Consider the following 57671-nt stretch of genomic DNA (forward strand, 5'->3'; position numbering starts at 1 on the left):
AAATGTTTTGGCTGCAGAGTCGAGTAGCGCTTGCGTGTTTTCAGCGGTGAAAGCTTGAGTTTGTAAATTTGGACATCCCAAGCTTGCACAATTCACTGCATAGTGTGTTCTCGGATCTTGCCAAATTGGACGCAAAATACGATGTTCAATGTCGTTTAAAGTCAAATCTTTACCATTCACCACCACAACTTCGTCTCCCCAAGGTCCAAAGCTAAATAGCCCGCCTAGTTTCGTAATGGATTTAACAGGGTAGTTATCCAAAATTAGGTCAACGGTGATGGCGTTATAAAGGTTAACCCAATACGCGTATTGCTCTGCTTGATTGTATTGTAGGGGATCGAGTTTGGCTAAGCGTTGGATGTACTGTTTTAACTTCGCTTTATCCGTTGCTGAAACTTGGTTATAGCGAAATAACGTGTTTTCATCCTGCTCAACCAAATAGCGGTCTAATAGTTGTTGCCATTCTTGGTGAGAAATTTGTGTTTTGCTGGCTTGATTCGATTGCTTCCAATACGGCCACAAATCGGATTTCGGCGCAGAAAAAGCGGAGAAAGAGACGAGGGCACACAATATCAATAATAGACGCTTCATAATTGAACCTTTGGGTTAAACCTTGTTGATAGTGTAGACCTGTAGAAGAAGTAGTTTCTTTCTGAGGTAATGAAAATAAAAGAAAAAAGGCTGGCATAAGCCAACCTTGTATTTGTTTCAATCTCGATTTGAATTAGCTTAAGAAGCTTGGAATATTCGCTTCGTATTCAGCAATCTTATCTTCGTGTTGAAGGGTCAGACCGATATTGTCTAAACCGTTCAGTAAGCAATGACGACGGAAGGTGTCGATTTCAAAACCATATTCTTTGCCGTTAGCACGAACGACATTAGCTTCTAAGTCCACTTCCACTTCAGCGCCTTCGTTAGCCTCAACAAATTGGAATATTTCATCCACTTCTTGTTCTGTAAGGCGAACAGGTACCATCTGGTTGTTGATGGAGTTGCCGTAAAAAATATCGGCAAAGCTAGGTGCAATCATCGCTTTGATGCCGTAATCGGCTAATGCCCAAGGGGCGTGCTCACGAGAAGATCCACAACCGAAGTTTTCTCGTGCTAGCAAGATAGAAGCGCCTTGGTAGCGCGGAGCGTTCATCACGAACTCTGGATTTGGCTGTTCGCCAGCATCATCTAAGAAACGCCAGTCATGGAACAAGTGTTTACCAAAACCTAGACGAGATACCTTTTGTAGGAACTGCTTAGGAATAATGGCATCGGTATCTACGTTCGCTGCATCTAGAGGAACAACTAAGCCTGTGTGTTGTTTAAAACCTGACATCTGTTCTCTCCTAGTCCTGGTTCTCAAAAGAAGTCAATTCGCGAATATCAACAAAGTGACCAGCGATTGCCGCTGCCGCTGCCATAGCAGGGCTAACCAAGTGGGTGCGACCATCACGACCTTGGCGACCTTCAAAGTTACGGTTTGATGTTGACGCACAACGCTCATGGGGACCCAAGCGGTCGTTGTTCATGGCCAGACACATTGAGCAACCCGGTAGACGCCATTCAAATCCTGCCTCTTTAAAGATAACGTCCAAGCCTTCCGCTTCAGCTTGGGCTTTTACTTGTTCTGAGCCCGGAACGATAAGAGCTTGAACATGCTCTGCGACTTTACGACCTTTCGCTACTTCTGCTGCTGCACGCATGTCTTCGATTCGTGAGTTAGTACAAGAACCAACAAAGACTTTATCGACGTTGTAATCTGATAACGACTTACCAGCTTCAAGTCCCATGTAAGCCAACGCTTTTTCAGCAGAGGCTTTTTCTACTGGATCTGCAAAGCTCTCTGGTGTTGGGATGGGCTGGTCTACAGCGATTACTTGACCTGGGTTTGTGCCCCAGGTGACTTGTGGCTTGATGTCTGCACCGTTCAGCGTTACTACGGCATCAAACTGAGCATCATCATCCGTTTTTAAGGTTTTCCAGTATTCCACTGCCGCATCAAATTCAGCACCCTGTGGCGAGAACTTACGACCTTTAATGTAATCGAATGTGGTTTCATCTGGTGCAATCAAGCCTGCTTTTGCGCCTAGCTCAATCGCCATGTTACATACCGTCATACGACCTTCCATGGAAAGATCAGTGATGGCTTCTCCACAGAACTCGACGACATAACCTGTACCGCCAGCAGCGGTGGTCTCACCAATAATTGCAAGTACGATGTCTTTAGCAGTGATGCCCGGAGCTACTTTGCCTTTCACTTCGATTTTCATCGTTTTTGCACGTGCTTGTTTTAGCGTTTGAGTTGCTAGCACGTGCTCCACTTCTGAAGTACCGATACCAAATGCAAGTGAACCAAATGCACCGTGAGTTGCGGTATGTGAGTCACCACAAACAATGGTCATACCCGGTAACGTAATGCCAAGTTCTGGTCCCATTACATGCACAATGCCTTGGTATTTGTGGTTAATGTCGTAAAGCGTAACGCCAAATTCTTCACAGTTTTTCGATAGCGTTTCCATCTGGATACGGGCCATCTCGCCGGAAGCATTGATGTCTTTTGTCGTCGTGGAAACGTTGTGATCCATAGTCGCAAAAGTTTTGCTGACCTGACGCACTTTACGACCTTTTTCACGCAAGCCGTCAAATGCCTGCGGAGACGTCACTTCGTGTACCAAATGACGGTCGATGTACAAGATTGGGTTTTCCCCTTCTGCTGCGACGGCAACGTGTGCGTCGTAGACTTTTTCGTATAGTGTTTTGCCCATTGGTTTGCTTCCTTTCCTCGTTATCCTTGTCGCTTTGTTTTAGCACCAATGACTGAGAGGTAAGCCATTGGTGGATAGAGGATTTAGTATTTATTATGAATCTGTTCTGTATTATGAGTTTGAGATGTACTCAGCGATCTTATCGCCCATCTCAGATGTTGTAAGCGCAGGGTTGTCACCAGCAAGATCGCCCGTTAGCTCCCCAGCTGAAAGTGCTTTTGATACTGCGGCTTCAATGTCTTGCGCCGCAGTTTCTTCACCTAGGCTGTAACGCAGCATCAGTGCTGCTGATAGGATTTGCGCCACAGGGTTAGCAATATTCTTACCTGCGATATCGGGTGCACTGCCACCTGCTGGCTCGTACAGACCAAATTTACTTTCGTTTAGGCTTGCTGAAGGCAGCATACCCATTGAGCCAGTGATCATTGCACACTCATCAGAAATGATGTCGCCGAAGATGTTTGAACAAAGCATTACGTCAAACTGAGCTGGGTCTTTAATCAACTGCATTGTTGCGTTATCAATGTACATGTGTGACAGCTCGACATCTGGGTAATCTTTTGCGATTTCTTCTACCACTTCACGCCATAGGATTGAGCTTTGCAGAACGTTCGCTTTATCGATTGAACACACCTTCTTACGGCGTAGACGTGCAGATTCAAACGCAATTTTTGCGATACGTTCGATCTCAAAGCGGTGGTAAACCTCGGTATCAAATGCTTTTTCTGTTGCGCCTTCACCTTCACGACCTTTCGGTTGACCGAAGTAGATACCACCAGTTAATTCACGTACTACCACGATGTCAAAACCACGACCTGAGATGTCTGCACGAAGTGGTGAGAAGGCTTCTAGACCAGAATGGATCTGTGCTGGACGAAGATTACAGAATAATTGGAAGTGTTTACGTAGCGGAAGTAGGGCACCACGTTCAGGTTGGTCATTTGGTGGTAAGTGCTCCCACTTTGGTCCACCTACTGAACCGAATAGGACGGCATCAGACTCTTCACACGCTTTGACTGTACTTTCTGGAAGTGGGCAGCCGTGATTGTCGATCGCAATACCACCAACATCATGCTCGTCACGCTCAAATGCAATACCGTGTTTCTTTTCGATTGCATCCAACACTTTATGCGCTTGCGCCATCACTTCTGGGCCGATACCGTCGCCAGGTAAAACGGCAATTTTGTATGATTTGTCTGTCATGTTAATCCTTTAATATTTCTAAATTTTTGAGCTTATCTAAACGAATTTGGTTGGAGTCTGAGATGTAAATCAGACCCCAATGAATCACATTAAACTGTCGCGATCTTCTTTTGCTTCATCTCTTCAATCTTATCGGCACGATGAATGCTGTTGATGACGTGTAATAGTGCTTGACCAGATGCTTCTACGATATCGGTAGAAACGCCAGTACCGTGGTACTTACGACCTTTGTAGTTAGCGATAATGTCTGCTTGACCAAGACCATCTTCACCTTCACCTTTTGCCGTGAGGTCGAACTTGTCTAGAACGATGTCGTAACCTGTCACGCGGTAGATACATTGGTATAGCGCATCAACCGGACCATTGCCGACTGCAGCCTCACACGTTTCCTCATCACCACATTGCATCTTGATGCTGGTGGTCGCCATTACGCTGCCTGATTGCACACTTAGGTAGTTCAACTTGTAGAAATCATCTTCTTCACGCAAGTTTGAGAAGTGCATTAGGGCTTCTAGATCGTAATCAAATACTTGCCCCTTACGGTCGGCAAGCTTCAAGAAGTCCTCGTACAACGCATCTAAGTTGTATTCTTCTTCTTTGTAGCCCATTGAATCCATGTGGCTTTTCACGGCTGCACGACCACTGCGGCTGGTTAGGTTCAGAGCTTGGTTTTTAAGACCGATCGATTCAGGCGTCATGATCTCGTAAGTGTTTTTGTTCTTTAGCATCCCATCTTGGTGAATGCCTGAAGAGTGGCTGAATGCGTTGGCACCAACGATCGCTTTATTGCTCTGAATTGGCATGTTACATAGCTGACTAACCAACTTGCTGGTGCGGTGGATTTCGTCGTGTTTTAGACCGGTATGCACACCCATGAATTCTTGGCGTGTTTTTAGGATCATCGCGATTTCTTCTAAAGAACAGTTACCTGCACGCTCACCGATACCGTTAATGGTGCCTTCTACTTGTCGTGCCCCTGCTTGGACGGCTGCGATAGAGTTTGCGACTGACATACCTAAGTCATCGTGGCAGTGCACAGAGATGATGGCTTTGTCGATGTTGGGTACGCGGTTGAATAGGGTTTCAATGATGCCACCAAACTCACTTGGTACTGTGTAGCCAACGGTGTCTGGAATGTTGATGGTGCTTGCGCCCGCATCGATAGCGGCTTCAACCATGCGGCATAGGTTGTCGATTGGAGTGCGCCCTGCGTCTTCACAAGAAAACTCGACGTCGTCGGTGTAATTGCGTGCGTGTTTTACTGCTTTAACACCCATTTCAACCACATCGTCGTAGCTGCGGCGAAGTTTGTCCTGAACGTGAACAGTCGAAGTGGAGATGAAGGTGTGAATTCGGAAAGCATCAGCGACTTTTAGTGCTTCAGCGGCGGCATCGATGTCTTTCGCAACGGCACGCGAAAGGGCACAAACTCGGCTATTTTTTATGTGTTTTGCGATGGTTTGTACGGACTCGAAATCACCTGGTGAAGAGACAGGAAAACCCGCTTCGATAACATCAACGCCCAGCCTTTCAAGCGCATAGGCAATCTGCAGTTTTTCTTTAACCGTCAAGCTTGCTGACAACGCTTGTTCGCCATCACGCAATGTGGTGTCGAATATAATGACCTGATCGTTCATGTTTGCTTCCTTCATGATTTTTGCACTTTCGCGCAAGTTAATCGTTTACTTCCGGTATTTAGATATAAAAAAACCCGCATTTGCATGCGGGTTTCTAAGAAATTGGTGTGGTTATTTTTCTTCCACAGCCTACCCGCGCGAACTGGTCACGATCAGGAGGAGGCTAAGCAGGATAGAAAAACGTGCTGACATAGTTGTTAAGCATTCCACAAAATTAAGTTAACAAATTAGTACCGCACTCAATGGAGCACGTCAACCCTAAAGTTGATTTTTTATTCATATCGGATCAGTAGGTGAATTAATCTTCTATCAATGATGGACGTCTTCAATGTGAAGGAAGGGGAGATGTTTGTGCTACAACAATTATTGCCGCGACTAAGATCACGCTCACCATCTTCTTCTCATTGTTTTGATACTGCATGCTTTGCGAGCTATCACACAAAGGAGGCAATTGGTTGGCATAAATTCAGCAGAGCGATTTATAGTAGAACGGTTGTATCTACCGAATTTTTGAGGCAAATAGGTTAGGGATTAATGGATTTAGCGAAACAACTTGGACGTTCTGCGCTGGCTCTAGCTCTGGTTTCTTTATCTGGGTGTCAGTTACTTCAATTTGGGCAACCGACAGAGGCCACCTCTTCAGTGGTGGCGAGCGATCATGCTCATAGTGTCTTGATGATCAACCACCAAATGGATGAATACTTGAGTGAAGATGGACGTGAATCCTTTCTAAATCAAATGCTGGTGGCGTTAGAGTCGGATAACCGTGACAAGTTTAAAGGTAAAGATCCAGACACTTACTCTTGGTGGAAGATCCGTGTCCAGCCAAATCAATGGAAGGAAGCAGAAGTAAGCCGTCCTATTGTAGAGGGAGTGGATACGTCAAATACACTTGAATTTATGGATGTTTCATATCGCTCAAAGACCACTCTTAATTTGCGAGCAAAACCGAGCTTAAAAGGAGAGAAGCTGGGAGAGCTAACCAAAGGTGAGGTCTTTAATGCTCTTGCTAAAGTGGAAGGCGAACCATGGTTGCTGGTCGAACAAAAAGGTGTGATTAGAGGTTACGTACACAAAGACTACGCTCGTAGTAATGTCGTCAACCGAGACATTTTGTCGATCAAGCCTAATCCACTATTAAAGCATAATGTTGAGCCAAGCGAACAAGGGAAAAACGAATTGTTCGGTAGCTATACTTGCCGTGATTTGAGCTATGAGCTCACGAAAGATGGTCACATGACCACCGGCTCGCTTAGAGCATGTCGTAAACAAAGAAAGATCTGGTACATCGATGCACCAGTCTCTGCTTCCAATCAGTCTTGATCTTTTATGCTCAGATCTTCTGGGTGAATATCTTCGTACTTATGAGCTCGGTTGATCAACGTAACGATTACCGAGCTTATTGCTACTCTTAACTCCCGCCGTTTTTTCTGCTCTGCTGCAAATGATAACGTGTCATTAATTATCCAAATTCTCGTCATGTAGTTGTCACCTTACACGCCTAGTTTTCATATAAAGGTCAAAGTAAAGGAATGTTACATGCGAGCTTTAGAGACAATTAGCCAGCCAATGGCAAGCATTGCTAAATTTGATTTGGCGTTCTCCAGTGTGTGTTTACAACATCGATTTAATCAGCAAGTCGCGAATATCAGTAAAGGAGTTTCTCATAGTGGGGATGGACACCTCTATGTGGTGTTAGGGTTGTTAGCTTGGCTACTTGATAAGCAACATGGTCATTGGTTCTTGATTACCGGGTTAACCGCATTTGCCATCGAATTACCCATTTACTGGGTGTTGAAAAACAGCTTTAAGCGCCGTCGTCCTGAGGAATTGAGCGCGTTGCTTCCTGCCTTTATTACTCCCTCTGACCGTTACAGCTTACCGTCAGGTCATACTGCGGCGGGCTTTTTGATGGCGACGCTCATTCATCATTTTTATCCAGACTTAGGCATATTTGCTTTCACTTGGGCAGCCTTGATTGGGACATCACGTATTCTGCTTGGCGTGCACTTTTTTACTGACATTATCATTGGTGCTTTGTTGGGGAGCCTATGTGGTTCTTTGGCAATTGGGCTCATTGGAGGTTGATGGATGAAAATTCTGTATGGTGTTCAAGGCACAGGAAATGGTCACATCGCCCGCGCAAGAGCCATGAGTAAAGCTTTTCAAACTCACGACGTGCAGGTTGATTTTCTTTTCTCTGGACGCGAACCAGAAAAGTACTTTTCAATGGAGTCTTTTGGAAACTATCAAACTCGGCGTGGCTTTACCTTTGTGACAGAGAAAGGTGCCGTGAGCTATGCTAAAACGGCATTACGCAATAACTTGATTCAGTTTATCCAAGAAGTAAATCAGCTGGATTTGTCTTCTTATGATCTGGTGATCAATGATTTCGAACCCGTCTCGGCTTGGGCTGCTCGTAAGCAGAACAAACCTTGTATTGGTATCAGTCATCAAAATGCATTCCGCTACCCAGTACCTCTTAAGGGGGCGAGTTGGTTGGATAAATCCGTCATAGAGCATTTTGCTCCTTCGCAACACCACCTAGGCTTGCATTGGTATCACTTTGATCAGCCGATCTTACCACCTATCGTTCATACGCTTGAGCAAACGAGTGGTAATGATGACTTTGTTCTCGTCTATCTTCCGTTTGAATCAATAGAAGACATCAGCGATTTGTTGTTCCATTTTAATCAACAGTCTTTTGTCTGTTATCACCCGAACGTGATTGAGTGTGAGCAAGTGGAAAATATTGAACTAAGACCTCTGTGTCACACTAACTTTCAATCTCATTTGCAACGTTGTAGTGGAGTGATTGCCAATGGTGGTTTTGAACTGCCATCGGAAGCCCTTTCTCTTGGCAAGAAGCTATTACTTAAACCGCTTTCTGGGCAATTTGAACAGCAAAGTAACGTCGCAACATTGGAAGATTTAGGGCTAGCATCTTCGATGGAAAATCTTGATATCTCGACGGTACGTCAGTGGTTGAAAGAACAACAAGCAGAAAGCGTGAAGTATCCTGATGTTGCAAAAGCGATCGCCAATTGGGTATTACAAGGTGCTTGGGATGCACCTGAAAAACTCTCTGAACAACTATGGGAACAAGTCGATTTCCCGAGTTATGTATCGAATATTTAACGTCTGATTTATCTTCTAAGTTGCAGTCATTCACGCGCTGATTGGCTGCATTTTTATGCCTTCTATATCATTTCTATTCACGGTCATTTTGCTGACTCTTTAACTGATTTGCATGTTTTGTGAACTTAACTATTGATGCTGGTTTTTGAACGCAAATGCAAACAATAAGCAGGGCAAATGGGTTGTATGATCCCTGTAGATTGTCATTAACGTGCTAAATAGGTTGTAAGAAACCTCTGATTTAGGCGTTTTATACTTTTTTATGTTTTTCTTAACGATATGATAAATATGGAATAAATAACTAATTGGCTAAAATTTAATGATTAAATATCAATCTAGTTGCGAAACCTTGATTGATTAGTTGATAGTACGGTTCGAGCCGGAAATATCTGGACGATAAATATAATACAAATTCGGTTTTCTATTCCTTAAAAAATGATTTGAATCCAGCCACGGTCGTTTGTGTGCAAAGAGATTCTATTCGTTAAGAATTCATTGAACCAAGTTGACGATTACATAAGAGGCGCACTCCATGTTAGATAAAAAAGACGCGATGAGCGCAATTGCTAGCTACCGTATGGAAAGCACATTGCGTGGTGTAGATTTAAACCTATTGACCGTATTTGATGCAGTGATGCAAGAGCAAAATATTACTCGTGCAGCACATAACCTTGGCATGTCACAACCAGCAGTAAGTAATGCGGTTGCTCGCCTAAAAGTAATGTTTAATGATGAGCTATTCATGCGTCAGGGTCGTGGTATTCAGCCAACTCAGCGTGCTCGTCAACTGTTTGGTCCTATCCGCCAAGCACTACAGCTTATTCGTAACGAACTTCCAAGCTCAGTTTTCCAACCTGAGTCTTCAACTCGTCTGTTTAAACTGGCGATTTGTAGCCCATGTGATATGCGTTTCGCACCGAGAATCATGGCTAATATTAACGAGCAAGCACCAAGCGTACAGCTACACCTAGATGCGGAATTTGATCGCCTTCTATCTGAGCGTATGCGCTACCAAGAAATCGACTTCGTAATTGACTACGCACGTTTTGATGATCAAGGTTTCTCAAGCACTGAAATCTTTAAAGATGAGCTAGTGGTTATTGCTTCTAAGACGCACCCTCGCATCCAAGGTGGTGTATCTGCTGAGCAACTGATCAACGAGAAACACGCGAAGCTATCACGTGTACATGGTCAACGTAGCTTCTCTGAGCAAGCGTACCGCGAACTTGATTGCCAAGCCGCTTATGAAGGTTCAAGCCTAAGCAACCTGCTATACGTAGTAAGCCAATCTGAGCTTGTGACTATCGCTCCTCGCTGGATGGCTGAGAATGCAGTGAACAGCGACCAGTTGCAAATCCTAGATTTCCCATTTGAAAACAAGGAAATCAGTGGTTACCTAAGCTGGCACGAATCAAGTGAGAAGGACAAAGGTCACATCTGGTTACGTGACCAACTCATGATCACTTGTGGTGAAGTTGTTGCGCTTAAATAAGCTGAATTTTTAGCCTGATCAACTGGTCAGACTGGACTTGTAATCATCAATTTTTACAATTCCTTGCCCCTGAGAGAACGCCGTCTCTCAGGGGCTTTTTATGTCCGCTATTTAATAGTCGAAACAGCGACTTAAGTTGATTAAACCTTCAGCAGTTAAAGACCTGCTATGCTCTCATTAGTGATAGTCGTCTCTTAATAATGATAAGTTTGATAATGGTCAGTTGCGTTTTTAGGCGTCGAGGTTACACTTGTGCGCTCAAATAGCTTACGCCTGTAAGCCAAAAGGTAATGTAAAGAATGGCCAAGTTAGATTTTCATATCGTAAAACGTATTCGTGAACAAATTGCGAAGGGTAGTACTCGTGTTGCGCTTAAACATAAAGTCGGCGACACATGGCAAGGTATTACTTGGGAGCAGTTTGGTCAGCAAGTAGATGCTTTGTCACTTGCGCTTTTGGCTCAGGGATTGGGCGTTCAAGATAAGATCGGTATTTTCTCAAATAACATGCCGCAATGGACCATTGCTGATTTTGCAGCACTGCAATTGCGTGGCGTTACCGTACCTATCTATCCAACTAACACCGCAGCTCAATCGGCTTACATCATTGATAACGCAGACGTCAAAGTGTTGTTCGTTGGCGAGCAGCCACAGTTTGATGCTGCGGTTAGCATTTTCGATGAATGTAAGCAGCTAGAACTGATCGTTGCGATGTCAGATGACATTGACCTAGGCGATCATGCATTTGCCATGACATGGAAAGACTTCGTTGCTAAGGGCGACGTTAGTCACCAAGCTGAGCTAGAAACTCGTTTAGAACATGCGCAAGAAGAAGATCTACTGACTCTGATTTACACCTCTGGTACCACAGGTCAACCGAAAGGTGTAATGCTAGATTACGCGAACATCTCTGCCCAACTTGAAGGTCATGATGAGCGCTTGAGTTTAACTGAAGACGACGTATCGCTGTGTTTCTTGCCATTATCACACGTGTTTGAGCGTGCATGGACATTCTATGTGCTTTATAAAGGTGGTACCAACTGCTACCTGCAAGACACCATGCAAGTACGTGATGCCCTGAGTGAAGTACGCCCAACCGTGATGAGTGCGGTTCCTCGTTTTTATGAGAAGATCTTCTCTGCGATCCACGAGAAAGTGTCACGTGCACCATTCCATCGCAAAATTATGTTTACTTGGGCGGTCAACATGGGTGCGAAGATGGCTGCTTGTCATCAAGAAAACCGCAAGCCATCACTGATGCTACGTAAATCTTATGCTTTGGCAGACAAGCTAGTGTTGAGCAAGCTACGTGCATTATTGGGTGGACGCATTAATTTCATGCCATGTGGTGGCGCGAAGCTAGATGAAACCATTGGGCGTTTTTTCCACGCAATTGGCATCAATGTTAAGCTTGGCTACGGTATGACAGAAACCACGGCAACCGTATCTTGTTGGGATGATCAATGCTTTGATCCGAGCTCTATCGGTATGGCAATGCCAGGCGCTCAAGTTAAGATTGGTGAAAACAACGAAATTTTGGTGCGCGGTCCAATGGTGATGCGTGGCTACTACAAAATGCCAGAGGAAACTGAGAAGACGTTTGACGAACATGGCTTCTTGAAGACTGGCGATGCAGGTTACATTGACGAAAATGGCAACTTGTTCATTACTGACCGCATCAAAGAACTGATGAAGACTTCAAACGGTAAGTACATTGCACCTCAAGTCGTAGAAGGTGCAATCGGTAAAGACCACTTCATTGAGCAGATTGCTGTCATCGCAGATACACGTAAATTTGTATCGGCTCTGATTGTTCCGTGTTACGACTCACTTGAAGAGTATGCGAAAGAACTAAATATCAAGTACCACGATCGTGTTGAATTGATCAAACATCATCAGATTGTTGAGATGCTTGAGAAGCGTGTTAATGACCTGCAGAAAGAACTGGCTAAGTTTGAACAAGTTAAGAAATTCAAACTTTTACCTAAAGCATTCTCGATGGATGATGGTGAGTTGACCCCAACACAAAAACTTCGTCGTAAAGTCATTAACGACAAATACCAAGATGAAATCGAAGAAATGTACACTGAAAAGTCTGATAAAAAGTAACTTAAGCTAACTTAGATTTCAGATTGATGAAAATGTCCCCAGTTGCCTGATATTGTGCTGCTGGGGATTTTTTATGACCGTCTTTCACACTTTTAGTTGTGACTTATGAAGGAAGTTTCGCTGAAAGTTGCCATTTCTAGTGAAATTATTCACTTTATTTTCTTTTGGTTTCTTATCTTGATTCTATTTTGCGCTACTTAGTTAGCGTCAAACCCTGCCTTTGTTCTGATTTATAGCATCTTGTTTAAAATTTGATTCAACTCTCATTAGACCCGTTGATAATAAAACGTTACATTTGTTGTGTTACCTTGCGTTTTGTTATGACAGACGTAAGACATAGCTGAAAAAGTGGAAGTATTTCTATTAGGCTACGAATAAGACCTAGACTATGTAAAACCAGACCAAACCGTTGGCCTTACGGTGAGGAAAACTGGTAAGGAGAGCAAATTATGACAGCAATGTTGTCAGGCGCAGAGATGGTTGTGCAATCTCTGATTGAAGAGAGCGTAGAGCAAATCTTTGGTTACCCTGGCGGGTCCGTTTTAGATATCTACGACGCACTGCACGCCAAAACCGATCAAATCAAACACGTACTAGTAAGACACGAACAAGCCGCTACCCATATGGCAGATGGCTATGCGCGAGCGACGGGCAAGCCCGGAGTCGTACTGGTATGTTCTGGTCCTGGTGCAACCAATACCATCACAGGTATTGCGACTGCATACATGGATTCAATTCCAATGATTGTTATCTCAGGTAACGTACCAAACAACCTGATTGGTAATGATGCCTTCCAAGAGTGTGACATTGTGGGTGTTTCACGCCCTGTTGTGAAACACAGCTTCCTCGTTAAGAAAGCGGAAGACATTCCTGAAACGATCAAAAAAGCGTTCTACATCTCGACAACAGGTCGACCTGGACCGGTTGTGATTGATTTGCCGAAAGATATTTTGAACCCGCAAATCAAGCTTCCTTACGAGTACCCAGAAAGCATTTCGATGCGTTCATATAAGCCAACGACGTCTGGTCACAAAGGTCAGATCAAAAAAGCGTTGAAGTCGCTTGTTGAAGCGAAGAAACCAGTATTGTACATCGGTGGTGGGGCGGTAATTTCCGGTGCGCATGAGCATATTCAAACGCTATCGGAACAGTTAAACCTTCCTGTTGTAGGCACACTAATGGGGTTAGGTGCCTTCCCGGGTACACATAAAAACTCGCTAGGTATGCTAGGTATGCACGGTACTTACGAAGCTAACATGGCGATGCATGAAGCGGATCTTATCTTTGGTATAGGGGTACGTTTTGATGACCGTACGACCAATAATCTAGAGAAGTATTGTCCGAATGCTAAAGTGATGCACATTGATATTGACCCATCTTCTATCTCGAAAAATGTGAAAGTTGATTTGCCTATCGTAGGTTCTGCTGAAAAAGTATTAGCGACCATGGTTGGTCTGCTCAACGAGCAGGGCAATAACAACGATCAAGAAGCGATAGCTCAGTGGTGGGAAGACATTCAAGTATGGCGAGATCGCAACTGCTTGGCGTATGAGACATCTCCTGAGCGCATTAAGCCGCAACAAGTTATCGAAACACTGCACAAGCTAACCAAGGGAGACGCTTACGTTGCGTCTGATGTGGGACAGCACCAGATGTTTGCGGCACTGTACTATCCATTTAATAAGCCACGCCGTTGGATTAACTCGGGTGGTCTCGGCACAATGGGCTTCGGTCTACCTGCTGGTATGGGTGTGAAATTCGCCATGCCAGAAGAAGAAGTGGTGGTTGTGACTGGTGATGGCAGTATCCAAATGAATATTCAGGAGTTGTCGACGGCCATGCAATACGACATCCCTGTAAAAATCATTAACTTGAATAACCGTTTTCTAGGCATGGTAAAACAATGGCAAGACATTATTTATCAAGGTCGTCACTCTAACTCGTACATGAGTTCTGTTCCTGATTTTGCAGCGATTGCAGAAGCTTATGGTCACGTCGGTATTCGTATCGAAACGCCAGATCAGCTAGAAGCGGGTCTCCAAAAGGCGCTCGACATGAAAGATCGTTTGGTGTTTGTCGACATCAACGTAGATGAAACCGAACACGTTTACCCAATGCAGATCAAAGGCGAGGGTATGGACAAGATGTGGCTAAGCAAAACGGAGCGTACTTAATATGAGACACATTATTTCTTTGTTAATGGAAAACCAGCCAGGTGCTTTGTCTCGCGTTGTCGGTTTGTTTTCTCAGCGTGGTTACAACATTGAATCGTTGAACGTATCACCAACTGATGACGAAACACTGTCGCGTCTAAATATCACGACTAACTCTGATGAAATGCAGTTGGAGCAGATTCAGAAGCAACTGCATAAACTGATCGATGTGCTCAAAGTGCAAGAAGTTACGGAATTTGACCACATCGAGCGCGAACTGATGATGGTCAAGGTGAAAGCGAGTGGTTTTGCTCGTGCGGAAGTGAAGCGTACCGCGGATATTTTCCGTGGTCAGATTGTTGATGTCACGGCTTCTCAATACACGGTGCAACTTGCGGGTACCAGCGAGAAACTGGACGCTTTCATCCAAGCGATTTCGGAAGTTACGGAAGTGGTCGAAGTGGCTCGAAGCGGTGTCGTAGGCATTGCTCGCGGGGAACGTTGCCTCAAGCCTTAATGAAATCTGATGCATTTAAGAAAAGCCATCGTTGTTCGATGGCTTTTTGTTTAGAAAATAACAAACAGTGATATAATTGCTGCTTTCGTAATCAATGTGAGTAGTAGAACGCGTGAAAGTCAGGAAGTTAGTCAGCGCTTTGTTGGCGACGACGCTATTTTTTAGCGCGCTCATCTCAATCTACTACTATCAGAAATATCAAACGCTGTTAGCGGATAACGTCAAGAGCACCGCTAAAGAAGCTCTTCATCAACTCGCGTATTCCGAGCGAGAATATAACAACGTTCAAGATCAAATCTCTTCCATCAGTGATCTACTCGGTCATAGCCAAAGCCTTTACGATTATTTGCGTGATCCTAGCGACAAAAATCTCGCCATTTTACAAGAGGTGTGGAGCTCAGTCGCCGTTAACCAAAAATGGTATCGACAGATACGTTTCCTAAACCTTGAAGGGCAAGAGAACGTACGGATTAATTACGACTTCAAAACGGGCATTGCTGCGCCAGCTCAGGTTTTGCAAGATAAGTCCGAGCGAGCTTATTTCCAATTCGCTCAGAATCTTAGCAATGACCAGATCGGCTCTTGGGGTATAGAGTTAGAACGAGAAAATAGTGAGCTCGTTTATCCGTACAGTCCATCGATTCGTATCATGATGCCTGTTGCGATGGATGGTACGCGCGAAGGCTATCTGGTACTGAACATCAACGTTCAATATTTGTCATCACGTTTAAATTACTCACCTGTAAGAGATTTTAACATCGAGCTTATCAACCAAGCGGGCTACTACGTTGCGAGCTCTCATAATGACAAGTTGTATGGCGATATTATTCCTGCTCGCTCTCGATTCAACTTTGGTTTGCTTCACCCCAAAGTTTGGCAGAACATGGGGGCAGAAAAGATGGGTTACGAATACGATGGTAACCATCTGGTGATCTTTAATACGATTAACTTTGTGCCGGGGGAGTCTCTTCATTTAATTATCGATCTTTCGCAAGAACAGCTCTTAGAGCGAGCTGATCGAGACATTGATGACTTATTGCAAGAAGCTCTCTTTGTTTTAAGCTTGATGCTGGTTTTCGCGCTCCCGATAACAACTTTAGCACTGCACTATCGTCGCCATAGCATTGAGTCCAAGCTGGCTCGAGCGGCACTGGATGGCATGACCGCAGTGATGATTTCGGATACTTCACACCGAATTATGATGGTTAACCAAGAGTTCGAAAATATGATGGGTTATTCGAATTCTCGCTTACGAGGCTGGAATGCCCACAATCTGATTTTTATCCCCGAAGACATTGAAAATATTCTGGCGATTTGGAATCAACTGGGTGTTGAGCAAGTATGGGAAGGTGAGGTGCGTTGTCGTACTAAACTTAATCATGTGTTTACTGCCATTATGCGTATTCAAGCCATTATGGCAAAGTCTGGTAAGGTCAGTTATTACATCACTTCACTGGTGGATATTTCGGAGCGTAAAGAGCTAGAAGAAAAGCTGCGCAACTTAAGTGAGAAAGATGGTTTAACTAGCCTTTGGAATCGTCGTAAATTTGAAGAGCAGCTTGCACAATATACCAACTTGGTTGAACGCTATCCGAATACACCCACGACTTGTTTAGCCTTGTTTGATATCGACCATTTCAAGCGTATCAACGATGAACTGGGGCATGATGAAGGCGACAAAGTCATTTGTACGGTGGCTGAAACTTTACTTCGTGGGGTGAGAAGCACCGACTTCGTGGCTCGAGTTGGTGGAGAGGAGTTCGCGGTGATCATGCCGCACACTACTACGCAAGAGGCAGAAGTGGTTTTGAATCGCTTGCGTGTTGCAGTAGAGCTAAGTAGTGACCGTTCAGTGACCGTAAGTGTGGGTTACAGCGATGTGACTGCGGATAGAACTCGCAGTTACAAATGTGCCGATATTGCCCTGTACGAGTCAAAAAGTGCAGGGCGGAACCGAGTGTCGATTTGTCACAGTTTTGATGACATTGCTTAGAGGCGATGAGAAAAAGCAGTAATTGGCTTCTCTAGCAAATAAAAAAATCGGGATAACCCCGATTTTTTGCTATCTATTGGGCGACGATATGATTAAGCCGTTTCTAGCTCTAGTACAGTTTCAATACGCTGCATTGAGCTCAATAAATGCTTATCAAGCAGTGTCATTGCTTCTTCGCTGTTCTTCGCAAGAACAAGCTTCATGATCATCTCATGTTCATCAATGTTGAACAGAGCATCTTGCTCAGAGTTCAATGTTTGCATCGCAAAGTAGCGGTAGCGTTTGATTTGGTTGATCAGATCACTGAAGAACTCAAACATGTTCTTTGAATCGGCACCTTCCAACAAAGAGACGTGGAACTGATGGTGGCGCTCTTCCCACTCTTTCCAACAGAATGTTTCGTCAAAGTTCAGACGAGATAGCTTATGGTATGACGTTAGCACGTCCAATTCCCAGCTTTCATCACCCGCCAAGATTGCTTTCTTAAGCAGTACAGAAGAAACCACACGAAGGCTTTCGTATAGGTCGTTCAATTCTTTTTTGCACACAGGCGCAACCCAACAGCCTTTTTGTGGCTCAAGCTTTACATACTTGCTCCAAGACAGTTGCACAAGTGCTTCGCGGATAGGTGATGCACCAACGTTGTATTTCTCTTTCAGGTCAGCAACCACAAGCTTTTGACCTGGCTTTAATTCACCCGTCAGGATGTCCTGACAGATCATTTTCGAAACTTTGTCGGTAAGAGTAGGACTGGACACAAGCAACCTCATGAAATTTTATTATCGTGACGACAACTAAACAGTACGTAGTTCGGTTGTGATTGATAATACAGCGTACTGATTATGAGGGCAAGATTAAATATATAAAAAAAGAGGGCTGAAGCCCTCTTTTTTATTGAACTGATGATTGAATTCTTCAGTCTTATAGAACGTGTACAGAAGCGGTGTTCGTTGTGCCTGAAGCTACTAGAGCACCAGAAACCATAACAACGATATCGCCTTTGTTACCTAGACCTGATTCTAGAGCAAGTTCTTTACCTGCTACGTAGAACGCGTCAGTGCTTTGGATAGACTCAACAACTACTGGAGTAACACCTTTAGTTAGAACTAGCTGTGCAGCAGTCTTAGTGTTAGTCGTTAGTGCTAGGATGTTTGCAGTTGGGAAGTACTTACGTACTGAACGTGCAGACTTACCACCTTCAGTTGCAACAACGATAAGTGGAGCAGCTAGTTTTTCAGCTGTGTCTACCGCGCCTTTACATACTGCTTCAGTGATGCGAAGACGTGGGCTGTCTAGACGAGAACCTAGCTCAGCTTTTAGAGCTGAATCAGTACGGTTCGCGATTTGAGCCATGATAGTTACCGCTTCAACTGGGTACTTACCTTTAGCAGTTTCACCAGAAAGCATAACTGCGTCAGTACCGTCCATTACCGCGTTAGCAACGTCGCCAGCTTCCGCACGAGTAGGACGTGGGTTGTTGATCATAGAATCAAGCATTTGAGTTGCAGTGATAACCATCTTACGTGCACGGTTACACTTCTCGATCATCATCTTCTGAGCGAAGATTACTTCTTCAGCTGGGATTTCAACACCTAGGTCACCACGAGCAACCATGATGCCGTCAGAAAGCTCTAGGATCTCGTCGAAGTTATCAACACCTTCTTGGTTCTCGATTTTAGAGATGATGTGGATGTTCTCGCCGCCGTTTGCAGCAAGTACTTCACGGATTTCTTGAACGTCAGAAGCTTTACGGATGAAAGAAGCAGCTACGAAATCAACGCCTTGCTCACAACCGAATTTAAGGTCGTTCTTATCTTTTTCAGATAGTGCAGGTAGGTTTACAGAAACGCCTGGAAGGTTAACACCTTTGTTTTCGCCTAGAGCACCGTTGTTAAGAACTTTACACTTAACTTCAGTTTCAGAAGTTGCAAGCACTTCCATTTCGATTAGACCGTCGTCTACTAGGATAGTGTTACCAACGTTTAGGTCGTTAGCAAAACCAGCGTAAGTTACTGCAACTTTGTCTTTGTTACCTACAACTGAGATGTCAGTTGTGAAAGTGAATTCTTGACCAGCTACTAGATCAACGTCGTTGCCGTCTTCTAGTTTGATAGTGCGGATTTCTGGACCTTTAGTGTCTAGAAGGATTGCAAGTTGTTTGCCTGTAGCTTCCATTACTTGGCGGAAGTTCGCGATACGAGTGCCGTGCTCTGCGTAGTCACCGTGAGAGAAGTTAAGACGCATAACGTTCATGCCAGCGTTTACTAGTTCAGTTAGCTTCTCTACAGATTCAGTTTTAGGGCCAATCGTACAAACGATTTTGGTCTTTTTCATGGAAGATACTCTCCGGTAAGTATAGTTACAATTTGAAAGTCGGTTGTTTACTCTGAAGTTAGGGCGTTTTGATGACATTTAGTGCCTGTCACCCACCGATTTTCCGCCGCATTATTGGAACTTCAGATTCTGTAAGTCTTTCACCAAGTTTAGTCATTTTATGACTAAAAGATCGGCGATTTTGGTTACCTTTTTGTGACTAATCCCACTTTATATGCAGAAAGTTGCAAAAAAATAACCTTCAATTCTGTAATTTTTTTTCTTTTCGGTGGCGAATTCTACCACCGAATGAATCCAATATCACTGTTTAAGAATTGTCTTAGGACAAGGTTTTATCGAGAAATATTAATTTTTTGGATCGAAATAAATGGACTTAAAAGTTTCGTTTTGACTATAATAAATTTCAAACCGAAACTTAAAATCAAAACATAAATGTCGAAACGAAACACTCAACTAAGAAGACACGCCATTTCTAACCTAGTAAATGAGCTTGGGGAAGTCAGCGTTGATGAACTGGCGCAGAAATTTGAAACCTCAGAAGTCACGATTAGAAAGGACTTAGCTTCTTTAGAGAAAAATGGACAACTTTTGCGCCGTTACGGTGGTGCGATTTCGATTCCAACCGAAGTTATTCATGAAGAATTGAGTCCAATTGTTTCGAGTCGAAAGTTAAGTCTAGCAAAAGCGGCAGCATCACTGATTCGTGATCATAACCGAATTGTGATCGACAGTGGCAGCACAACAGCGGCATTGATTCAGCAATTAAACGACAAACGTGGTTTGGTTGTAATGACCAACTCGTTGCATGTCGCAAATGCACTTAACGAATTAGAGAGCGAACCAACCCTGTTAATGACAGGTGGAACTTGGGATACGCACTCAGAATCCTTCCAAGGCAAAGTAGCCGAATCTGTACTAAGAGCTTACGACTTTGACCAGCTGTTTATCGGTGCTGATGGTATCGATTTAGAGCGCGGAACCACAACGTTCAATGAATTGGTTGGCTTAAGCAAAGTCATGGCAGAAGTCTCTCGTGAAGTCATTGTTATGATCGAGTCTGAAAAAGTCGGACGCAAAATTCCGAACTTAGAGTTGGCTTGGGACCAAATTGATGTATTGGTTACCGACGCAGAGTTACAGCCAGAACACAAAGCACAGATTGAACAACATGGCGTAAAAGTCATTTGCGCCTAATCTAAATAAGTAAACAGTTTCATATTTCACTTCCCTCTGGATAAAGGCCTTTGCTTGCTGCCTCTATTTGAAACCATGGCTAGGGAAGAACAAAACTACAAACGGAGATAAACACATGTGTGGAATCGTAGGTGCAGTAGCACAACGAGATGTTGCAGAAATTTTGGTTGAAGGTCTACGTCGCTTGGAATACCGCGGTTATGACTCAGCGGGCGTAGCGATCGTTGATGGCGAAACCAACCTAACGCGTATTCGTCGTCTAGGTAAAGTGCAAGAGCTGGCAGACGCAGTTGATCAAGCAAAAGTGATCGGCGGTACTGGTATCGCACACACTCGTTGGGCAACACACGGTGAGCCTTCAGAAGTGAACGCACACCCACACATGTCTGGTGACATCGCAGTAGTACACAACGGCATCATCGAAAACCACGAAGAGCTACGTGAGCTACTTCAATCTCGCGGTTACGTATTTGAATCTCAAACGGATACTGAAGTTATCGCTCACATGGTTGAGTGGGAGCTTCGCACTTCAGAAACATTGCTTGAAGCAGTACAAAAAACAGCAAAACAACTTGAAGGTGCATACGGTACAGTGGCACTGGATCGTAAAGATCCTTCACGTATTGTTGTGGCGCGCTCAGGTAGCCCAATCGTTATTGGTTTTGGTGTGGGTGAAAACTTCCTCGCGTCTGACCAACTTGCGCTACTTAACGTAACACGCCGTTTCATGTACCTAGAAGAAGGTGATGTTGCTGAGATCACTCGTCGTGACGTAACGGTATTTGATGCAACAGGTGAGCGTGTAGAACGCGAAATCACAGAATCAAACGCGGAACACGACGCAGGTGACAAAGGTCAATACCGTCACTTCATGCAGAAAGAGATCTACGAACAACCAACAGCGTTGATCAACACAATGGAAGGTCGTATCACGGCAGACTCTGTTGTCACTGAAGCAATCGGTGTTAACGCGGCAGAAATCCTAAGCAAAGTGGAACACGTACAAATCGTTGCATGTGGTACATCTTACAACGCAGGTATGACAGCACGTTACTGGTTTGAAGACATTGCGGGCGTGAGCTGTGATGTAGAAATCGCGTCTGAATTCCGTTACCGCAAGTTTGTGACGCGTCCAAACAGCCTATTGATCACGCTTTCTCAATCTGGTGAAACCGCCGATACGCTAGCAGCACTTCGCCTAGCAAAAGAGAAAGGTTACATGGCGGCAATGACCATCTGTAACGTAGCGGGTTCTTCTTTGGTTCGTGAGTCTGACTTCGCATTCATGACACGTGCAGGCGTGGAAATCGGTGTGGCATCAACTAAAGCGTTCACGACTCAGCTTTCTGCGCTACTCATGCTAGTGACGGCACTTGGTAAGCAACAAAACCGCATTAGCAAAGAGAAAGAAAAAGAGATCGTAGAAGCGCTTCACGCTCTACCGAAACAAATCAATGCAGCGCTGTCTTTCGAAAAAGAAATTGAAGCACTAGCACCAGACTTTGCCGATAAACACCACACTCTATTCCTAGGTCGTGGTGAGTTCTACCCAATCGCGATGGAAGCGTCTCTAAAACTAAAAGAGATCTCTTACATTCACGCAGAAGCCTACGCGGCAGGTGAATTGAAACACGGTCCTTTAGCATTGATCGATGCAGATATGCCAGTTGTGGTTGTTGCACCAAGCAACGATCTTCTAGAGAAGCTGAAATCAAACGTTGAAGAAGTACGTGCTCGTGGTGGTCTGCTTTACGTATTTGCCGATGCTGACGCAGGCTTTGAAGGTGATGAGACAATGAAGATCATCACAATGCCACACGTTAGTGAAATCACGGCGGCTATCTACTACACCATTCCAATGCAGCTACTTTCTTACTACGTAGCGCTGATCAAAGGTACGGATGTAGATCAACCACGTAACCTAGCGAAAGCGGTAACCGTAGAATAATCAACACATGGTGTGATTAAGATTACACTTGTTTATGTTGCGCTATGTAAGTAGCGAGAACCTAAAGCGAAGTCACATGACTTCGCTTTTTTTATGCTTGTTGACATGGTTATGATGCGCAATACGTTGACATTCACTTGTTTACTTTCTGACACGTCGGACGGCGAGCATTACTATCGTAAGCCCAACGGATGTGGTTTCTATTGAACTGAAAAGGTCACTATGAAAATCAAACTCTTGGCAGTATGTATTGTTTCTTCGTTCTACCATCACTACGCCTTAGCAGATGAAGAACAAACGCAGCAACGCAAAAGCCAAACAGTATTTATTGATGAAAACGATGATTGGCTACAACTTAAATCTGGCGAGGTGATCAAAGGCGAGTTAACGGGGACAATCAAAGAAGAAACGAACTCGTTCGATCAAGAGATTGAATTTGATAGTGATGATCTTGGTGATCAAGAGATTGAACTGGAAGATATCGCGATATTAGAAACAGCGAGCTTTTTTACCATTCGAACCGCAAGCGGTGATGTTTTCGACGGTTACTTGTCGATTCGTGATGAGCAGCTGTACTTGACTAATGACGGTGAAGAGATGGCGTTTCCTATTACGGATGTTGTATCGATTTATCGCGGGGCAGAGAAAGATTCTGATCATTGGACGACCGAGATTTTCTTTGGTTTAGACATTAGCAAAGGCAACACCGATGAGTTTTCACTGCTCGGTGAAGTGGAAGCGGAAAGAAATACCGTTGGCTCGCGCACTAAGTTAAAAGCGAAACACGAAAACTCCAAGACGAATGATAAAACGACGGCAAACAATAGTTCGTTTGATGGCTCCTACGATATCTATTTGAGCAATCGTCTGTTCTTTCGACCGCTCAAACTCTCTGTACTCAGTGATGAGTTTCAAAACATTGAATACCAGGTTAATGCTTCAATGCAGATGGGTTACTTTATCATTGCCAATTCACAAACAGAGTGGGATGTCTCTATTGGTCCCGGTTATCAGTACACCGATTTTAAGACGGTAGAAGAGGGGGAATCGGGTGACGCGACCAGTAACACGCTGGCGTTTGAATCTAACTTTGAGTATGAACTGACCGATGACATCGATTTAAGCCATACCTATAACCTGAATTGGGCAAGTAACGACGCGGGCGGCGCCCGTCATACCAATGAGCTAGGTTTCGATATCGATCTTGTTGATGATCTTGAACTTAGCATTAAAGCCGTTTGGGATCATGTCTCTGACACCAAAGCCGACTCGGAGGGGGTGGTACCAGAGAAAGACGACTACAAATTCCACTTTGGTTTAACTTACGAGATTTGATTATGCTCCTTGTGAGGCGAAGATGATTGTTGGATTTATGACAAAAATGTCATCTTTGGGATAGGTTGGTGTCAGGTGTCTTGTTGAATAATGAAGTCATTGAAAACAAACACACTGAAAAGGTCATCAACATGAAAGCAATGAAAACCGCTCTCCTTGTCGCAGCTATGGCAATCACTAGCGCATCCGCGTTTGCCAACCCTATCTTCACTAGCGGTAATTATGTGAGCAGAGAAGAGATGAAGACTCTCTCTGTGGAACCTACCGCAACGTCAGATGCCGCATACCAACAAGCTTTCGCTGAACTTAATGCTTTGAAAAGCATGTCGGCTCGTGAGCTTAATAAAGAGCTGAATATCTCTAACTTCAATATTGCATCTAAGAGCACTCATCTGAAAGACAGTGGGTTCATCACGGTTCAAGAACGTATGAACGCAGATGGGCAGCTGGAATATGTCGGTACAGTGAATGTCAAAGTGCACTATGCAGAGCGCGACAGTAATCGATAAAAGTGAAGCGTGAAAAGAGTATGATGTTGTTGCGTTGTACTCTTTTTTTGATGGCTGAGGTTGAGGATAGAAGTTGAAATTACTGATTGTAGAAGATGAATTGAAAGCCGGAGAATACTTGCAAAAAGGGCTGGTAGAATCGGGTTATGTTGTTGACTGGGTGCGCGATGGTGTAGACGGGCTGTATCATGCAACAAGTGAGTCTTATGATCTTATTCTTCTCGATATCATGTTACCAAAGCTCGACGGTTGGCAAGTCCTTAACACCCTGCGTAGCAGTGATATCCATACCCCGGTCATTATGCTTACGGCTAAAGAACAAATTGAGGATCGTGTTCGTGGTTTTGAATTAGGAGCCAATGATTACGTCGTCAAACCTTATGCCTTTGCCGAGCTTCTGGCGAGAATTCAAAATGTGTTTCGCCATCATACTTCCTCGCGAGTTTTAACTTCTTCGCAGACGCTGCAAATAGCCGACCTAAAGCTGGACATGATGAAGCGAGTTGCGACGCGGAACGGGCAAACCATCACTTTAACTGCCAAAGAATACGCGCTACTTGAGCTGTTGATGCGAAAAGAGGGACAAGTCCTATCACGAACGACCATTGCTTCACTGGTGTGGGATATGAACTTTGATAGCGACACTAATGTTATCGATGTTGCCGTTAAGCGATTGCGCCAAAAGGTCGACAAGCCGTTTGAGGTACCTTTGATCCACACCGTTAGGGGGATGGGCTACAAGTTGGAAGCTCTTGATGCGTAAGCTACCAGCCAACCTCTCTATGCAAAACAAGCTCGTTTTGATGTTTGTTGGCACGACATTGGTGGTATATCTCGCTTTAGCATTCATTCTGTATTACACCATCGAACGTCATTTCTTCACCCAAGATTACAACGACACAGTGACCAAATATAACTCGATAGAAAAGACGATGCTGGTCTCGCCGGAGTCGGCTTATCTACTTATCGACAATAGCTCTGTCTATATGTGGGCATTTAAAGAGGAAGCACTGACTTACAAAAACTCGACGCTCTCTATCCCTAAGGATTTGTCGTTGACGCTGAGCTCTCCACAGATCTTAAATCAAAACAATGCGATAGAGTGGCGTGAAAACTCGTTAGATATTCGAGCGTTCGCTTTTAAAACCAAAGATGTCACTGTTGTTATTGGCGTGAGCATCAACCATCATCGATTATTCTTAAATAAGCTTGGTTGGATCTTATTTTGGTCTTTAGGCTTCGCATTTATTGCATCGACGCTATTTAGCCGGGTGATCGTTAATCGCGGTTTAAAGCCCATTTTGACCTTAAATAAGCACATTCAACACATCACACCAGAACAGTTGGATATCCGCATTGCCCCAGAAACCTTACCAGTAGAGCTACGTGAACTTGCTACTAAGCACAATGCCATGCTGGATCGGTTACAAACTGGTTTTCATCGTTTGAGTGAGTTTTCTTCTGATATTGCTCATGAGCTCAAAACGCCTTTGACCAATATTACGACCCAAAACCAAGTGATATTAGGCGCGTGCCGTACATCGGAGGAATACCAAGAAGCGATTGCTTCTACGCTTGAAGAGTTAAACCGAATTACCAAGACCATCAATGATTTGCTGTATATCGCAAAAGCGGAGAATAAGCTTATCCATCGACACAATGAGCACTTCGCTGTTCATGAACAGCTTGCTCACTTAATCGAGTACTTTGACATACTGGCGGAAGATTCTGCTTTGAGCATCATCACTTCGGGGCAAGCGATGTTGTACATGGATCGAAATATGTTTGAGAGAGCGGTAGGGAATTTGCTCTCTAATGCCATTCGCCATGCTTATGATGAAACAACGATTCGTGTTGATGTCGAGCAGAGTGATGAGTTTGTCACCATTACCGTTCACAACGTCGGTGAGACGATACCTAAGCAAAATCTACCGTATCTATTTGATCGCTTTTATCGAGTCGACAAGTCACGCCAACATTCTGGCAGCGTTGGAGCTGGGCTAGGGTTGTCGATCACACAGTCGATCGTTCACGCTTATGATGGCAAGATCACCGTGACTTCAGAAGAACACCAAACCCAGTTCTGTTTAATATTGCCCGCAGCTAAAGCGTATCCAGAAGCGGAATCACTTCCTCAAGAGATGCTTTAATTATCACTTTATCTTTAAATTCCTGCAGTGGTGGCAGTAAATCTGGAATCATCACGGCGTGGCATTCAGCAGCGAGAGCAGCTTTAATGCCATTGTTCGAATCTTCCAATACAAGGCTTTCTTTTGCATCGATGCCGAGGTGGTGACAAGCCATTTGATAGCAGTCGGGGTTGGGCTTACCACGTTCTACATCTTCAGCGGTAATCACTAAATCGAACTGGGTAAGGTACTCAGTATTATTGAAGTTATGTTTTACTTCTGGGAGATGAGAAGAGGTCACAATAGCAGTGAGCAAACCACGTTGTTTAATGGCTCGTAACAACGAATCGAAGCCAGGTTTGAGCGCAATACCTTGGTCTCTGAGGTGATGGAAATGCTCATCTCGCACAGCCTTGTAGCGCGGCATATCGATGGCTTGTTGAAAATGCTCGGCGAGTATTCTTTCACATTCAGGGTCTTGGACGCCGATGAATTGTTGATAGAAATCATCAGTGATGGCTAAGCCTTGCTCGGTGGCGGCGTACTGCCAACTCTGTTTGTAGATAGACTCGGTGTCGAAAATCAGTCCATCCATATCAAAAAGTACAGCTTTTAACATTGGTAGAGCTCCTACGTAGGGTGTAGAGCGGCTGACATTGATTATGTTGTTATACCCAAGCAACCTCGAATCCTTTTGAAGGTAACTTGGGTATAAATAGCGTTAGAATGGGCTCTCTTTGCCGAGTTCATTGCAGATTTCGACAATTGCAAGCGAGAGCCCTGACTTAATGATTTGTTGTTGACGTTGCAGTTGAAGCTGATAAAACTCAAGGTCGATATCGTCATCTGGTTCGCTGACTTCGAGTTGTACCATACCCATCTTCTTCACCAAGTGCAGTTTTTTGATTGGCTCTAGAATATTGGGGTCTGTGAACTCGTAATCAGAAGCGTCACTATTGAGTTGGTTTTTGAGTTTGATGATGTCTTCGATGTCGTGATAAATGTCATCGGGAAGCACACCTAAGCCAAACAATAACTTCAAACGAACAGATAGATCGCCCAGCGGTCCTGAGTCTTGTAGCAGCGGACCGACCACAGATTGGACAGCGAAGTTATCTTTACGAAAAATTCTTTGCACTAGCCCATCGATCGAATCGTTAAATACGTCGACGGTTGCAATAAAAAAGCCTCGTACCGAAGGTGCGCTGTTTAATCGCTCAATGATCTCGGTTTCGTTGATGTTATCTGCCATATACTGAATACATTTCTAATTATTAGTATCCCCATCTCTTTAAGTGGATAAGGATATAGAAGGGGAGCCAAGCTCCCCTAGGTAAATCAAAGTTGGTTGTAAAGTGTCTCGATTTGAGCCACTTCAGCACTGTCTTCTGCAAGACCTGTGTATGTCGCTAGCGTCTTCTTCACACCCACTTCTTTTAATGAGGTTTGCAGTTCTACTGCTTGTGGGTCGGTGTCGTTAGTGTACTTCAACGCAGCAGCAATGCCTTTCAAAAGTGTTTTATTTTCAGTGCCATACTCAATTGTACCGAGTAAAGGCTTCACTAATCTATCGTTCGTCCCCAATTTACGAATTGGTTGGCGACCAACACGATCAACTTCATCAACTAAATAAGGGTTGGCAAAGCGACCTAGGATCTTTTCGATGTAAGCGTTGTGCATGTCGCGGTCAAAACCATAGCGTTTGATCAGTACTTCTCCGCTTTCTTGCATTGCTTGTTTTACTTCTGCGTGAATGCTTGGGTCTTCAATTGCTTCGCGAATAGTGCGATGTCCTTTCAAGCAACCTAAGTAAGCGGTAATGCAGTGACCCGTATTTAGGGTGAACAGCTTACGCTCGACAAACGCCATTAGATTGTTGGTTCTTTCCATGCCAGCGATATCAGGGATTTCACCTTTGAATTGCTGTTCATCCACAATCCATTCACTAAAACTCTCTACCGTGACTTCTAGTGGGTCATCGTTCGCGGCTTCTGCTGGTGGTACGATGCGGTCCACTGCGGAGTCGACGAAGCCAACTAGCTCGTCTGCTTTCGCGTGTAATGATTCATCCAAATGTTTGTACACTTCACCTTTTAGGTGAGTCGTGCCACGAACCATGTTTTCGCACGCGATGATGTTCAACGGTTTTTCGTTGCCTGCCGCAAAGCGCTTTGCAATGCCGGTCGCGATGGTTTTTGCAATGATGTCCAGTACGTTGGGACCTACGGCAGTGGTTACCAAGTCAGTTTTTACAATGCGATCGATGACATCTTCGCTGGCGGAGTTAACAGCGGTGACGTGGGTTACGGTGTCAATCTGGCATTCCGTACCGACCACTTTTACTTTGTATTCTTGTTTGTGGCTAAGTTGATCAACCAGTGGAGCATCAACGTCTGCAAATGTGACCTCGACTTCTGCATCTGCCAATAGTTTTCCGATGAAGCCACGACCAATGTTACCTGCGCCAAAATGAACTGCGTTTTTCATAATTCTTACCTACCAATGTCTGAAATGTTGACTAAAACGAATCTAGGGTGAGGCCAACCGCATAGGGGGTGACAGCTGACCTCGGTTTGCTCAGGAGCAAATTAAAAGGAGTGATTAAGCCGCTTGCTGACCACCAAGGATGTTCAGAATCTCTTCTACATCGTTGGTGCTAGTTAGCTTCTCAATTGCCTCCGGCTCATCGAGCGCGTTTGTAATGGTGGTAATCACCTGGATGTGCTCATCGTTCTTAGCGGCAATGCCGATAACCAGTTTTGCTACATCATCGTCGTCTTCAGTAAATTGGATACCCGCAGGGTATTGGCAGATTACAATGCCTGTTTTCTTCACGCGGTCTTTCGCTTCTACGGTACCGTGAGGTACTGCGATAGATTCGCCTAGGTAAGTTGGAACCAACGCTTCACGTTCAAACATCGCGTCTACGTATTCTGGTTCTGCGTAGCCAAGTTCAACTAATTTGTTGCCTGCAAAGCGAATGGCTTCTTCTTTGTTGGCTGCTTTCAAACCTAGGTGAATGTTCTCACGTTGAATTTGGAATACAGATGGTTGCTGTGGTTCAAAGCTGTCGTCGTTCGCCGCCATTACCGACACTTTTACCATTTGGTCGTCATTGGCTGCGGATTGGTTTTGTGCTGCTAGTAGTTTGGTGACTAGCTGGTTGTACATTTCGCTGTCTAGGAAGTTCGTCAATGAAATGTGGTGTGCGTTCGGAGCATGCTTACGTGCACGATCCGTTAAGTCTTTATGAGTAATCACGATATCTGCACTCTCTGGTAAGCTGTTAATAGCAAGGTTGGTTACATGGATGTTCAGACCGGCGTCTTGAACCTTTTTGCGCAGCATGCTTGCACCCATTGCGCTTGAACCCATGCCCGCATCGCAAGCGACAATGATGCTTTGTACTGTCGCTAGGTCTACGTCACCTTTGCTTTGGCTGTTTACCACCGCATCGTTTTTAGATGCAGATTTCATGTCTTTCATTTGTGATGTTGCTTTCTCTAGTGCAGCTTCATCACCGTCTTCTTCTGTTGACGTTTGCGTCTTCATTAGTAGTGCCGCTACTGCGAATGACACACCTGTTGCTGCTGCGATAGATGCGAGTACACCTACGATTGAACCTTTCTGAGTCATCAACAAGATAGCGAAGATTGAACCTGGTGATGCTGGAGAAACGATACCTGCGTTAAACATTGTTAGAACGAATACGCCAGTCATACCACCAGCAATAGCTGCTAGGATTAGGCGAGGGTTCATTAAAATGTATGGGAAGTAAATTTCGTGGATACCGCCGAAGAAGTGGATGATTGATGCACCACCGGCAGTTTGACGAGCCGTTCCTTTACCAAACACCATGTAAGCCAGCAAGATACCTAGACCAGGACCTGGGTTCGCTTCGATTAGGAAGAAGATAGATTGACCTGTCTCAGACGCTTGTTGGATACCTAGTGGAGAGAAGATACCGTGGTTGATCGCGTTGTTTAGGAACAGGATCTTCGCAGGTTCAACGAAGATTGAAGTCAGTGGTAACAGGTGAGCAGATACTAGGAAGTTAACGCCAGCTGCTAAGCCACCAGATAGAATTTTTACGAATGGACCGATAAAGATAAAAGCAAGAATCGCACATAGCATGCCGATGATGCCTGCAGAGAAGTTGTTAACCAACATCTCAAAGCCACTTTTTACTTTACCGTCGATGTAGTTATCGAATTTTTTGATCGCCCAGCCACCCATCGGACCGACCATCATTGCACCCATAAACATTGGGATGTCTGTACCGACAATCACACCCATTGTTGTGATTGCGCCGACTACCGCACCGCGATCGCCACCGACTAATTTACCACCGGTATAACCGATAAGCAGTGGTAGCAAGTAGGTAATCATAGGACCAACCATAGAGGCTAACGTTTCGTTAGGTAGCCATCCAGTTGGGATGAATAGAGCAGTGATAAAGCCCCACGCGATAAACGCGCCGATGTTTGGCATTACCATGTTTGACAGAAAACGACCAAAATTTTGTATCTTGATCTTGGCATCTGGTGATATCATAACAATTCCCCGTTCGATGTTCTGATGAATATTGTTGTAGTAAACGGTTCGCCAAAACCGCTTGTTTGATTGCTTAGTACCCAATCAATTTACCACACATTTTCCAATTGGAACTGACAACGGGTTTTTCGTGATCTACGCCCGCATTTCCTAGGCTGAGAAACGGTTTTTAAGTGACTTAGATCGACTTATTGACCTGTAAATAAATAACAAAAAGCCACTTTCAAATCTGTCAATAAAAATACTAGTGATCAATTCGATCTTCTGACAAATTTAAATCCAAAATACTTTGTGATTTAGATCACTTTTGATTTCTTTTGAAATCCGAATTAAATACCGAAAGTGATCAATGTCACACTTTGTGTTGTATTGCCTGGTCTTGTAAGTGTGATCTATGTCTAGTTTGGTAATTTGTGAAAGTTTTTGACGTAATTAGCGTGACCAATGTCATCGCTAAGGTTTTGATAAATTGCGTTGATGAATGTCTTTTCGAGCCACTTCACGCAGTGATATGTCATTAGTGATAGAAAGATTAGAAGTGCATTGCTCTAGGGCTTCATTCTATCCATGACAACGCACTTTTCATTGATATTTCAATACTCAGCGGTGTTGACCTAAGTAACGGTGAGCCTGCTCGCCCCCCATGTACCGTGCTAATGTTTTTTCTTGGACATTACGCAAGTCAACCATGATCAATCCATCCAAAGCGTTGTTGAATGCTGGATCTACATTGAAGCAAACCAGCTTGCCGTTGAGACTTAAATACTGACGTAGCAACACTGGCACACCTTTCCCTTCGTCAATTCTGGCAATCACTCGAGACAGTAGTTGTAAATCGCCTAATGCCGTAAGCATGCTGGTATTCCAACCACGATGGTTCTCTGGCAGAGGGTTAGATGGCGTGACGTATTCTGCACAGTCTTTGTCATAGTGGTGCAGTGTCATTGATTGAGCCAACAACTGGCGTGCTGTGTCGCTGTAGTCATTGCTGATACTGACTGGACCAAATAGGTGTGTGTAATCTGGGTTTTGATGTACGAAGGTCGCAATGCCTTTCCACAGTAGCAATAATGCACTCATGCTCTTTTGATATTGCTGAGCGATCACCGAACGCCCCATCTCGATCGATTTTCCCATCTGATCTAAAAAGCACTGGTCATAGTTAAACAGTGTACGTGAATACAGACCTTCTACACCACGCTTCTCAATCAGTTGATCAACCAGACCTAAGCGATAAGCGCCGACCAAGCATTGGTTTTCTCTGTCCCACACAAATAGGTGCAGATAGTCATGATCGAAGTGATCAATATCTATCGCTAATCCAGTGCCTTCACCAACTTGACGAAAATTGAATTCACGTAGACGACCAATTTCATGCAGTAGAGAAGGAATGCTCTTCGCCTCAGCACAATAGACATCGAACTCTCCACTTTCGAGTAGCTTTGCTTCTTCTGGTAGGTTGTTCAGCTCTCCAAGCAATTCGCCTATGGGTAACCCTGCCGCAATTGGAGAGAGCATTTCCGAAGAGGACGAGGGCTTGATTGGTTGGGTGTCACGATTAAGTAAATAAGTATTGAGGCGCAAATAGTTCACGACCTGATCATCGTTAAGTGTGTTGAGTTCTTTAAATTTTATGGCTTGCCCAAACGAAAGCTTGATGGTTTGTGCGTGTTTGTTCAATAGCTCTCGACCAAGCATTAGGGTGCGCAAAAGTGGGTGGATTTTCCCCGCCATGTAAAAGCGTTTGGAATTTTGACCACTGATAAAGACTGGTACCGTGGTCGCTTTGTTTTTGCGGATAAGGCTACTGACACTGCGGCTCCACTCTTTGTCTTCTATACGTTGTGGTTTCGCATCGACTAATTGCGATACTTCACCGGCAGGAAAGACGAGTAATAAGCCACCATTAGCCAGATGCTTGTTGGCTGCTCTAAGCGCTTTCATGTTGGATTTGACAGCGTCTTTGCCTTCAAATACATCGACGCCAATGAAGAGCTGATCCAGCTCAGGAACGGTCTTAAGGTATTGATTGGCTAAAATTTGAATATCACCCCTGACCATCAATAACAGCTCCGCCAAGATCACGCCTTCCACACACCCTAGAGGGTGGTTCGCCACAATGACGGTTGCACCTTGCTTAGGAACAGAGTCGAGTGAACCATGAGTGATACGATAATCGATGCCCAAGATATCTAGAGTAAAGCGGAGAAAGGTTTTGGTGTCGGCATTGATAGGTCGTCGGGCGTAGAACTTATCAAGTTGGTTTAAACCCGTTGCCCATTCAGTAACATTTTCACCAATGCCAAATGGCGTTTTACGAGGGAGACGAAAGGGGGTCGAACTATCCATATTTACCTCAGCGTACAAGTTGCTGATTGGATGGTAGAAATTACAGATGACAGTTCAGAGGCAAAAGCATGAGCCTTTGATGACAAAGCCGTGAAGCTTTATTGAACAAAGGCTATTCACCCAGATTTATGAGGGGAGTTTGTTTATGATTTATCACCGGCAAACATCAGGACGCTCATGGCGTTAAGCGTTTTACTGATTGACTCTATAGAGCTTAATACCTGTTTGGTTGGTTCATTTTCCAATAGTAGACGACCATCAAACCCCTTGGTTCCACAAGGTTCTTCTTCGCAAGCCAATGTTCGCTCTTCATGCGTATTTTCTTCGGTGATTTGCTTATCAATCGTTGGGTCTTCAGAGGTCATATTGTTGGCACTAAAACAAGAAGTTGAGATGAAGACTCCACTAATAATAAGCATTAACTTTGTTTTCAACATGATGATTAACTCAATAATAAAACACTGTTCGATTTTATGTTATTGTCTTCATCATTTCGAGTGATATGACAGAAATTTAGCTTTTGGTCGCTATTTTGTTGCCATTCCTAGGCTATCTTATCTGCATAACAAATTGATTGGTTTAACGAAATCAGGAGGATGAATGGAGAACGTTTCCAACAAAGCGTCAATATGGTTAGGGCTGTGTCTAATTATTGGTTTGGGAGTGTTGGGTTTCTTTATCCAGCAGACAGCGGTGAAATACAAAGCGTATGAACGTGTGGTTACGGTGAAAGGCTTGTCTGAGCGAGAGTACCCAGCGGATACAGTAATTTGGCCTATTCAATTTACTGTGGCGAGTAATGATATGACAGCAATGTTTGATGACATTGATCAGCAGACTAAGCTGGTCATTGATTTTCTTGTGGCAAAAGGACTGAATGAATCAAACTTCTCTCTGTCATCACCAGCTGTCATTGACCGTAAAGCTCAGCAATATGGTAGTGAGCAAGATATCGAATATCGCTACCTCGCAAACCGAACTGTGACGGTTTACAGCCAGAACATTGATTTGGTGAGAGCGGCAATCAATGAAATTGGCGAACTAGGCAAACAGGGCGTTTTATTAAACCAAGATCCTTACTCGAATCGTGTGGAGTACAGCTTTACTAAGCTTAACGAGATTAAGCCTGATATGATTGAGGAAGCGACGAAGAATGCACGAGAAGTAGCAGAAAAATTTGCTAAAGACTCACAGAGCTCGCTCGGTAAAATTAAGCGAGCGACACAAGGTCAGTTCTCAATTTATGACCGAGATAGCAATACGCCTTACATCAAGAAGGTACGCGTTGTTTCAACTGTTCAGTATTACCTATCGGACTAAGCAAGATTATCTCAAGTTTCAACCCAATCTCACAAGCCAGTCATTTGACTGGCTTTTTTATGCTCAATCGATTGCATTATAAGTGCTGTGGTTTTTCTCGTTTATGCAAGTGATCTTTTATAAAACTAAGTTCTTATTTGTTTGGCAATGAAGTTGATAAAAGTCAATTCACAGAAGGAGTTAGAGGCGTAATTTTGACCGCACTTATTAGCTAGAAGGAATTACTAGAATGGCCTTTAAACATTACCTCAGAGAGTTGTTAGGCTTAACCATTGTTGTCTCTGTGGTATTCGGAGTATTGAGTATCTTACTGGACTTCTGCGCTCTTGTAGCGCTGTGCGAACATCAAGAGAATATTGCCCATATTTTTTTCCATGAATCGTTCTACTTTATCGCATTCCTGATCCCGCCTTATTTCTTATGGAAAGTGATTAACCGTCCCGGCTTAGTTTCAGCAACAGAAGAGTATCAGGTCAGCAAGCTTGAATTAGAGCGCCCTTAGCTGGAAAACCTAAACGTAAGCGCTTGGCTTGGCTTGCGATGAGGATATTGGATGGAATCTCTATCTTCCAGATACAACAAAGGCCCGTAGATTTCTCTACGAGCCTTTCGAAATATGGTGGCCCCTCCCAGACTTGAACTGGGGACCAATCGATTATGAGCGAAGGTCTGACGCAACCTCACCGCACAATCAACATAGAAACCCTGCCCCGAATCACTCCGAAATCCACCAGCAAAATCGCATCACCTGATTACCCGCATGATTTTATTGACGTCGCCGACGGGAATTGTTGAGTGTGATTAGTACGACGACGCCGACGAGGTATGGGGTTAAAGTTGGGCGGAAAGACAGGAACGGTACCGGAGAAGACAGGAAAAACTCCTAGTCGTATTAAGCTGAAAATCGAATTTATATTATTGAATTGTAATAACTTTTACTGGATTAGTCCGGTGGGAGTACTCTTCTTTCCAGTTCGACGTATAAAGGAGTTTCTATGAACCAAGCCAAAAACAGCAGGAAGAATGCAGGAGTTGATACATCTAAAACCACACCAGAAGACAATCCATTCTCTACCATTCTCAAAACAGGTGAAGCACCCAAAGTAGGATCAAAGGCCCAAGGAATGGTGCTCTACGAGGTTGCTCAAAACAGTGAAGATGCTCAACTCTACTTTCGTATTGCCGGACAAAGTGGTGGGGCCGGATTACATTCAAAACACTGGGTTCTACTTAACGAACTATTCCAGTTGATCGAATCTCAAGGTGATAACCCGTGGAAAAGTCAGGTCTATCAATCCCTATATCCTTCAGGCTCAGCCAATAACCAAGGGTTTTGCGCCTCAATAGTTAGAGACTTAGGTCTAGCCCAAAAGTCAGAATCATCAATTTATCTTCACGTACTCGGCGACGAATACCAACACCGAAAAGCAGAGCTGTTAGCGCTCGCAGACAAGAAAACAAAATAACCCTTCCATCTATCGTCGCTGAAGTCGTACCGACGACGCCGACAGCAATCACTTTCAAATTCTTCAATCAGTAAATCTAATAAGGAAATGTAGTAATGAAAAAACTGATCTGCTCCAGCCAGACTGGACAGCGCATTAAGCGACATATTGTTTTTCAAAGTTAACTGGGCTTAGATACCCAAGGGCACTGTGCCTTCTTGTTCGATTATAATCAACTTCGATATACTCAAAAAGTGCTTGGCGCATCTCTTCTCGCGTCATTATCGGCTCGTATTGGACGGCTTCTACTTTCATTGAGTGGAAAAAGCTCTCAACACAAGCGTTATCCCAACAATTTCCTTTCCTGCTCATACTTTGTTTTAGATTATGGGCTGCAATTAAGTCTCGGTAGTCTTTTGAACAATACTGACTACCTCTATCGCTATGGATAATCACCCCTTCTGGCATACCTCTGCGGAATAATGCCATTGATAGCGCATCACAGACCAGAGTCGCCGTCATTCTAGTGTTCATTGACCAACCAACGACTTGCCGTGAGTATAAATCGATGACAACAGCTAAATACATCCAACCTTCGCTTGTCGCTAGATAGGTAATATCGCCAGCCCATTTTTGATTCGGCGCTATCGCATTAAAGTCTTGCTCAAGTAAGTTCGGTGCGACAGGAAGCTTATGCTTACTGTCTGTCGTACATTTAAACTTACGGGCAGCTTTCGCGACTAAGCTCTGGCGCTTCATACTCGCAGCAATGGTTTTTACATCGTGCTTATTCCCATTCTCTTCAAGCTCTTTTTGAATACGCCGTGCACCATCGCGTTCCTTATTATTTGCAAAAACTTCTCGAACCTTGCTATCAAGCTGTTTGCGGTGCTCATTGCGTTGAGTAACTTTGTGGCGATGATTAATCCAGTAATAAAACCAACTTCGAGAAACCTCAAACACCTTAGCCATACGGACAATCCTATACCGCATCAGGTGTTCGAGCATAAACTCATAACAATCTACTTTAGATTTTTCGCGAAGTAGGTGGCGGCCTTTTTTACGATATCTAGCTCTTCAGCTTGCTCAGCCAGTAATCGTTTGAGTTTGGCATTTTCAGTGGCGAGCTCTCTTTCTCTGTCGCTGATCTTCGCGTCTTTTTTAACGGCTTTACGCCACCCATAGATTTGAGATTCATATAACGATAGCTGTCGTGCAGCAGCCGCGACACCGACTTTCTCAGCCAACTTAAGTGCTTCGGCTTTAAATTCGGGAGCATGTTTGATTCGTGTTTTCTTGGTTGTCATTGTCCACCTCGTTAGTGATTGTACTCACTTAACGCAGTGTCCAAAACTGATGGTGCGGATCAGTGGGTGAGCTGAAGGCATTCGATAAGGATGCTAGGTACGCATTGCTCGCTAAATTGTTGCTACAAGAGTATCAGCGCCTCCTTAGTGTGCGTGTCCCTAGTTTTACGAAGCTTTGGTTTCGAGAAATGACCAAAGTAAGACGAGCTGAGACTAAGAAAAAAGTCAGGTTTATTGTCCCTAAAGGGTATGAGAATAAATACTCTCGATATATTGATGCTGTATTGGCGCATCACTTAGTCAAAAAACTAGGTTCAAAGCCGGAAATGCCATCAGCTCCAAATGATTTCATATTCAAGGAAATCAGCAAAAATAAATTCGCTAAATCACGAGATCTTAGAGCTCAATACCGTTGGTTGTTTATTAAAGCATGGTTGTACTCTTATCTCACAAAGTACGACTTAACGCTATCGGAAGTGGCGAAGCAAATATCTTTGGATGACTACTTTTTTTACATGTCTGACATGGCCAAGCTGGAAGACTTCGAGAGCCAAGTATATAAAGAAGAGATACAAGAAGCACGATTCCTAGATCTGAAGAACAACCTTTCTGCATGGAAGAACGATAAGTCTGAATATGGCTATATTTACAGTCAAATCCTAGCAAGCAGTAAAGATCAAGCTTAGTAATAACCTCATCCTATCCACAAAAGGAGAAGCAGCAATGCTTCTCTTTTTTTCGTCTCAACAAACCCGAGCGCATATGACAGATACCGATGTCGCCATACTGTTTAATACAAACCACAGAGAGAGGGAGACCTTCTCAATGCTCTTTAACAACCTGGAAAGTAACGCTCTACGACGTTTGAATGTTGATTTAGCAACTTAATGGCTGCCTATTGCGATGCTGAATTAAATCGCATCAATTTCTATTGATAACTTAGGAGAGAATGAAATGAGTCTATTTGAAAAACTAAATGCACAGGCCGAAAAAGTAGCTAACTTCAAAGCGCAGATTCCTAGTAACGCATTGTCGAACATGATGCCGTCAGATGGTGTGCCATTCATGGCTAAGTTTGAAGTGCAGAAGTTGCTTACGATTGAGCGATACGATGACGAGACAGGATATAAGTATACATATTATGTAGATGCCGATGTTGCGCAGTCCTTACCCAAAAAAGAAGTATCTCAAAAGGTACTTCATGTTCTGCAAACGACAAAAAAACGAGATTCGCCTAGTTCTATTGAGTAGCAATCCATCAAACTCTTGGAATCGCAGCAAGCTAGACGCGGTGAAGGCGAGCGCTGAGGGGAAAGTTATCTCTGTAAAACGTAACAACGAGGCTGGTGTCTATAGTTACTCGGTTGAGCATGATATCGCCCCATTCGATGTTGATATGTCTCTTGTAGCGAAAGCTTTTGATGAAACGTTTGGTGGAGAGTATCACATCGACTCCCTAGAACATCCTGTTGCTCAAGCGTTGTTGGAAAATAAAGGTGAGTTCGTTGACGTCGTCGACGGTGATACTGAACAAAAGCAAGTGAGTAATGACGACGCCGACGCTGAAAGAGTGAGAGATCCTTCTGAAGATGGAATTTTCTCGGACGACCCAGAGCCGTTAGAAGAATTGGAAGAAATCGAAATTGAAGATGAGATTGACCTTGATGATTTGGATTTCGATGATATTGCAGCATGAATCGCAATCGCACGTTATGGTCTTGGACCACATACCTATGCGCTGAATAAACAGTTACTTGTTCACTCAGCGCAAGGTTACCTACCTGACCATATTGCTCAAGAGGTTAAACCTGTTTCGAGCTTACCCCCTTTGGATGTTCAACGTCGTATTACGCGGCATATAGAGCATCTAAAAAGCAGAGAAGCGATTAGAGTAAATCGTACTGCAATGCTTAAGCGAATTAGTTCGTACTCACAGAAAAAATCGGGTACAAGCCAATTCGTATCTAAGCAATATCAAGGCATTGTTACAGCACTAAATACAGATTCTACCGGACATTGGTATCGTCCTGTTGTCTCGGCTTTTCATACTAAAACAGGTCGTGATCATGTTCTTGGTTCTTCTCTGAACCAAGTTCCTAAGCAGTACTGGAAGTCTGTACTGAGTCCACCTAAAGGCAGTGTTTATGCCCTTTTAGATTACCAGCAACAAGAACCCATGATTGCCGCTTATTTTGCGCAATGTCAGGTGCTCATGCATTGGTACCAAAAGGGGGACATATACAAAAATATCGTTCAGTTAGTTGGCGGGCAATTTAGTCGTGACCAGTGTAAGCAAATGCTCATTGGGCGCTTATATGGTATCGGTTATCGAGCTCTCGCTGAAAAACTGGATCTTACCTTGAGTCTAGTTAGAGCTCTGTCTAATGAGCTATCTCGTCTTATTTGCCCAATTGACCGCTATCTCGCTAGATCTGCCGATGTTATTCGACATCAAGGCTTCGCTCGTTCCTTAGATTGGAAATACACCATTTCGGATTTGGACGGGCAACTCTCGCTAACTAATTGGAAGATTCAAGCAACAGGTGCCGACATTATGCGCCGAGCCTGTCTACGTCTTGATGATGCGAACATTCCACTTCTACTCACCAACCACGATTCGTTCTTGGTGAGGTTAGAACAAGCACAATTTCAAAACCAATTGGATGCGGCAACTCAGGCTCTCACCGACGCCGCCGCCGATGTTCTAAATGGTTTCCGTTTAAAAGTGGCAGTCGAAATGATGCTGCCATCCCAAGAAAAATAGTATTAAAGGAGATTTTTACAATGGCTGATAAAAATGCATTCGCAGAGTTGTTAGAACAGTTTACCCCTAGCGTAGTTAAGCAGGACGAATCACGGACACCATATTTGATTGAGCATACCGGAGAGTCTAATCAAGCTATCCCATTGGTTTCTGATAAGGGAGAGCAGATGATTCGTAAGTATGCTAAGCGAGTAGAGTTGAGATTAGTTGGTAAAATGGTTAAAGATGTATTAGATGAAGTAAAGGCTATTGCTTGGGAGCATGAACAACCGTTAATTAAGCCTCAGATACGCTATGGTATGGCTCCGGGAACTGAAACAGTGACCATTGACCTCTCGAACGGACAGATTGCTCAACTTAGCGCTCAAGGTGTTGAAGTGTTGGATACAATGCCAGCTAGTAATGAGAATCTCTATTTTCAGCGACCGAGCTTTCAGCTACCAATGGTTACGCCTAAGCTGCCATGTGGTGACACCAAATCAGCCTTGGCCAAGTTGAGAAAGTTCATTAATACCGACACGAATACTTTCTTCTTGTTAGTGGCTTATATGACTTACTTAATGGCTCACCCTAAAGCAAAAGGTGTTCCTTACCCTATTTTGATGATTCAGGGGGAAAAGGGGGCTGGAAAAAGCTTCTTCTGTAATAACGTGCTTCGTGGCTTGTTAGATCCTAGCGCAGTCTCAGCGATGGCTTTTCCTAAGCAAAGTGACTTTGTTTTGACCATCAACGGTATGTCGCTAGTTGTTATTGATAACCTTAGAAGCTTAACTAAGCGTCAAAGTGATTTGCTTTGTACGGTAGCTACTAAGGGAACCATAACGAAGCGAACATTGTACAAGACAGCAGAAGTGACGATGCTAGAGCTACATAGTCCACTGGTGCTAAATGGTATTCATGACTTTGTAAAAGAGTCAGACCTAGCTTCCCGTTGTCTCCGAGTCAACTTGGAGCCGATGAAGAAAGGCAATAGGCGTCCTGAACAAGAGTTGAAAGCTGAGTTAGAAGCATCAATGCCAGAGATATTCGGTGCCTTACTGACTCTTGCATCCAAAGCGTTGGCGGTATTGCCTGATGTTGAGGTGATGTACGAAGCTCGCATGATGGACTACGCCAAATGGATAGGAGCGCTAGAAAAAATCTGGAAACTCCCAGAGGGAAAGCTGCAAAAAGTGTACGAGAAGAACGTAGAGTCGTTGATGGCGTCAGGTATGGCAGATGATAGTTTAACTATTGCTTTTACGGCATTGCTTAAGAAAGCTGAAGGTAAGCCGTGGAAGGGCAAACCTTCCGAGCTTCTGAATAAACTTCAAGAGTTCGAAGAAAGCATGTATCTACCTAAAGGTGCAGCGGCGTTGTCAGCAAAGATTAAGGGGCAAGAATCGAGCTTGAATGCCAATGGCATTTACTTCAAGTTTGGACGAGATGCAGAGCGTTACATTATGGTTTCAGAGAAACCTTTGATTTAATCAACACATCCGGCATTGGTGGCTTTGGTCATCGGTGTCGGATTTTTTGTTTTAGTGCAGCCGTCGACGGTTGGTGATAGACGTCGACGATGACAATCGATAATTGTTAGATATGGAACATTTTGCATTCCCATGTTGAAAACATGGCTTTATAAGCTAAGTCTTATATTGGTTTTTTATTACTGATATTGAGGATAGTATGGCTAGGTATTATGTGAACAAGAATCAACAAGCTAATGGCGATCATGAAGTGCATAAGCAAGGTTGCTCTTACATGCCACTGGAACATAACCGAACGTATCTTGGTGAGTTTGCTAGTTGTGGGTCTGCAGTTGCTGCAGCGAAGAAAACCTATTCAAAGGCCAATGGGTGTTATTACTGCTCAGAAGCTTGCCATACGGGGTAGGAGCTTCTTTAATGTGGATAGTAAAATCCGGTATTGAAGGTTTTATCCCATCAACACCGGATTTTTTAGATTTAGATTTAGATCTTATCGAAGTTGTAACGTCGGAGTACGATGAAATCGAGCTTACTACACCAAATTACAGGTTTTCCAGTTGCGGCATAATAGCAATCACCAATAATTAAGGCATGACAACCTTGTAAATGTTCTAAATCTTTATCTACTTTAAAGTATTCAAGAAACTCTGAGACGAGCTCTGGTCTAATTGAAACACTTAAACCGTCAGAACGATTACCGGCATTTAGCCACAATTTTCCATCATTTGAGTATGCAGCGTCACTGATAAAGCCCCAGAAAATGCGGTTTTTTTCATGCAGTCCTTCGTGTACGTTTTTGAATTCCACGAAAAGCTCATCAGCTTTAGCTGGAAGGTCGGGGAAAGGAGCGTCTGGTATATACACATCAGTACCAGATGCATACATGGCATCGGTGGAACGAACTAGTTTATATAGCAAGTTTTTCAATGTGAGGTGAGCAGGGTAGTCCTTACCTCCAGCATTTTTGGCTTTCTCACCTGAACGTTTTTCACCTCGAGGAATATCACCCTGAGGGGCTAGAGGTTTTACATCAACTTCATAGTTTTTTTCCAACCCCAAATTTAATGTAATACCGCTATTCGGGTTAGCTGCAGGTTGGCCATCACCACCATCTCCGTCATCTATAACTTCATAGTTAGTGGCATATTCGCAGTCATCAGTGTGGTGAGCACAAAAGTGAGGTACTTTTTTGCCGTAGCTAGACTTTCTAAACCAAGCATCGCCTTCACAAGAAACGCACTTCAAGTTACGTCTCATTGTTACTATATTGCTTTCTCCCAGGGCCCAGAATTCATCAGATTTCCATGTTCTTCCGTCAAGAGTACAAAAAGCAAGATCCATGTAATTATCCTTATTTATCAAATGTTCGGTTAATGCTGGGGAGTTAATTCCCCAGCTAAACGGCTTACTTCTTTTTGACCGGGATTTTGAACATACCACCATTCTTACGTGTAATACGCTTTCCCTTTACAGTTATGTATGGTCGAAAAATATACTCAACATTCTCGTTTTGATTTAGATTTGGTCGATTCATAATTTGAATTCTCTCAAATAAATCACCCCGGACCATTGACCATGTTCGGTTTGAAACATATCCTTACACGGTAGCAGGAGTGATATGTGTATTTATACAGTAGGATTGCCGTCCTAATGCGCTTTTAGTTACAAGTTTCATGAGCCCAAAAAGTTGCCGCTTTTTGGGCTTTTTCAGTTTTCTAAGTCTCTCACCTCCTTTATTAAGCTCCTCACCTTTCTGTTCTCGTCACGTTTAAACTTGGTCGACATTCATTATCTCACTCTGTTTTTTTAACGATAAAGCACTATATCCATCACTGTTTCATTAGGGTATTACCTCTTAGTTCACATAGTAATCAGCACAACATCTAAGGTCAATACTATGAGCTGGGTTTTTGGTAAAAAAATCAAATAACACCGATCTATATGATGTGTGTTATTTGATTTTGTTTTGTTTGAGTGCTAGTTTGAAGCCTATAACTGCATCATTTTTAAGGTGTGTAAATGAGTGAATTATATAGCTACACCCAGCTTGTTAGCGAAGTTGGTAGTCATGCTGAGAGATTAGCGTTTATCGATTTTAAGTTGCGATTTACTGGTTTTATACGACGAGCAGACTTAAAAGAGGAGTTTGGACTAGCTGAAGCTGCTGCAACTAGAATGATCTCCCTTTACAGGGAATATCGAGAAGAAAACCTTGTTCATGATCGTTCAAATAAGCTAAATGTTATCAACTTAGAAAAATATACCCCTCTGATTCCAATTGGAGCAGAACAGGCTCTAGGAATGTTAGCTCATGGTTTTAATAAAAATAAGATTGCAGGTAGGCCAATACTCCAATACAGGAAAATAGGTGTTGTAAAAAATCAGTTGGATGTTGATGAAGTGGCTAGAATTACTAGAGCTATATCCAATGAAAAAGCTATAGAATGTTGTTATATATCGGGAAGTAGCGACAAACATCTACCTAGAGATTTAGCTCCACTTGCTATTTTGTATGATGGTAAAAATTGGATATTTAGAGCATTTGATCGGAGTGAAACTAAAAAATATAAGTTTAAAAATTTCAACTTTGCTAGAGCTACAAAGGTAAAGCCTATTGAACAAGACGATGGGAACACCTTTCAGTATGAGAGGTTATCGGAGGATACCCATTGGAATACTCCATTACCTTTATTTCTTGAGTTGCATAATGAACTAAATGATGAGCAAAGAGCATCTATTCGTCGAGACTTTGGAATGCTGCCAGATGAGGATGAGTTATATTTAACAGAGAGTGCTGCATTGGTTTGGATACTCACTAAGTTATGGAATATTGATGTGGGTAACCCTGAAGAAAGTGATTTGTTTTTTAAGTTTAGTTTAAAAAACAGGGAAATGATTAAGCCATATCTATAGGAGCCTGTCTTTCCAACACAGTTTTCTACATTTCCTCGACGGCGTCGTCGTACTAATCACACTCAACAATTCCCGCTGTCGACGTCAGTAAAATCATGTAGGTAATCAGGTGATGAGATTTTGCTGGTGGATTTAGGCGTGATTCGGGGCAGGGTTTCTATGTTGATTGTGCGGTGAGATTGCGTCAGACCTTCGCTCATAATCGATTGGTCCGCAGTTCAAGTCTGCGAGGGGCCACCAATATTCCTTAAGGCTTATGGAGAAATCCGTAAGCCTTTTTTCGTTCTAGTCCTTTCCATATCCGGTCCGCAATTACTTCCGGTAAGCACTGGTCCATTAGCACCACTTAAACACGCCACGTAGTCACCACAGAGTCACACTTCCCCTGTCAGAGTGATATCCACCATAAGAAACTTCTCTCATCTGTACAGCACGAATCAGAGCAGATACATACCACTCAACACCAGAACCGAACCCCAGAAAAACTTCGCGCTGGAACCAACAAAAATATAACTAACATCCTGTCCATTAGCTGAAATTAATTAATGTAGGTATGGGATGGAAAGCTAGTTCAGTGACGGGAAGGACACCCATGATCCTAAAGCTCTCAGAACTAGCCAGTCAGGAAAAAACAGCATTAAATGAAGACCGATTACCCTCAGTGGTAATCGGTCTGTTATCTCTTAAGTGATTTAGGTCAGTAATCATCGGCACTCAACCACAGCCCCAGAAACAGCGGCTGATCACTGGACTGGTATTCATACTGAAACCAGAAAAAACAACGGCACACAGGATTACAGCGCGAATCTGGTATGAGTTAGGGCTAAGAGTTGGGTTAGTGGAATCAGATGGAACTACCGTCGACGACGACGGCTAACTGGACGGAAAACCTAAATAGGAAATTTACATTAGGGTTCGTGTCCAGCTCGGTATCTAGCCAAAATTACAGCTAAAGACCGGATAGGGACCGGACCGACGACGCCGTCGCGATAATTACAGAAACTACATCATGCAGGAAGTTAGGCAGAGTAAGCCTTAGAGGAAGATTACAGGGTCAGTCTGATGTGACCGACCCAGCGATCTAGGATTTGTTGGTGAGCACTTAATGGCTATTAAATGGGCTATCTTGTTTAATATGAGCTAACTCACCTAGAAAAGCGGACCAATCAATATTTCCTGAATTATCAAATAGGTCTTTTCCGTCACTTAAGCGAAAAGTATTTGAGTAAACTTTGGTTTTTATTCCAGAGTATAATATAACTTCAATAGCTCCATCTTCACCATATGCAGCCTCTAAATAATCATTCATATGATCAACCAAATAAGATGCATGGAGGTGTTTTCGTGAGTTAGGCTCATCAGTTAGAGAGAAATAAGGCTGTTTGTCGATCTCAATGGCTTGAAGGAGCTGTTCTAAGCCTTCAAGCTGAAATCCTATTTTTATGCTAACGGTTTCTTTCTCACCAGGAGCTATTAATACTGGTTTATTGTTTTGCGGCAAAAACGACATTCCACCACCACTTTGTCCTTCTCTCTTCAACATTCCATTTGTGTGAGCTAATGAAACTTCGGCTGATGTAATTAAGATGGGTTCATTAGATAAGTTCATCACATCCATAGATAGGAAAGCTAATGGCTTACCAGTAAAAAATAGCCCCCAAGGTTTCATGTATGATTTCGTAATGATTAACTCATGTTTTTTTTTTGCTTATGAGACTCAATGCAATCATAATACATTTTCTTTAGTTCTAATTTTTCTTGACCAGTCATACCTGATTGATCAACTACAATCCCTTTACTTTTACTACTAGTCCCACCGGAGATCCGAGCTTTTTCCTTTAGATACTCACCTTCTAGATATACTATTTGATCGTCTGAAAACTGACTCGCACATATAGCTATTGCGTTTTTTGTTTCAGGGGTTATGTCTGACTTTACAACACTTTTTTGTACATGCTGCCCAGAACAACCCAGAATGAAGACTGATAAAAAAATTAAGTATTTCATTTTGTTACCTTTGTATACATAATTTTTGAATAATAACGTAATTTTTCGCTTAAGCAATATAATTAATTAACCCCAAAAACAGCCAGTAATTCACTGGCCGCCTCTGGTCTATCTTTGACTTACATCCCCAACCAACTCAGACACATTAGCACTAACTTCTCTCAACCTCGTTGAAGCCAAGTGAGCATACCTCGTGCTAGTCTGCGGTGATTGATGGCCTAACAAATGTTGAACATCGTACAGAGTGGCATTCCCTGAGTTGATCAGGATGGAAGCAAAGCTATGGCGTAAGTCATGAATCCTGAAGTTGTCAGTGATACCAGCAGCAGCTTTGATCCGGGCAAATGCTTTCTTAGGATGAGCAATGGGTCTACCTTCTGCATCACCAGCAAAGATATACGGATTGCCTCTAACCTGAAATCTCCGCTGATCATTCATTACCTCCTTAGCTAAATGATTCAGTAGTACCGTTCTCGATAGTCCGGACTTAGTGTGCGGTAGAAATAGACTCCAATTACCGTCGTCGTCGACGGTAAGGCACTCCCATTTCGAACCGGTAATTTCACCTATGCGCATTCCGGTCAGAAGTGCGAATTTCAATGCGTTGGCTTGGGTTCGATTCGGTTCTTCGTTACATGCCTTGATGAAGCTGGAAACCTCAGCCCGTGAGAGGAATCGCTGTCTTACATTGTTTTCCTTCAACTTCCTGATGTACTGACCGGGATTTGAGTCAACAAAGCGCCACTCCATTGCGAGCCTGAACATTCGCAGGATTAAGGACCGCAGACGGTTGACCGTGGCTGGCTTTCTACCTTCTAGTAATCCATCAAGTAATTTCTGAATATCCTGCTGACCAATCTCAGTAAGAGGTTTCTTGCCCCACTTCGGATAGAAATGAAGCTTGAGATTACCCGCATCACTTTTAGCAGTAAGCTTGTTCATCATTGCGTAGGGTAAGTAATGCAGTTCTGAGAACTCTTGGAACGTAAGGACGTTGCGCTTCTCATCACGAATAGCCTTGGGATCATTACCTAGAGCAATTTCCCGTTTATGGTCATTGGCAATCTGACGAGCGGTGGCAATATCTAGCGCTGGATATTCACCTAGTTGTACGGATTTTTTAACCCGATTGTAGGTGTACCTAAAGAGGAAACGCTTCCTCCCCTGACGGTTAATTATCAGCTTGAGCCCGCTACACAACTCGTCGGTATATTCAGTTTCCTTACTTTTGCTCGACAGCGGCGTCGGTGGTAGTGAGTCGAGCTGGCGCTTATTGAATTTGAATTTTCGGGATTGCATCACTGCCTCCTTAGTCATTCTCGATGGAGAAATATTGGCGTAAATCGGTGAGTAGTGTCTTAGGTAGCAGCATGTAGATACCCTTACCAGAGTCCTCGACAATGCTCAGGGTGAGCACTGCTCCGTAGTCCAGATCGTCTTCGAATTCGGTATAGGTCAGTACATGTTTTAGCATTTCGATATCGTCGACGACGACGGCAGATAGGTCCGAAATTGAGGTTAGGAACCAGAGTTCACATTGCAGTTCATCCCATGTCTGTTGGGCTTCTGCTTCATCGTGAAATGGTTCGGTGAGTATGGTTTTGACTTGTTCTTGTAGGATTGTGGTGATTGGTAGGGTTGATAGTTGTTGAATGTTGGTTATTTTGAGCATGATTAACTCCATATTATTGATAACATAGAGTTAATATGATTTTGATTTTTATTATGTTTCGATTTTAATCGATGCTGGACTTATATCTTTCAAAGTCAATTTCAAAGTCCAGAAACTGTTCTCTATCTAAATCACTGATGAAATTCGCTAAGTCGTACACTTCTCCATTGATGTCGACTAATTGTTTAGAAATGTCACCACTATTCTTTTTGATATTATCCCGCCAACCTTTAAGATCCGTCATGGATAAATAAGTATTTACCGAGAGGGCATAGTTGTAACGTTTTTCTGTAACCTTTTGATTCTCAAAAAATTGTTTCTTGTGAATCCAAGTAATCAAATTACAGCTTTGAACTTCTTCACCATTTGAATCAATAGAAATGCTAGTTTGTAATAAACAAGCTCCTGTTGGTGTTGGTATATGTCGCTTGAATTCAGGTTTTTGATTTTTCTTCTTCCTTACGGATAGCTCGAAGCCTGATGCATCATAAAAATCTGATGACTGTAATATTTCATCCAATGCCTCCCTTATATTATTTAAGTTCATTCGTTCGACGACACGTTCTAAGCAGTGCCTAGTAACTCTAGCGACAGAATGAAAACTATTTAACTTCTTACAATCTTTGCTTCGTATATCACACATGATTATATGAAGCCCACTCTCATTGCTAATGTCATCTTTTACTACAAACGTGTGAAAGGTGTTGTTATTTTTATTTTGATGCTTTTTATATGCAATATCGGCACTAGAGCTTTTTCGAACTATACCAATAGCATCAGGTTCAGACTCAAGAGGCGACAGGCATGCTATAGTATTACTAAATTTAGTGGTAACTTCTCGACAATAGAAATTAGCTAAGGATGTCTTTCGAAATTTTTTTATTAGCTTTTCTCTTTGAGCGAAATTTTTAAAATTTTTGTGAGCTAATATTCTTATGAGTTTTCGTTGTAAATCTGATAAGTTTCCCCGCCAGTTTTCTAGGTCATTATTTACAATTCTTTTTGCTTTAGTTGTATCTGAAGTCATGCTATCACCCTAACTCGTTGAAATAAATTAGTAATTTACATTACTATTCCACATATGTATTTCAATGCCCAAAGTCACAGTTCCTCACCACACTCCCTCCCAACAACTAAAATCCTAGATCGCTGGGTCGGTCACATCAGACTGACCCTGTAATCTTCCTCTAAGGCTTACTCTGCCTAACTTCCTGCATGATGTAGTTTCTGTAATTATCGCGACGGCGTCGTCGGTCCGGTCCCTATCCGGTCTTTAGCTGTAATTTTGGCTAGATACCGAGCTGGACACGAACCCTAATGTAAATTTCCTATTTAGGTTTTCCGTCCAGTTAGCCGTCGTCGTCGACGGTAGTTCCATCTGATTCCACTAACCCAACTCTTAGCCCTAACTCATACCAGATTCGCGCTGTAATCCTGTGTGCCGTTGTTTTTTCTGGTTTCAGTATGAATACCAGTCCAGTGATCAGCCGCTGTTTCTGGGGCTGTGGTTGAGTGCCGATGATTACTGACCTAAATCACTTAAGAGATAACAGACCGATTACCACTGAGGGTAATCGGTCTTCATTTAATGCTGTTTTTTCCTGACTGGCTAGTTCTGAGAGCTTTAGGATCATGGGTGTCCTTCCCGTCACTGAACTAGCTTTCCATCCCATACCTACATTAATTAATTTCAGCTAATGGACAGGATGTTAGTTATATTTTTGTTGGTTCCAGCGCGAAGTTTTTCTGGGGTTCGGTTCTGGTGTTGAGTGGTATGTATCTGCTCTGATTCGTGCTGTACAGACGAGAGAAGGTTCTGATGGTGGATATCACTCTGGACTAGGAAATGCATCGCTGTGGTGACTACGTGGAAGGATTCGGCTGACCTGATGGACCAGAGCTTACCGGAAGTAATTGCGGACCGGATATGGAAAGGACTAGAACGAAAAAAGGCTCGTAGATTTCTCTACGAGCCTTCTGAATATGGTGGCCCCTCCCAGACTTGAACTGGGGACCAATCGATTATGAGTCGACTGCTCTAACCACTGAGCTAAGGGGCCTTAATAGGTCAACGATTATAGGGGAAGCGTTGCGAGGTGTCTAGCCACTAGGTGGGGCAATTGCGCTTAGTTTTTATTCACTTAGCTTCACAGATAATAAAAAAGGCGACCCATTGGTCACCTTTTTTGATTTTAATCGCTTCGATTACTCGTCTAGGAAGCTGCGCAGTGTTTCTGAGCGGCTTGGGTGACGTAGTTTACGTAGTGCTTTCGCTTCGATCTGACGGATACGTTCACGAGTAACGTCGAACTGCTTACCTACTTCTTCTAGAGTATGGTCAGTGTTCATGTCGATACCAAAGCGCATACGAAGTACTTTTGCTTCACGTGGTGTTAGACCTGCAAGTACGTCTTTCGTTGCCATTTTCAGGCTCGTTGCCGTAGCAGAATCTAGTGGTAGCTCTAGCGTAGTATCTTCGATGAAATCACCTAGATGCGAATCTTCGTCGTCACCGATTGGTGTCTCCATAGAGATTGGCTCTTTAGCGATCTTCAGTACTTTACGAATCTTGTCTTCTGGCATTTGCATACGTTCTGCCAGTTCTTCCGGTAACGGCTCACGACCCATCTCTTGTAGCATTTGACGAGAGATACGGTTTAGTTTGTTGATCGTTTCGATCATGTGTACCGGAATACGAATCGTACGTGCTTGGTCCGCGATTGAACGAGTGATTGCCTGACGGATCCACCACGTTGCGTAAGTCGAGAACTTGTAACCACGACGGTATTCGAACTTATCTACCGCTTTCATCAGACCGATGTTACCTTCTTGGATTAGGTCCAAGAACTGTAGACCACGGTTGGTGTACTTTTTAGCGATAGAAATTACTAGACGTAAGTTCGCCTCAACCATCTCTTTCTTCGCACGGCGAGCTTTCGCTTCACCGATAGACATACGACGGCTGATGTCTTTAATGTTTTGAACGTTCAGAGAAGTCTCTTCTTCAATCATTTTTAGTTTAGCGATTGAACGACGGATTTCTTCTTCGTTACGTTTGATCTTCTCAGCGTATGGCTTGTCAGATGATAGGATTTCATCTAACCATGCTTCGCTTGATTCGTTACCTGTGAACAGCGCGATGAACGATTTCTTCGGCATTTTGCCGTATTCAACTGCAGACTTCATGATCAGACGTTCTTGAGTACGAACGCGATCCATTGCTGTGCGCAGTTCATTCACTAAGTGGTCGAACTGTTTTGGTGTTAGACGGAATTCTTTAAATACGTCTAGCATCAACTCGTTAGCTACTGTTGCTTTCGGGCTTTCGTAACCGTGCTCGTTGATTGCAAGCTGAAGGTTTTGGTATGTGCTGCGTAGCTGGTTGAATTTCTCAAGCGCAAGCTCTGGGTCGATACCTACATCTTCTTCAGTGTCATCTGAATCGTCATCACTTTCTTCGTCTTCATCAACGTCTTCTTCGTCTTCTTCTTCTAGCTGAGATTCAGTTAGTTCAGAACCGATGTGCGTCGCTGTTGGTGCAGCAGTGTCGTCTGCATCAGGGTCAACAAATCCAGAGATTAGGTCAGTTAGACGAAGTTCTTCTGCTTGAACTTTGTCAAACTGCTCAAGAATGTATGGGATAGTGCCAGGGTATTCAGCAACAGACGATTGAACTTGGTTAATACCTTCTTCAATACGTTTTGCGATGTCGATTTCGCCTTCGCGAGTCAGCAGCTCTACAGTACCCATTTCACGCATGTACATGCGCACTGGGTCTGTTGTACGACCAATTTCACTTTCTACGCTAGAAAGTGCTGCTGCTGCAGCTTCAGCTGCATCTTCATCGGTGATGTTTGTGTCATCGTTCAGTGCAAGATCATCAGCATCAGGAGCAGTTTCTACTACCTTGATACCCATGTCGTTGATCATCTGAATGATGTCTTCTACCTGTTCTGAATCTACGATTTCAGCAGGTAGGTGGTCGTTTACTTCGGCGTAGGTCAGATAGCCTTGTTCCTTGCCTTTAATAACAAGTAACTTTAGCTGTGACTGCGGATTTTGATCCATAGACGGTATCCAACTTCGTAATCTGGTGAAGGAATCAGTATGCGAAATGCAAACCACTTACTATAACAAATTAAATTGTTGCTGACTAATTAAACAGGGTTACGCTTTTAAATCTAGCATCAAAGCTAGCAGCTCCCTTTTCTCTTCGGCTGATAAACCGACACTTCTTGCTTTGGCCTGCAGGTTTTCAATTTGTTTTTCTACGCACTGGGCAATAATTTTATCCAGTGAGTCTAAAAATATTTCTTCTTGGTTGTCTTCATCGAGGGGAATATCCCAGCTCGCGAGACGAGACAGAAGGGTCTCATTTTGGCTGTTTCGCCAATGCTCTAATAATTGGCCAGTGTTGATATGGGGATGCGCCTGACATTTATCAAGTACATCAACAAATAAACTTAGGCCTGGTATGGATAAATCTCTCACTGAGGAAAGATCCGGTACCATTTGAGCATAGCTCGGATTCTGAATAAGTAGAGCGATTACCTCGCGCATCGGAGTTCGTTTGATCTCTTTGTGCGGCTGAGGTCGACTTTCACCCGTCTTTTTACGTGGTTGACGTAAGCGGTTATCAAAACCCGTGCGTTCATCAAGCAGCTTTTCGAGTAACTCCTGAAAATAGGGATCAGGAATCTTGTCAATCAATGCACTCGCATAGGCTCGTAGTGCTGATTTACCTTCATTATTACCCAAGTTGATTTGGTGTAATTCAATCAGGTTATCAAAGAGATAACTCGAAAGCGGTGTGGCTTGTTCTATTTGCTGTTCGAAGGCTTGCTTGCCATATTTTCGAACGTAGCTGTCAGGGTCTTCACCGTCAGGTAAGAACAGGAACTTCAATGTATTACCCGTTTTAAGGTACTGAAGTGCATTTTCTAGCGCGCGCCATGCGGCTTCTTTACCTGCTCGGTCACCATCGTAACAACATACGACGGTATTCGTTTGCCTAAACAGCATTTGAATGTGGTCGCCAGTGGTTGACGTGCCCAAAGAGGCGACAGAGTAATCTACGCCATATTGCGCCAACGCGACAACATCCATATAACCTTCAACCACCAAAATTCGTGGTGGTTCACGATATGCTTGTAGCACTTCGTAAAGACCATAAAGCTCTTTACCTTTATGGAAGATAGGCGTTTCTGGTGAGTTCAGATATTTTGGTGTGCCGTCACCAAGTACGCGACCGCCAAATCCAATCACTCGACCACGGCGATCACGAATGGGGAACATGATACGACCACGGAAGCGGTCATAGCGGTTACCTTTGTCGTTCTCGATCAACATGCCGCCAGTCACAAGCATGTCTTGGTTGTCTTTGTTCTGACCAAAGTTTTTACGGACTAAGTCCCATTCATCCGCCACATAGCCGATGCCAAACTTCTGTACGATTTCACCCGACAAACCGCGGTCTTTTAGGTACTCAATCGCCACTTTACTTGTTGGCTGCTTGAGTTGGTTACGATAGAACTGAGCAATGCTGCCCATGATATCGTAGAGACTACGTTTTTCGCTGCTGCTGGCTTGTGGTCCTGAGTTAAATTGACCGCCACCACCACTGCGTTGTTCGCGTGGTACATCTAATCCAAGATAGGATGCCAGTTCTTCAATGGCTTCGACAAAGTCTAGGCGTTCGAACTCCATAATGAAGTCGATGGCATTGCCATGCACGCCACAACCAAAACAGTGATAAAACTGCTTTTCTTGGCTAACGCTGAATGACGGTGTCTTTTCGTTATGGAAAGGGCAGCAAGCGCCGTAGTTTTTGCCTTTTTTCTTAAGTTTCACGCGCGCGTCGATGATATCGACAATATCGAGTCGAGCTAGGAGGTCATCAATAAAACTGCGAGGGATGTGTCCAGCCATAAAACCTAACAAAAAAAGAAAATCATGATTGGTGTGAATGGGTTACAGAGAAAAGCATGTGTGCGGCTTTTTGTTATTCCATTCTGCCAGATACAAACAAGCCGTGCGTTCCAAAGGATAGCACGGCTTGCTGCAATTGGGTGGGGTATTAAGCCAATTTAGCGCGAACTAAACCGCTTACTTTACCCATATCTGCACGCCCTTGAATTTGCGGTTTCAGAACGCCCATTACTTTGCCCATGTCTTGCATGCCAGCTGCGCCAGATTCAGCAACTGCGCTCTCAATAAGAGCTGCAACTTCTTCGTCTGTCAGTGGTTGAGGCATAAAGTCCTCAAGAACGGTAATTTCAGCTTGTTCCGCATCAGCAAGATCTTGACGACCTGCTGCTTCAAATTGCGTTACAGAGTCGCGACGTTGTTTAACCATCTTGGTCAACACAGCAAGAATGTCGTCGTCGCCCAGAGTAATCTGTTCGTCAACTTCACGTTGCTTAATTGCAGATAGAGCTAAACGAATAGTACCAAGGCGCAATTTGTCCTTGGCTTTCATCGCTAATTTTTGCTCTTCTTTGAGTTTATCAATCAGAGCCATAACTAAATTCCTTTCCGGAGCTCAGTTATTAGTACAGGCGAACGCGACGAGCGTTTTCGCGAGCTAGCTTCTTAGCGTGACGCTTTTGAGCTGCTGCTTTAGCGCGTTTGCGAACTGTAGTTGGTTTTTCGTAGTGCTCACGACGACGCACTTCAGAAAGGATACCTGCTTTTTCGCAAGAGCGCTTGAAACGACGTAGAGCAACGTCGAACGGTTCGTTTTCACGTACTTTAACTACTGGCATATGCCTTTCACCTCAGGGGTTATTCGTTAACGCTGGAATTTAATGAACCAAATCACAATTGTTTGGTCAGTTACCAGCTTGATCAAAAATGGTGCGGAATTTTAATCCGATCAACACAGCTTTGTAAAGCGTTTTATCGCCTATTGTCTGTACAAAATTTGTTTGAAGCACCAAGGCAGGGTAATATGACGCCCAAATTTCCTCTATATAGAAAGCACACTGAGAAAACCATGCGCATTATTGGTATTGAAACCTCTTGTGACGAGACTGGCATCGCGATTTATGACGATGAGAAAGGTCTTTTATCACACAAGCTTTACAGCCAAGTAAAACTTCACGCAGATTACGGCGGCGTGGTGCCTGAGTTGGCTTCACGTGACCATGTTAAGAAAACCATTCCTCTTATTAAAGAGGCTCTGAAAGAAGCGAATCTGACTTCCAAAGACATCGACGGTGTTGCATACACGGCAGGTCCGGGTTTGGTAGGTGCATTGCTTGTCGGTGCCACTATCGGTCGCAGTATTGCTTATGCTTGGGGTGTGCCTGCGGTGCCTGTTCACCATATGGAAGGTCACCTACTGGCGCCTATGCTAGAAGATAACCCACCACCGTTCCCATTTGTGGCGGTATTGGTATCGGGTGGTCACTCAATGATGGTTGAAGTTAAAGGCATCGGCGAGTACAAAATCCTAGGCGAATCTATTGATGATGCGGCGGGTGAAGCATTCGATAAGACTGCGAAGCTAATGGGCTTGGATTACCCTGGTGGTCCACTGTTATCTAAGTTGGCTGAAAAAGGTACTCCGGGTCGCTTTAAATTCCCACGTCCAATGACGAATGTGCCAGGTTTGGACATGAGTTTCTCAGGTCTAAAAACTTTCACGGCAAACACGATTGCTGCAAACGGTGATGATGAACAAACTCGCGCTGATATCGCTTACGCATTCGAAGAAGCGGTATGTGCTACGCTGGCAATTAAATGTAAGCGCGCACTTGAGCAAACAGGTATGAAGCGCATTGTTATTGCTGGCGGTGTAAGTGCTAACCGTCGTCTGCGTGCTGAGCTTGAAAAACTGGCGAAGAAAGTTGGTGGTGAAGTTTACTACCCACGCACTGAGTTCTGTACGGACAATGGCGCGATGATCGCATACGCAGGTATGCAACGCCTGAAAAACGGTGAAGTGGCAGATATGTCGGTAGAAGCGCGTCCGCGTTGGCCTATCGACCAGCTTACGCCAATCGCGTAATCAAACTTCTACTGAAGGTTTGAAATATATTCAACACGATAAAGGTCTCTGCTCATCAGAGGCCTTTATTTTTAACTAGCTAATTGAAAGACCTTGTGTAATTGATTGTAAGAGCCTAACTGATGCGAGCAGTTTTGTTTCGTTTCAGTGATAGGATTGTGCCGAAGAATAATAAATGGATATAACAATGAATAAGTTTGAAATTGAAGGTCAGCAGCTTGCTTACCTAGATAAGGGCGAAGGTTCTGTATTGCTGTTTGGTCACAGCTACTTGTGGGATAACCAAATGTGGGCTCCACAGATTGAAGTGTTGAGCCAATCATATCGTTGTATCGTGCCTGATCTATGGGCGCATGGTGAGTCGGACGCCGCGCCTGCTTCGACACGATCTTTAGTAGATTACGCTCAACATATGCTGGCACTCATGGATCATTTGGAGATCGAACAATTCTCTATTGTTGGTTTATCGGTTGGTGGGATGTGGGGAGCAGAGCTGACGTCACAAGCTCCTCAACGTGTTAAATCTCTGGTTCTTATGGATACATTCATCGGTTTGGAACCTGAAGTTACACATAAGAAATACTTTGCGATGTTGGATGCGATAAGCCAAGTTCAAGCCGTACCAGCACCGATCGTTGAGGCTGTCACACCGCTGTTCTTTGCCAACAACGCAGAGCAAGCCAATCCTGAACTTGTGGCATCATTCAAGCAAAGTCTTGAGGCATTGCAAGGTGAGCGCGCGGTCGAAGTAGCTCGTATTGGACGTATGGTGTTTGGGCGTCGTGACGTTATCGAAGATGCAGAGATGTTTGCATTGCCAACCTTGATTGCGGTTGGTCGCGAGGATAAGCCTCGTCCAGTATTTGAATCTTACTTAATGAACGATTGCATCACTGGCAGTGAGTTGGTTGAGATCCCTGAAGCGGGTCATATCAGTTCATTGGAACAGCCAGAAATCGTCAACCAGATGTTGTTGGATTTCTTGAATAAAGTGCATGCGTCGTAATTTTTTCAAGTAACGATTGAATAAACAAAAAACTCGGCATTACGCCGAGTTTTTTTCTACCAATTTCTTTTCACCAATCTTGGGTTCTTCCCCTGACAATAAGCGGCGAATATTCTGATGATGTTTAAACACGATCAAACAACAAAGCATCGCGACAGGTAAGGTGTACTGCGGTTTGAACATCCAAGCATAGAAGGGCGTAACGAGTACCGTAACAAGCGCAGCTAGAGAAGAGTAGCGAAACAACAAAGCGACCGATAACCAAGTCAGCATGACTAGCCCAGTCAGATCCAATCCAATAGGGGCTATTGCACCAAGTGCTGTTGCGACACCTTTCCCTCCCTTAAAGTGGAAGAATATTGGGTACATGTGACCAAGGCACGCTGCAATGGCAATAACGCCAAGGAT

51 protein-coding genes and 1 tRNA gene (2 of these 52 only partly in view) are annotated in these 57671 nt (G+C 43.7%); 26 read left to right on the forward strand and 26 right to left on the reverse strand.

Annotation, left to right across the window (positions count from 1 at the left end; all coding sequences use genetic code 11):
* From J4N44_RS01655 to leuA, 5 genes are all read right to left on the reverse strand, one after another.
* Nucleotides 1–591: the 5' portion of a DUF547 domain-containing protein gene (locus tag J4N44_RS01655; RefSeq protein ID WP_009698849.1), read on the reverse strand. 192 nt of this gene lie to the left of the window's left edge; the window shows 591 of its 783 coding nt (coding positions 1–591); it begins with the start codon at nt 589–591; its stop codon lies beyond the left edge, outside the window.
* Nucleotides 592–724: 133 nt separating this feature from the next.
* Nucleotides 725–1327 carry a 3-isopropylmalate dehydratase small subunit gene (gene leuD / locus J4N44_RS01660; RefSeq protein WP_009698848.1) on the reverse strand — a complete coding sequence of 201 codons (603 nt, stop codon included), beginning with the start codon at nt 1325–1327 and terminating at the stop codon, nt 725–727.
* A gap of 10 nt (nt 1328–1337) precedes the next feature.
* Entirely contained in the window at nt 1338–2756 is a 1419-nt protein-coding gene (gene leuC / locus J4N44_RS01665) for a 3-isopropylmalate dehydratase large subunit (RefSeq protein WP_005450463.1), read from the reverse strand.
* Between the two features lie 111 nt (nt 2757–2867).
* Nucleotides 2868–3959, reverse strand: a complete 1092-nt coding sequence (leuB, locus tag J4N44_RS01670) for a 3-isopropylmalate dehydrogenase (protein WP_114320410.1) — start codon at nt 3957–3959, stop codon at nt 2868–2870.
* Nucleotides 3960–4048: 89 nt separating this feature from the next.
* Complete coding sequence (gene leuA / locus J4N44_RS01675; protein WP_005450461.1) at nt 4049–5596, reverse strand: 2-isopropylmalate synthase; 1548 nt, start codon at nt 5594–5596, stop codon at nt 4049–4051.
* Nucleotides 5597–6130: 534 nt separating this feature from the next.
* Here leuA and J4N44_RS01680 point away from each other — a divergent pair.
* From J4N44_RS01680 to J4N44_RS01715, 8 genes are all read left to right on the forward strand, one after another.
* Nucleotides 6131–6919 (forward strand): SH3 domain-containing protein, encoded by a 789-nt coding sequence (locus J4N44_RS01680; RefSeq protein ID WP_005450460.1) that lies wholly within the window; start codon nt 6131–6133, stop codon nt 6917–6919.
* 216 nt (nt 6920–7135) lie between these two features.
* A complete protein-coding gene (locus tag J4N44_RS01685; RefSeq protein ID WP_005450458.1) occupies nt 7136–7684 on the forward strand; it encodes a phosphatase PAP2 family protein in 549 nt (182 codons plus the stop codon).
* A 3-nt stretch (nt 7685–7687) separates the two neighbouring features.
* Nucleotides 7688–8734: an MJ1255/VC2487 family glycosyltransferase gene (locus J4N44_RS01690; protein ID WP_005450457.1), complete on the forward strand. Its 1047-nt coding sequence runs from the start codon at nt 7688–7690 to the stop codon at nt 8732–8734.
* A gap of 532 nt (nt 8735–9266) precedes the next feature.
* Entirely contained in the window at nt 9267–10226 is a 960-nt protein-coding gene (gene calR, locus J4N44_RS01695) for a LysR family transcriptional regulator CalR (RefSeq protein WP_005430441.1), read from the forward strand.
* A 299-nt stretch (nt 10227–10525) separates the two neighbouring features.
* The gene (locus J4N44_RS01700) at nt 10526–12334 is read left to right on the forward strand and encodes an AMP-dependent synthetase/ligase (protein ID WP_009698844.1); all 1809 of its coding nucleotides are present in this window, start codon (nt 10526–10528) and stop codon (nt 12332–12334) included.
* 449 nt (nt 12335–12783) lie between these two features.
* Nucleotides 12784–14508 carry an acetolactate synthase 3 large subunit gene (locus J4N44_RS01705; protein ID WP_252044791.1) on the forward strand — a complete coding sequence of 575 codons (1725 nt, stop codon included), beginning with the start codon at nt 12784–12786 and terminating at the stop codon, nt 14506–14508.
* Between the two features lies 1 nt (nt 14509).
* Nucleotides 14510–15004: an acetolactate synthase small subunit gene (ilvN, locus tag J4N44_RS01710; protein WP_005450454.1), complete on the forward strand. Its 495-nt coding sequence runs from the start codon at nt 14510–14512 to the stop codon at nt 15002–15004.
* Between the two features lie 112 nt (nt 15005–15116).
* Nucleotides 15117–16997 (forward strand): sensor domain-containing diguanylate cyclase, encoded by a 1881-nt coding sequence (locus J4N44_RS01715; protein ID WP_005450453.1) that lies wholly within the window; start codon nt 15117–15119, stop codon nt 16995–16997.
* A 92-nt stretch (nt 16998–17089) separates the two neighbouring features.
* Here the strand turns inward: J4N44_RS01715 and J4N44_RS01720 are convergent, their stop codons facing one another.
* Both J4N44_RS01720 and pykF read right to left on the reverse strand, forming a co-directional pair.
* Entirely contained in the window at nt 17090–17767 is a 678-nt protein-coding gene (locus J4N44_RS01720) for a GntR family transcriptional regulator (protein WP_017190055.1), read from the reverse strand.
* 151 nt (nt 17768–17918) lie between these two features.
* Complete coding sequence (gene pykF, locus J4N44_RS01725; protein WP_005450451.1) at nt 17919–19331, reverse strand: pyruvate kinase PykF; 1413 nt, start codon at nt 19329–19331, stop codon at nt 17919–17921.
* A gap of 432 nt (nt 19332–19763) precedes the next feature.
* On the opposite strand from pykF, the gene J4N44_RS01730 reads away from it, so the two are divergent.
* From J4N44_RS01730 to J4N44_RS01755, 6 genes are all read left to right on the forward strand, one after another.
* Nucleotides 19764–20525 carry a DeoR/GlpR family DNA-binding transcription regulator gene (locus J4N44_RS01730; protein WP_005450450.1) on the forward strand — a complete coding sequence of 254 codons (762 nt, stop codon included), beginning with the start codon at nt 19764–19766 and terminating at the stop codon, nt 20523–20525.
* Nucleotides 20526–20640: 115 nt separating this feature from the next.
* The gene (gene glmS / locus J4N44_RS01735; RefSeq protein WP_005450449.1) at nt 20641–22473 is read left to right on the forward strand and encodes a glutamine--fructose-6-phosphate transaminase (isomerizing); all 1833 of its coding nucleotides are present in this window, start codon (nt 20641–20643) and stop codon (nt 22471–22473) included.
* Nucleotides 22474–22695: 222 nt separating this feature from the next.
* On the forward strand, nt 22696–23808 hold the full coding sequence (locus J4N44_RS01740; protein ID WP_005450448.1) for a DUF481 domain-containing protein: 1113 nt from the start codon (nt 22696–22698) through the stop codon (nt 23806–23808).
* A gap of 131 nt (nt 23809–23939) precedes the next feature.
* On the forward strand, nt 23940–24317 hold the full coding sequence (locus J4N44_RS01745; RefSeq protein WP_009698839.1) for a DUF3316 domain-containing protein: 378 nt from the start codon (nt 23940–23942) through the stop codon (nt 24315–24317).
* A gap of 73 nt (nt 24318–24390) precedes the next feature.
* The gene (locus tag J4N44_RS01750; RefSeq protein ID WP_009698838.1) at nt 24391–25080 is read left to right on the forward strand and encodes a heavy metal response regulator transcription factor; all 690 of its coding nucleotides are present in this window, start codon (nt 24391–24393) and stop codon (nt 25078–25080) included.
* Nucleotides 25073–26467 carry a heavy metal sensor histidine kinase gene (locus J4N44_RS01755; RefSeq protein WP_017817259.1) on the forward strand — a complete coding sequence of 465 codons (1395 nt, stop codon included), beginning with the start codon at nt 25073–25075 and terminating at the stop codon, nt 26465–26467. The genes J4N44_RS01750 and J4N44_RS01755 overlap by 8 nt, the downstream gene beginning before the upstream one ends.
* Here the strand turns inward: J4N44_RS01755 and J4N44_RS01760 are convergent.
* The 6 genes from J4N44_RS01760 to J4N44_RS01785 all read right to left on the reverse strand — a co-directional run bounded on the left by J4N44_RS01760 (nt 26421) and on the right by J4N44_RS01785 (nt 33786).
* Nucleotides 26421–27065 carry an HAD family hydrolase gene (locus J4N44_RS01760; protein ID WP_005450438.1) on the reverse strand — a complete coding sequence of 215 codons (645 nt, stop codon included), beginning with the start codon at nt 27063–27065 and terminating at the stop codon, nt 26421–26423. The two genes, J4N44_RS01755 and J4N44_RS01760, sit on opposite strands and share 47 nt — an antisense overlap.
* 102 nt (nt 27066–27167) lie before the next feature.
* Nucleotides 27168–27698: an MltR family transcriptional regulator gene (locus J4N44_RS01765; protein WP_005450437.1), complete on the reverse strand. Its 531-nt coding sequence runs from the start codon at nt 27696–27698 to the stop codon at nt 27168–27170.
* Nucleotides 27699–27784: 86 nt separating this feature from the next.
* On the reverse strand, nt 27785–28933 hold the full coding sequence (locus tag J4N44_RS01770) for a mannitol-1-phosphate 5-dehydrogenase (RefSeq protein ID WP_009699226.1): 1149 nt from the start codon (nt 28931–28933) through the stop codon (nt 27785–27787).
* A 114-nt stretch (nt 28934–29047) separates the two neighbouring features.
* Complete coding sequence (locus tag J4N44_RS01775; protein WP_009698834.1) at nt 29048–31000, reverse strand: PTS mannitol transporter subunit IICBA; 1953 nt, start codon at nt 30998–31000, stop codon at nt 29048–29050.
* Nucleotides 31001–31600: 600 nt separating this feature from the next.
* A complete protein-coding gene (locus J4N44_RS01780) occupies nt 31601–33349 on the reverse strand; it encodes a bifunctional lysophospholipid acyltransferase family protein/GNAT family N-acetyltransferase (RefSeq protein WP_009703571.1) in 1749 nt (582 codons plus the stop codon).
* Between the two features lie 143 nt (nt 33350–33492).
* The gene (locus J4N44_RS01785) at nt 33493–33786 is read right to left on the reverse strand and encodes a hypothetical protein (RefSeq protein ID WP_045490767.1); all 294 of its coding nucleotides are present in this window, start codon (nt 33784–33786) and stop codon (nt 33493–33495) included.
* 163 nt (nt 33787–33949) lie between these two features.
* On the opposite strand from J4N44_RS01785, the gene J4N44_RS01790 reads away from it, so the two are divergent.
* From J4N44_RS01790 to J4N44_RS01800, 3 genes are all read left to right on the forward strand, one after another.
* Nucleotides 33950–34669 (forward strand): SIMPL domain-containing protein, encoded by a 720-nt coding sequence (locus J4N44_RS01790; protein ID WP_005450432.1) that lies wholly within the window; start codon nt 33950–33952, stop codon nt 34667–34669.
* 229 nt (nt 34670–34898) lie between these two features.
* Nucleotides 34899–35171 carry a hypothetical protein gene (locus J4N44_RS01795; RefSeq protein WP_009698831.1) on the forward strand — a complete coding sequence of 91 codons (273 nt, stop codon included), beginning with the start codon at nt 34899–34901 and terminating at the stop codon, nt 35169–35171.
* Between the two features lie 493 nt (nt 35172–35664).
* Nucleotides 35665–36135, forward strand: a complete 471-nt coding sequence (locus J4N44_RS01800; RefSeq protein WP_252044792.1) for a hypothetical protein — start codon at nt 35665–35667, stop codon at nt 36133–36135.
* 135 nt (nt 36136–36270) lie between these two features.
* Here J4N44_RS01800 and J4N44_RS01805 read toward each other — a convergent pair.
* A protein-coding gene (locus J4N44_RS01805; RefSeq protein WP_252044793.1) for an IS3 family transposase occupies nt 36271–37421 on the reverse strand; the annotation gives its coding sequence in 2 pieces (ribosomal slippage) (nt 36271–37178 and nt 37178–37421; 1152 coding nt in all).
* Between the two features lie 188 nt (nt 37422–37609).
* Between J4N44_RS01805 and J4N44_RS01810 the strand changes: the two genes are divergently transcribed.
* The 6 genes from J4N44_RS01810 (at nt 37610) to J4N44_RS01835 (ending at nt 42060) form a co-directional block, all read left to right on the forward strand.
* The gene (locus J4N44_RS01810) at nt 37610–38107 is read left to right on the forward strand and encodes a hypothetical protein (RefSeq protein ID WP_252044794.1); all 498 of its coding nucleotides are present in this window, start codon (nt 37610–37612) and stop codon (nt 38105–38107) included.
* A gap of 268 nt (nt 38108–38375) precedes the next feature.
* Nucleotides 38376–38672, forward strand: coding sequence for a hypothetical protein (locus tag J4N44_RS01815; protein WP_252044795.1), 297 nt, complete (start codon nt 38376–38378; stop codon nt 38670–38672).
* The gene (locus J4N44_RS01820; RefSeq protein WP_252044796.1) at nt 38665–39117 is read left to right on the forward strand and encodes a hypothetical protein; all 453 of its coding nucleotides are present in this window, start codon (nt 38665–38667) and stop codon (nt 39115–39117) included. The genes J4N44_RS01815 and J4N44_RS01820 overlap by 8 nt, the downstream gene beginning before the upstream one ends.
* A gap of 210 nt (nt 39118–39327) precedes the next feature.
* Entirely contained in the window at nt 39328–40185 is an 858-nt protein-coding gene (locus tag J4N44_RS01825; RefSeq protein ID WP_252044797.1) for a DNA polymerase, read from the forward strand.
* A 20-nt stretch (nt 40186–40205) separates the two neighbouring features.
* On the forward strand, nt 40206–41654 hold the full coding sequence (locus tag J4N44_RS01830) for an AICE element replication initiation protein (RefSeq protein WP_252044798.1): 1449 nt from the start codon (nt 40206–40208) through the stop codon (nt 41652–41654).
* Between the two features lie 199 nt (nt 41655–41853).
* Nucleotides 41854–42060: a hypothetical protein gene (locus tag J4N44_RS01835; protein WP_025983412.1), complete on the forward strand. Its 207-nt coding sequence runs from the start codon at nt 41854–41856 to the stop codon at nt 42058–42060.
* Nucleotides 42061–42137: 77 nt separating this feature from the next.
* Here J4N44_RS01835 and J4N44_RS01840 read toward each other — a convergent pair whose 3' ends face one another.
* A complete protein-coding gene (locus J4N44_RS01840; RefSeq protein ID WP_130350492.1) occupies nt 42138–42995 on the reverse strand; it encodes a hypothetical protein in 858 nt (285 codons plus the stop codon).
* A gap of 678 nt (nt 42996–43673) precedes the next feature.
* On the opposite strand from J4N44_RS01840, the gene J4N44_RS01845 reads away from it, so the two are divergent.
* Nucleotides 43674–44567 (forward strand): BrxR family helix-turn-helix transcriptional regulator, encoded by an 894-nt coding sequence (locus tag J4N44_RS01845; RefSeq protein ID WP_252044799.1) that lies wholly within the window; start codon nt 43674–43676, stop codon nt 44565–44567.
* Between the two features lie 1102 nt (nt 44568–45669).
* Here J4N44_RS01845 and J4N44_RS01850 read toward each other — a convergent pair.
* From J4N44_RS01850 to rpsU, 10 genes are all read right to left on the reverse strand, one after another.
* The gene (locus tag J4N44_RS01850; RefSeq protein WP_252044800.1) at nt 45670–46236 is read right to left on the reverse strand and encodes a hypothetical protein; all 567 of its coding nucleotides are present in this window, start codon (nt 46234–46236) and stop codon (nt 45670–45672) included.
* A gap of 17 nt (nt 46237–46253) precedes the next feature.
* The gene (locus J4N44_RS01855) at nt 46254–46574 is read right to left on the reverse strand and encodes a hypothetical protein (RefSeq protein WP_252044801.1); all 321 of its coding nucleotides are present in this window, start codon (nt 46572–46574) and stop codon (nt 46254–46256) included.
* A gap of 108 nt (nt 46575–46682) precedes the next feature.
* Complete coding sequence (locus J4N44_RS01860) at nt 46683–47873, reverse strand: site-specific integrase (protein ID WP_252044802.1); 1191 nt, start codon at nt 47871–47873, stop codon at nt 46683–46685.
* A 10-nt stretch (nt 47874–47883) separates the two neighbouring features.
* Nucleotides 47884–48246, reverse strand: coding sequence for a hypothetical protein (locus tag J4N44_RS01865; protein ID WP_252044803.1), 363 nt, complete (start codon nt 48244–48246; stop codon nt 47884–47886).
* A gap of 64 nt (nt 48247–48310) precedes the next feature.
* On the reverse strand, nt 48311–49273 hold the full coding sequence (locus tag J4N44_RS01870; protein WP_110178335.1) for a hypothetical protein: 963 nt from the start codon (nt 49271–49273) through the stop codon (nt 48311–48313).
* A gap of 957 nt (nt 49274–50230) precedes the next feature.
* Nucleotides 50231–50306: transfer RNA gene (locus J4N44_RS01875), tRNA-Ile, on the reverse strand.
* Nucleotides 50307–50451: 145 nt separating this feature from the next.
* Nucleotides 50452–52314: an RNA polymerase sigma factor RpoD gene (gene rpoD / locus J4N44_RS01880; protein WP_009697585.1), complete on the reverse strand. Its 1863-nt coding sequence runs from the start codon at nt 52312–52314 to the stop codon at nt 50452–50454.
* Between the two features lie 99 nt (nt 52315–52413).
* Nucleotides 52414–54174 (reverse strand): DNA primase, encoded by a 1761-nt coding sequence (dnaG, locus tag J4N44_RS01885; protein WP_017190063.1) that lies wholly within the window; start codon nt 54172–54174, stop codon nt 52414–52416.
* A 148-nt stretch (nt 54175–54322) separates the two neighbouring features.
* Nucleotides 54323–54766 carry a GatB/YqeY domain-containing protein gene (locus J4N44_RS01890; RefSeq protein WP_005450424.1) on the reverse strand — a complete coding sequence of 148 codons (444 nt, stop codon included), beginning with the start codon at nt 54764–54766 and terminating at the stop codon, nt 54323–54325.
* Nucleotides 54767–54794: 28 nt separating this feature from the next.
* Nucleotides 54795–55010 (reverse strand): 30S ribosomal protein S21, encoded by a 216-nt coding sequence (gene rpsU / locus J4N44_RS01895; RefSeq protein WP_001145625.1) that lies wholly within the window; start codon nt 55008–55010, stop codon nt 54795–54797.
* Nucleotides 55011–55240: 230 nt separating this feature from the next.
* Here rpsU and tsaD point away from each other — a divergent pair, with 230 nt between their 5' ends.
* Complete coding sequence (tsaD, locus tag J4N44_RS01900) at nt 55241–56257, forward strand: tRNA (adenosine(37)-N6)-threonylcarbamoyltransferase complex transferase subunit TsaD (RefSeq protein ID WP_005450422.1); 1017 nt, start codon at nt 55241–55243, stop codon at nt 56255–56257.
* Between the two features lie 187 nt (nt 56258–56444).
* Nucleotides 56445–57263 (forward strand): alpha/beta fold hydrolase, encoded by an 819-nt coding sequence (locus J4N44_RS01905; RefSeq protein ID WP_252044804.1) that lies wholly within the window; start codon nt 56445–56447, stop codon nt 57261–57263.
* A 39-nt stretch (nt 57264–57302) separates the two neighbouring features.
* Here J4N44_RS01905 and plsY read toward each other — a convergent pair whose 3' ends face one another.
* Nucleotides 57303–57671, reverse strand: partial view of a glycerol-3-phosphate 1-O-acyltransferase PlsY gene (gene plsY, locus J4N44_RS01910; protein ID WP_005450419.1) — the 3' portion only. It continues 243 nt past the right edge of the window; only the last 369 of its 612 coding nucleotides appear in the window; its start codon lies off the right edge, out of view; its stop codon occupies nt 57303–57305.

The organism is Vibrio sp. SCSIO 43155, assembly GCF_023716605.1.
GTDB lineage: Bacteria > Pseudomonadota > Gammaproteobacteria > Enterobacterales > Vibrionaceae > Vibrio > Vibrio harveyi.

What these genes read in the sequence shown, in the direction of transcription:
- J4N44_RS01730 (WP_005450450.1), top strand. Translation starts at nt 19,764, where the DNA reads ATGTCGAAACGAAACACTCAACTAAGAAGACACGCCATTTCTAACCTA.
- rpoD (WP_009697585.1), bottom strand. Translation starts at nt 52,314, where the DNA reads ATGGATCAAAATCCGCAGTCACAGCTAAAGTTACTTGTTATTAAAGGC.
- J4N44_RS01790 (WP_005450432.1), top strand. Translation starts at nt 33,950, where the DNA reads ATGGAGAACGTTTCCAACAAAGCGTCAATATGGTTAGGGCTGTGTCTA.
- J4N44_RS01835 (WP_025983412.1), top strand. Translation starts at nt 41,854, where the DNA reads ATGGCTAGGTATTATGTGAACAAGAATCAACAAGCTAATGGCGATCAT.
- J4N44_RS01690 (WP_005450457.1), top strand. Translation starts at nt 7,688, where the DNA reads ATGAAAATTCTGTATGGTGTTCAAGGCACAGGAAATGGTCACATCGCC.
- J4N44_RS01840 (WP_130350492.1), bottom strand. Translation starts at nt 42,995, where the DNA reads ATGGATCTTGCTTTTTGTACTCTTGACGGAAGAACATGGAAATCTGAT.
- J4N44_RS01845 (WP_252044799.1), top strand. Translation starts at nt 43,674, where the DNA reads ATGAGTGAATTATATAGCTACACCCAGCTTGTTAGCGAAGTTGGTAGT.
- J4N44_RS01795 (WP_009698831.1), top strand. Translation starts at nt 34,899, where the DNA reads ATGGCCTTTAAACATTACCTCAGAGAGTTGTTAGGCTTAACCATTGTT.
- J4N44_RS01905 (WP_252044804.1), top strand. Translation starts at nt 56,445, where the DNA reads ATGAATAAGTTTGAAATTGAAGGTCAGCAGCTTGCTTACCTAGATAAG.
- J4N44_RS01870 (WP_110178335.1), bottom strand. Translation starts at nt 49,273, where the DNA reads ATGACTTCAGATACAACTAAAGCAAAAAGAATTGTAAATAATGACCTA.
- J4N44_RS01685 (WP_005450458.1), top strand. Translation starts at nt 7,136, where the DNA reads ATGCGAGCTTTAGAGACAATTAGCCAGCCAATGGCAAGCATTGCTAAA.
- glmS (WP_005450449.1), top strand. Translation starts at nt 20,641, where the DNA reads ATGTGTGGAATCGTAGGTGCAGTAGCACAACGAGATGTTGCAGAAATT.
- J4N44_RS01720 (WP_017190055.1), bottom strand. Translation starts at nt 17,767, where the DNA reads ATGAGGTTGCTTGTGTCCAGTCCTACTCTTACCGACAAAGTTTCGAAA.
- pykF (WP_005450451.1), bottom strand. Translation starts at nt 19,331, where the DNA reads ATGAAAAAGACCAAAATCGTTTGTACGATTGGCCCTAAAACTGAATCT.
- J4N44_RS01860 (WP_252044802.1), bottom strand. Translation starts at nt 47,873, where the DNA reads ATGCAATCCCGAAAATTCAAATTCAATAAGCGCCAGCTCGACTCACTA.
- leuD (WP_009698848.1), bottom strand. Translation starts at nt 1,327, where the DNA reads ATGTCAGGTTTTAAACAACACACAGGCTTAGTTGTTCCTCTAGATGCA.
- J4N44_RS01825 (WP_252044797.1), top strand. Translation starts at nt 39,328, where the DNA reads ATGCTTAAGCGAATTAGTTCGTACTCACAGAAAAAATCGGGTACAAGC.
- J4N44_RS01810 (WP_252044794.1), top strand. Translation starts at nt 37,610, where the DNA reads ATGACCAAAGTAAGACGAGCTGAGACTAAGAAAAAAGTCAGGTTTATT.
- J4N44_RS01830 (WP_252044798.1), top strand. Translation starts at nt 40,206, where the DNA reads ATGGCTGATAAAAATGCATTCGCAGAGTTGTTAGAACAGTTTACCCCT.
- J4N44_RS01775 (WP_009698834.1), bottom strand. Translation starts at nt 31,000, where the DNA reads ATGATATCACCAGATGCCAAGATCAAGATACAAAATTTTGGTCGTTTT.
- J4N44_RS01800 (WP_252044792.1), top strand. Translation starts at nt 35,665, where the DNA reads ATGAACCAAGCCAAAAACAGCAGGAAGAATGCAGGAGTTGATACATCT.
- dnaG (WP_017190063.1), bottom strand. Translation starts at nt 54,174, where the DNA reads ATGGCTGGACACATCCCTCGCAGTTTTATTGATGACCTCCTAGCTCGA.
- J4N44_RS01865 (WP_252044803.1), bottom strand. Translation starts at nt 48,246, where the DNA reads ATGCTCAAAATAACCAACATTCAACAACTATCAACCCTACCAATCACC.
- tsaD (WP_005450422.1), top strand. Translation starts at nt 55,241, where the DNA reads ATGCGCATTATTGGTATTGAAACCTCTTGTGACGAGACTGGCATCGCG.
- leuB (WP_114320410.1), bottom strand. Translation starts at nt 3,959, where the DNA reads ATGACAGACAAATCATACAAAATTGCCGTTTTACCTGGCGACGGTATC.
- J4N44_RS01770 (WP_009699226.1), bottom strand. Translation starts at nt 28,933, where the DNA reads ATGAAAAACGCAGTTCATTTTGGCGCAGGTAACATTGGTCGTGGCTTC.
- J4N44_RS01740 (WP_005450448.1), top strand. Translation starts at nt 22,696, where the DNA reads ATGAAAATCAAACTCTTGGCAGTATGTATTGTTTCTTCGTTCTACCAT.
- J4N44_RS01855 (WP_252044801.1), bottom strand. Translation starts at nt 46,574, where the DNA reads ATGAAATACTTAATTTTTTTATCAGTCTTCATTCTGGGTTGTTCTGGG.
- J4N44_RS01705 (WP_252044791.1), top strand. Translation starts at nt 12,784, where the DNA reads ATGACAGCAATGTTGTCAGGCGCAGAGATGGTTGTGCAATCTCTGATT.
- J4N44_RS01850 (WP_252044800.1), bottom strand. Translation starts at nt 46,236, where the DNA reads ATGAAACCTTGGGGGCTATTTTTTACTGGTAAGCCATTAGCTTTCCTA.
- J4N44_RS01680 (WP_005450460.1), top strand. Translation starts at nt 6,131, where the DNA reads ATGGATTTAGCGAAACAACTTGGACGTTCTGCGCTGGCTCTAGCTCTG.
- rpsU (WP_001145625.1), bottom strand. Translation starts at nt 55,010, where the DNA reads ATGCCAGTAGTTAAAGTACGTGAAAACGAACCGTTCGACGTTGCTCTA.
- calR (WP_005430441.1), top strand. Translation starts at nt 9,267, where the DNA reads ATGTTAGATAAAAAAGACGCGATGAGCGCAATTGCTAGCTACCGTATG.
- leuA (WP_005450461.1), bottom strand. Translation starts at nt 5,596, where the DNA reads ATGAACGATCAGGTCATTATATTCGACACCACATTGCGTGATGGCGAA.
- J4N44_RS01765 (WP_005450437.1), bottom strand. Translation starts at nt 27,698, where the DNA reads ATGGCAGATAACATCAACGAAACCGAGATCATTGAGCGATTAAACAGC.
- J4N44_RS01780 (WP_009703571.1), bottom strand. Translation starts at nt 33,349, where the DNA reads ATGGATAGTTCGACCCCCTTTCGTCTCCCTCGTAAAACGCCATTTGGC.
- leuC (WP_005450463.1), bottom strand. Translation starts at nt 2,756, where the DNA reads ATGGGCAAAACACTATACGAAAAAGTCTACGACGCACACGTTGCCGTC.
- J4N44_RS01890 (WP_005450424.1), bottom strand. Translation starts at nt 54,766, where the DNA reads ATGGCTCTGATTGATAAACTCAAAGAAGAGCAAAAATTAGCGATGAAA.
- J4N44_RS01760 (WP_005450438.1), bottom strand. Translation starts at nt 27,065, where the DNA reads ATGTTAAAAGCTGTACTTTTTGATATGGATGGACTGATTTTCGACACC.
- J4N44_RS01815 (WP_252044795.1), top strand. Translation starts at nt 38,376, where the DNA reads ATGAGTCTATTTGAAAAACTAAATGCACAGGCCGAAAAAGTAGCTAAC.
- J4N44_RS01700 (WP_009698844.1), top strand. Translation starts at nt 10,526, where the DNA reads ATGGCCAAGTTAGATTTTCATATCGTAAAACGTATTCGTGAACAAATT.
- J4N44_RS01785 (WP_045490767.1), bottom strand. Translation starts at nt 33,786, where the DNA reads ATGTTGAAAACAAAGTTAATGCTTATTATTAGTGGAGTCTTCATCTCA.
- ilvN (WP_005450454.1), top strand. Translation starts at nt 14,510, where the DNA reads ATGAGACACATTATTTCTTTGTTAATGGAAAACCAGCCAGGTGCTTTG.
- J4N44_RS01745 (WP_009698839.1), top strand. Translation starts at nt 23,940, where the DNA reads ATGAAAGCAATGAAAACCGCTCTCCTTGTCGCAGCTATGGCAATCACT.
- J4N44_RS01755 (WP_017817259.1), top strand. Translation starts at nt 25,073, where the DNA reads ATGCGTAAGCTACCAGCCAACCTCTCTATGCAAAACAAGCTCGTTTTG.